Source organism: Lutimonas halocynthiae (genome assembly GCF_030409835.1).
Classification (GTDB): Bacteria; Bacteroidota; Bacteroidia; order Flavobacteriales; family Flavobacteriaceae; genus Lutimonas; species Lutimonas halocynthiae.
Genome location: NZ_JAUFQO010000003.1, coordinates 57672 through 115342 on the forward strand (window position 1 = coordinate 57672; position 57671 = coordinate 115342).

General features: G+C 36.7%; 51 protein-coding genes (2 of these 51 cut by a window edge). 31 read left to right on the forward strand and 20 right to left on the reverse strand.

Going from position 1 to position 57671, the window contains the following annotated elements; translation table 11 throughout:
• The 3 genes from QWY87_RS04800 to QWY87_RS04810 all read left to right on the forward strand — a co-directional run.
• Positions 1–1222, forward strand: the 3' portion of a protein-coding gene (locus tag QWY87_RS04800; RefSeq protein ID WP_290288894.1) for a TPR end-of-group domain-containing protein. 353 nt of this gene lie to the left of the window's left edge; the window shows 1222 of its 1575 coding nt (coding positions 354–1575); the start codon falls outside the window, past its left edge; the stop codon is at positions 1220–1222.
• A gap of 55 nt (positions 1223–1277) precedes the next feature.
• Positions 1278–2324 (forward strand): zinc-dependent alcohol dehydrogenase family protein, encoded by a 1047-nt coding sequence (locus QWY87_RS04805; RefSeq protein WP_290288896.1) that lies wholly within the window; start codon positions 1278–1280, stop codon positions 2322–2324.
• 123 nt (positions 2325–2447) lie between these two features.
• Positions 2448–4328 (forward strand): hypothetical protein, encoded by a 1881-nt coding sequence (locus QWY87_RS04810; RefSeq protein ID WP_290288897.1) that lies wholly within the window; start codon positions 2448–2450, stop codon positions 4326–4328.
• A gap of 103 nt (positions 4329–4431) precedes the next feature.
• On the opposite strand, the gene QWY87_RS04815 is transcribed toward QWY87_RS04810, so the two are convergent.
• The 3 genes from QWY87_RS04815 to QWY87_RS04825 all read right to left on the reverse strand — a co-directional run bounded on the left by QWY87_RS04815 (position 4432) and on the right by QWY87_RS04825 (position 7650).
• The gene (locus tag QWY87_RS04815) at positions 4432–6378 is read right to left on the reverse strand and encodes a thiamine pyrophosphate-dependent enzyme (RefSeq protein ID WP_290288899.1); all 1947 of its coding nucleotides are present in this window, start codon (positions 6376–6378) and stop codon (positions 4432–4434) included.
• Positions 6379–6451: 73 nt separating this feature from the next.
• Positions 6452–7345, reverse strand: a complete 894-nt coding sequence (locus QWY87_RS04820; RefSeq protein WP_290288901.1) for a Dyp-type peroxidase — start codon at positions 7343–7345, stop codon at positions 6452–6454.
• Positions 7346–7374: 29 nt separating this feature from the next.
• Positions 7375–7650, reverse strand: coding sequence for a hypothetical protein (locus QWY87_RS04825; RefSeq protein ID WP_290288903.1), 276 nt, complete (start codon positions 7648–7650; stop codon positions 7375–7377).
• Between the two features lie 276 nt (positions 7651–7926).
• Here QWY87_RS04825 and QWY87_RS04830 point away from each other — a divergent pair, with 276 nt between their 5' ends.
• Positions 7927–9024 (forward strand): alpha/beta hydrolase, encoded by a 1098-nt coding sequence (locus QWY87_RS04830; protein WP_290288906.1) that lies wholly within the window; start codon positions 7927–7929, stop codon positions 9022–9024.
• A gap of 82 nt (positions 9025–9106) precedes the next feature.
• On the opposite strand, the gene QWY87_RS04835 is transcribed toward QWY87_RS04830, so the two are convergent.
• Both QWY87_RS04835 and katG read right to left on the reverse strand, forming a co-directional pair.
• Positions 9107–9559, reverse strand: a complete 453-nt coding sequence (locus QWY87_RS04835) for a hypothetical protein (protein WP_290288909.1) — start codon at positions 9557–9559, stop codon at positions 9107–9109.
• A gap of 160 nt (positions 9560–9719) precedes the next feature.
• Positions 9720–11903, reverse strand: a complete 2184-nt coding sequence (katG, locus tag QWY87_RS04840) for a catalase/peroxidase HPI (protein ID WP_290288911.1) — start codon at positions 11901–11903, stop codon at positions 9720–9722.
• A 346-nt stretch (positions 11904–12249) separates the two neighbouring features.
• Between katG and QWY87_RS04845 the strand changes: the two genes are divergently transcribed.
• From QWY87_RS04845 to QWY87_RS04855, 3 genes are read left to right on the forward strand one after another with little or no spacing between them, the layout of a single operon-like run.
• Positions 12250–12669 carry a DoxX family protein gene (locus QWY87_RS04845; protein WP_290288914.1) on the forward strand — a complete coding sequence of 140 codons (420 nt, stop codon included), beginning with the start codon at positions 12250–12252 and terminating at the stop codon, positions 12667–12669.
• On the forward strand, positions 12669–13136 hold the full coding sequence (locus tag QWY87_RS04850) for a MarR family winged helix-turn-helix transcriptional regulator (protein ID WP_290288916.1): 468 nt from the start codon (positions 12669–12671) through the stop codon (positions 13134–13136). The genes QWY87_RS04845 and QWY87_RS04850 overlap by 1 nt, the downstream gene beginning before the upstream one ends.
• Positions 13137–13185: 49 nt before the next feature.
• Positions 13186–13818, forward strand: coding sequence for a nitroreductase family protein (locus QWY87_RS04855; RefSeq protein WP_290288918.1), 633 nt, complete (start codon positions 13186–13188; stop codon positions 13816–13818).
• Positions 13819–13933: 115 nt separating this feature from the next.
• Here QWY87_RS04855 and QWY87_RS04860 read toward each other — a convergent pair whose 3' ends face one another.
• Genes QWY87_RS04860 through QWY87_RS04870 form a run of 3 tightly spaced genes read right to left on the reverse strand, consistent with a single transcriptional unit; the run spans position 13934 to position 19629 of the window.
• On the reverse strand, positions 13934–14272 hold the full coding sequence (locus QWY87_RS04860) for an anti-sigma factor antagonist (protein ID WP_290288919.1): 339 nt from the start codon (positions 14270–14272) through the stop codon (positions 13934–13936).
• A 2-nt stretch (positions 14273–14274) separates the two neighbouring features.
• The gene (locus tag QWY87_RS04865) at positions 14275–18357 is read right to left on the reverse strand and encodes a SpoIIE family protein phosphatase (protein WP_290288921.1); all 4083 of its coding nucleotides are present in this window, start codon (positions 18355–18357) and stop codon (positions 14275–14277) included.
• Positions 18358–18384: 27 nt separating this feature from the next.
• Positions 18385–19629: a putative porin gene (locus QWY87_RS04870; protein WP_290288922.1), complete on the reverse strand. Its 1245-nt coding sequence runs from the start codon at positions 19627–19629 to the stop codon at positions 18385–18387.
• Between the two features lie 479 nt (positions 19630–20108).
• Here QWY87_RS04870 and QWY87_RS04875 point away from each other — a divergent pair, with 479 nt between their 5' ends.
• The 5 genes from QWY87_RS04875 to QWY87_RS04895 all read left to right on the forward strand — a co-directional run bounded on the left by QWY87_RS04875 (position 20109) and on the right by QWY87_RS04895 (position 27649).
• On the forward strand, positions 20109–23033 hold the full coding sequence (locus QWY87_RS04875) for an OmpA family protein (RefSeq protein ID WP_290288924.1): 2925 nt from the start codon (positions 20109–20111) through the stop codon (positions 23031–23033).
• A 127-nt stretch (positions 23034–23160) separates the two neighbouring features.
• Positions 23161–24306 carry an MFS transporter gene (locus tag QWY87_RS04880; RefSeq protein ID WP_290288927.1) on the forward strand — a complete coding sequence of 382 codons (1146 nt, stop codon included), beginning with the start codon at positions 23161–23163 and terminating at the stop codon, positions 24304–24306.
• 83 nt (positions 24307–24389) lie between these two features.
• Positions 24390–25301, forward strand: a complete 912-nt coding sequence (locus tag QWY87_RS04885) for a carboxylesterase family protein (protein WP_290288930.1) — start codon at positions 24390–24392, stop codon at positions 25299–25301.
• A 101-nt stretch (positions 25302–25402) separates the two neighbouring features.
• On the forward strand, positions 25403–25954 hold the full coding sequence (locus tag QWY87_RS04890; protein ID WP_290288933.1) for a gluconate 2-dehydrogenase subunit 3 family protein: 552 nt from the start codon (positions 25403–25405) through the stop codon (positions 25952–25954).
• 12 nt (positions 25955–25966) lie between these two features.
• The gene (locus QWY87_RS04895; protein WP_290288935.1) at positions 25967–27649 is read left to right on the forward strand and encodes a GMC oxidoreductase; all 1683 of its coding nucleotides are present in this window, start codon (positions 25967–25969) and stop codon (positions 27647–27649) included.
• A gap of 15 nt (positions 27650–27664) precedes the next feature.
• Here the strand turns inward: QWY87_RS04895 and QWY87_RS04900 are convergent, their stop codons facing one another.
• On the reverse strand, positions 27665–28093 hold the full coding sequence (locus tag QWY87_RS04900) for a DUF6526 family protein (protein ID WP_290288936.1): 429 nt from the start codon (positions 28091–28093) through the stop codon (positions 27665–27667).
• 252 nt (positions 28094–28345) lie between these two features.
• Between QWY87_RS04900 and QWY87_RS04905 the strand changes: the two genes are divergently transcribed.
• On the forward strand, positions 28346–28993 hold the full coding sequence (locus tag QWY87_RS04905) for a DinB family protein (protein ID WP_290288938.1): 648 nt from the start codon (positions 28346–28348) through the stop codon (positions 28991–28993).
• On the opposite strand, the gene QWY87_RS04910 is transcribed toward QWY87_RS04905, so the two are convergent.
• Genes QWY87_RS04910 through QWY87_RS04945 form a run of 8 tightly spaced genes read right to left on the reverse strand, consistent with a single transcriptional unit; the run spans position 28990 to position 37305 of the window.
• The gene (locus QWY87_RS04910) at positions 28990–29889 is read right to left on the reverse strand and encodes a diacylglycerol/lipid kinase family protein (RefSeq protein ID WP_290288939.1); all 900 of its coding nucleotides are present in this window, start codon (positions 29887–29889) and stop codon (positions 28990–28992) included. The two genes, QWY87_RS04905 and QWY87_RS04910, sit on opposite strands and share 4 nt — an antisense overlap.
• An 11-nt stretch (positions 29890–29900) precedes the next feature.
• Entirely contained in the window at positions 29901–30800 is a 900-nt protein-coding gene (locus tag QWY87_RS04915; protein ID WP_290288940.1) for a phosphatidate phosphatase App1 family protein, read from the reverse strand.
• Positions 30801–30813: 13 nt separating this feature from the next.
• A complete protein-coding gene (locus QWY87_RS04920; RefSeq protein ID WP_290288942.1) occupies positions 30814–32163 on the reverse strand; it encodes a hypothetical protein in 1350 nt (449 codons plus the stop codon).
• Positions 32157–33884, reverse strand: coding sequence for a VWA domain-containing protein (locus tag QWY87_RS04925; RefSeq protein ID WP_290288944.1), 1728 nt, complete (start codon positions 33882–33884; stop codon positions 32157–32159). Before QWY87_RS04925 ends, QWY87_RS04920 begins: the two co-directional genes overlap by 7 nt.
• Positions 33881–34882 (reverse strand): VWA domain-containing protein, encoded by a 1002-nt coding sequence (locus tag QWY87_RS04930; RefSeq protein ID WP_290288946.1) that lies wholly within the window; start codon positions 34880–34882, stop codon positions 33881–33883. The genes QWY87_RS04925 and QWY87_RS04930 overlap by 4 nt, the downstream gene beginning before the upstream one ends.
• Positions 34875–35405, reverse strand: coding sequence for a DUF4381 domain-containing protein (locus QWY87_RS04935; RefSeq protein WP_290288948.1), 531 nt, complete (start codon positions 35403–35405; stop codon positions 34875–34877). Before QWY87_RS04935 ends, QWY87_RS04930 begins: the two co-directional genes overlap by 8 nt.
• Positions 35402–36337, reverse strand: a complete 936-nt coding sequence (locus QWY87_RS04940; RefSeq protein WP_290288950.1) for a DUF58 domain-containing protein — start codon at positions 36335–36337, stop codon at positions 35402–35404. Before QWY87_RS04940 ends, QWY87_RS04935 begins: the two co-directional genes overlap by 4 nt.
• 5 nt (positions 36338–36342) lie before the next feature.
• Positions 36343–37305 carry an AAA family ATPase gene (locus QWY87_RS04945; protein WP_290288951.1) on the reverse strand — a complete coding sequence of 321 codons (963 nt, stop codon included), beginning with the start codon at positions 37303–37305 and terminating at the stop codon, positions 36343–36345.
• A gap of 189 nt (positions 37306–37494) precedes the next feature.
• On the opposite strand from QWY87_RS04945, the gene QWY87_RS04950 reads away from it, so the two are divergent.
• The 7 genes from QWY87_RS04950 to QWY87_RS04980 all read left to right on the forward strand — a co-directional run bounded on the left by QWY87_RS04950 (position 37495) and on the right by QWY87_RS04980 (position 43423).
• A complete protein-coding gene (locus tag QWY87_RS04950) occupies positions 37495–37689 on the forward strand; it encodes a cold-shock protein (RefSeq protein WP_290288952.1) in 195 nt (64 codons plus the stop codon).
• Positions 37690–37813: 124 nt separating this feature from the next.
• Positions 37814–38980 carry a glycoside hydrolase family 53 protein gene (locus QWY87_RS04955; RefSeq protein WP_290288954.1) on the forward strand — a complete coding sequence of 389 codons (1167 nt, stop codon included), beginning with the start codon at positions 37814–37816 and terminating at the stop codon, positions 38978–38980.
• Positions 38981–38999: 19 nt separating this feature from the next.
• On the forward strand, positions 39000–40346 hold the full coding sequence (locus QWY87_RS04960) for a polysaccharide deacetylase family protein (RefSeq protein ID WP_290288956.1): 1347 nt from the start codon (positions 39000–39002) through the stop codon (positions 40344–40346).
• An 80-nt stretch (positions 40347–40426) separates the two neighbouring features.
• Positions 40427–41191 (forward strand): creatininase family protein, encoded by a 765-nt coding sequence (locus tag QWY87_RS04965; RefSeq protein ID WP_290288958.1) that lies wholly within the window; start codon positions 40427–40429, stop codon positions 41189–41191.
• A gap of 101 nt (positions 41192–41292) precedes the next feature.
• Positions 41293–41883 (forward strand): hypothetical protein, encoded by a 591-nt coding sequence (locus QWY87_RS04970; RefSeq protein WP_290288987.1) that lies wholly within the window; start codon positions 41293–41295, stop codon positions 41881–41883.
• A 46-nt stretch (positions 41884–41929) separates the two neighbouring features.
• A complete protein-coding gene (locus QWY87_RS04975) occupies positions 41930–42859 on the forward strand; it encodes a transporter (RefSeq protein WP_290288989.1) in 930 nt (309 codons plus the stop codon).
• A gap of 21 nt (positions 42860–42880) precedes the next feature.
• A complete protein-coding gene (locus QWY87_RS04980; protein ID WP_290288991.1) occupies positions 42881–43423 on the forward strand; it encodes a DUF5655 domain-containing protein in 543 nt (180 codons plus the stop codon).
• Positions 43424–43457: 34 nt separating this feature from the next.
• Here the strand turns inward: QWY87_RS04980 and QWY87_RS04985 are convergent, their stop codons facing one another.
• Positions 43458–44393, reverse strand: a complete 936-nt coding sequence (locus tag QWY87_RS04985) for a helix-turn-helix transcriptional regulator (protein ID WP_290288993.1) — start codon at positions 44391–44393, stop codon at positions 43458–43460.
• 94 nt (positions 44394–44487) lie between these two features.
• On the opposite strand from QWY87_RS04985, the gene QWY87_RS04990 reads away from it, so the two are divergent.
• The 7 genes from QWY87_RS04990 to QWY87_RS05020 all read left to right on the forward strand — a co-directional run bounded on the left by QWY87_RS04990 (position 44488) and on the right by QWY87_RS05020 (position 51688).
• Complete coding sequence (locus QWY87_RS04990) at positions 44488–45312, forward strand: hypothetical protein (RefSeq protein ID WP_290288996.1); 825 nt, start codon at positions 44488–44490, stop codon at positions 45310–45312.
• Positions 45313–45359: 47 nt separating this feature from the next.
• Positions 45360–46532, forward strand: coding sequence for a DUF3179 domain-containing (seleno)protein (locus QWY87_RS04995; protein ID WP_290288998.1), 1173 nt, complete (start codon positions 45360–45362; stop codon positions 46530–46532).
• 48 nt (positions 46533–46580) lie between these two features.
• Positions 46581–48308, forward strand: coding sequence for a sulfatase-like hydrolase/transferase (locus QWY87_RS05000; RefSeq protein WP_290289000.1), 1728 nt, complete (start codon positions 46581–46583; stop codon positions 48306–48308).
• A gap of 38 nt (positions 48309–48346) precedes the next feature.
• Entirely contained in the window at positions 48347–48994 is a 648-nt protein-coding gene (locus QWY87_RS05005; protein ID WP_290289001.1) for a DUF4890 domain-containing protein, read from the forward strand.
• 275 nt (positions 48995–49269) lie between these two features.
• The gene (locus QWY87_RS05010) at positions 49270–50061 is read left to right on the forward strand and encodes a carbonic anhydrase (RefSeq protein WP_290289003.1); all 792 of its coding nucleotides are present in this window, start codon (positions 49270–49272) and stop codon (positions 50059–50061) included.
• Between the two features lie 84 nt (positions 50062–50145).
• Entirely contained in the window at positions 50146–50538 is a 393-nt protein-coding gene (locus QWY87_RS05015) for a DUF7670 domain-containing protein (RefSeq protein ID WP_290289005.1), read from the forward strand.
• 154 nt (positions 50539–50692) lie between these two features.
• Entirely contained in the window at positions 50693–51688 is a 996-nt protein-coding gene (locus QWY87_RS05020; protein ID WP_290289007.1) for a Gfo/Idh/MocA family protein, read from the forward strand.
• 18 nt (positions 51689–51706) lie between these two features.
• Here the strand turns inward: QWY87_RS05020 and QWY87_RS05025 are convergent, their stop codons facing one another.
• Complete coding sequence (locus QWY87_RS05025; RefSeq protein WP_290289008.1) at positions 51707–52432, reverse strand: hypothetical protein; 726 nt, start codon at positions 52430–52432, stop codon at positions 51707–51709.
• 256 nt (positions 52433–52688) lie between these two features.
• On the opposite strand from QWY87_RS05025, the gene QWY87_RS05030 reads away from it, so the two are divergent.
• Together QWY87_RS05030 and hemG are read left to right on the forward strand one after the other, a co-directional pair.
• Positions 52689–54257: an L-serine ammonia-lyase, iron-sulfur-dependent, subunit alpha gene (locus QWY87_RS05030; RefSeq protein ID WP_290289011.1), complete on the forward strand. Its 1569-nt coding sequence runs from the start codon at positions 52689–52691 to the stop codon at positions 54255–54257.
• A 15-nt stretch (positions 54258–54272) separates the two neighbouring features.
• Positions 54273–54803 carry a menaquinone-dependent protoporphyrinogen IX dehydrogenase gene (gene hemG, locus QWY87_RS05035; protein ID WP_290289013.1) on the forward strand — a complete coding sequence of 177 codons (531 nt, stop codon included), beginning with the start codon at positions 54273–54275 and terminating at the stop codon, positions 54801–54803.
• Between the two features lie 56 nt (positions 54804–54859).
• On the opposite strand, the gene QWY87_RS05040 is transcribed toward hemG, so the two are convergent.
• Positions 54860–56002 (reverse strand): saccharopine dehydrogenase family protein, encoded by a 1143-nt coding sequence (locus QWY87_RS05040; RefSeq protein WP_290289016.1) that lies wholly within the window; start codon positions 56000–56002, stop codon positions 54860–54862.
• Positions 56003–56231: 229 nt separating this feature from the next.
• On the opposite strand from QWY87_RS05040, the gene QWY87_RS05045 reads away from it, so the two are divergent.
• Together QWY87_RS05045 and QWY87_RS05050 are read left to right on the forward strand one after the other, a co-directional pair.
• Positions 56232–57200: an alpha/beta hydrolase family protein gene (locus tag QWY87_RS05045; RefSeq protein ID WP_290289018.1), complete on the forward strand. Its 969-nt coding sequence runs from the start codon at positions 56232–56234 to the stop codon at positions 57198–57200.
• A 21-nt stretch (positions 57201–57221) separates the two neighbouring features.
• Positions 57222–57671: the 5' portion of a DUF937 domain-containing protein gene (locus QWY87_RS05050; RefSeq protein ID WP_290289020.1), read on the forward strand. Its footprint extends 189 nt past the window's final position; the window shows 450 of its 639 coding nt (coding positions 1–450); its start codon is at positions 57222–57224; its stop codon lies off the right edge, out of view.

Here is a 57671-nt window from a genome sequence, read left to right on the forward strand (position 1 = left end):
TTTTAGTGATGGTCTTACGGAAGAAATCATAATTCGCTTGTCAGGAATCAAGGATCTTGAGATTGCTTCACGAAGCACTTCCATGCAATATAGAGATTCGAAATTGGATATTATATCATTGGGTCGCGAGTTGAAAGCAAGATACCTTTTACAAGGTGCAGTACGGAGAAATAACGGTGATTTAAGAATATCGACAGAGTTAATTGATGTCGAAAAAGATGCTGAACTATGGGCTGAGATCTATAGTGGGAAAATGGCTGATGTATTCGAAATTCAGGAAAAGGTATCTAAGCAGATTGTAAAGTCATTGCAACTAAGGATTAGTCAAAAAGAAAAAGTGGCACTAAAGAAAAGAGCAACTATGAATAGCGATGCCTTTGATGCGAACTTAAGGGCTCGTGAGTTTCTTTTTCGATATACCAAGAGTTACCTGCTTTGGTCTATAGATCTTTTTCAGAAGGCATTGGATTTTGACCCAGAATATGCAGCTGCCTATGCTGGTATGAGCGAGGCCTATGCGATGTTATATGAAACACATGATAAAATACCTGTATGGCTCGAACGGGCCGAGCAGGCAGCTTTAAAAGCACTCATCTATGATCATGGTTCTTCTGAAGCTTATAGCGCCTTAGGTCTGGTTTATTATAATAGAAATTTATTGGATGAAGCATTATTATCGGTTCAAAAGGCAATTTCATTTGATCCGGATAACTTTTTTGCCTATTGGATAAGAGGTCGCCTTTATAGAATGAAAGATAGAGATGCTGAAGCTGTAATTGACTTTAATAAAGTGTTAGAACTTAATCGTGACTTCCATTCGGCTTATGGAGATTTACAGATGTCTTATGAGAAATTAAAAGACAAAGAAAAGCTGGAGGAAACGATTCAACGGGCAGTACTGTTTTATCCCAACTATTTGATGCATAAGCCTGAGGATGCCCGTGCCCATCAATTTTATGCTTTTACATTAGAAAGACTGGGTCGCAGAAAAGAAGCTAAAGAAGAAATGAGAAGAGGAATTGAGATAAATCCAAATGACCTGATTATTGTTTATAATGCGGCCTGTTTTTATGCATTAATAGGCGATAAAAAGACGTCGATTGAAATTCTTAAAAAAGCAATAGATAATGGATTTGAAAATTTTGAGTATATCAAACATGACCCTGATCTTTATAGCTTGAATGAGGAGCCTGATTTTATCGCTCTGTTACATGGAAAATAAAAGTTACAAATAAAATTATAAAGGAATTTTTGACCTGATCAATTTATAAAAGAATATGAAAGCAGCAGTTTATGAAAAATTTCAAGGACCTATAAGTGTTCAGAATGTAGCAGACCCAAAACCAAATAATCATGGGGTCATTATTTCTGTGAAAGCTACAGGATTGTGCCGTAGTGATTGGCATGGTTGGATGGGTCACGATGCAGATATTGAATTGCCCCATGTTCCTGGGCATGAGTTTGCCGGAACTATAGAAATTGTTGGAAAAAATGTCAAAAATTTTAAGGTAGGAGACAGAGTTACCGCCCCTTTTGTATGTGGATGTGGAAGTTGTAGACAGTGCTTATCAGGAAATCATCAAGTGTGTGACCGTCAATCACAACCCGGTTTTACACATTGGGGTTCTTTTGCACAATATGTTGCCTTGGATTATGCTGATATTAATTTGGTGAAATTACCTGAAGAGATTAACGATATAACTGCTGCAATTTTGGGTTGTAGATTTGTTACATCATACAGGGCAATAGTTCACCAAGGCAAGGTTTCTGGGGGTCAATACGTAGCTGTACATGGCTGTGGTGGTGTCGGACTATCCGCTATAATGATCGCGCAAGCTATGGGGGCTCAGGTAATAGCAGTAGACATTAATGATGAATCCTTAAAACTTGCGAAAAGACTGGGAGCATTTGCAACCATAAATGCCTCGCAAAACAATGATACAGTTGAGCAAGTCAAATCAATAAGCCAAGGTGGAGTTCACGTATCAATAGATGCTCTGGGTAGTGACATTACTTGTTATAATTCTGTTTCGAATCTAAGGAAAAGAGGCAAACACATTCAGGTTGGCTTGATGACAGGAAGCCATAAAGATTCGAAGGTCCCTATGAATAAGGTGTTGGCTGGAGAATTAGAAATCATTGGAAGTCATGGAATGCAGGCATATAAATATCCTGATATGCTAGAAATGATTAAAAATGGCAAACTGCAACCTGAAAAACTAATAGAAAAGACTATTTCACTTCAAGAAGCGACTATTGCCTTGCCAGGCATGAATAATTTCGATAATAAAGGCGTTTGGGTTATCAATTCTTTTGATGGTTGATAAGTAAGAATTCATTCTTTAATTTGAGCTAAAGATGAGGAGTAAAAAGCACTTTTGAAAGCATGTGTTTTTTTGTTTTATGATGCATATCAATTAATCGGTTGATAGGAATCATTTGTTGTTTTGCTGCTAAGGTTTAACTTAGAGCCAATTGTTTTAAAAGGCTTCATTGGTATTTATAGATCAAGAGGAGGTTTTTTCATTTGGTATAAGAGTATGCCCGGAAATACGTTTTTTGAAGAACTGAAACGCCGTAATGTTGTTAAGGCATCTATTGCTTATTTGGTGGTGTCCTGGATTTTGTTACAGGTGGCCAGTAATATATTGCCCATTGTTGAAGCGCCTGCGTGGATATTAAAAACCTTTTCATTTTTCTTAGTCATAGGCTTTCCAATCTGGATCATTTTTTCATGGGTTTATGAAGTTACACCTGAAGGGGTAAAGAAAACTGCTAAGGTTTCTTCTAACAATTTGATTACCGATAAAACCAATAAACGTTTAAATATTTTAATCATAATTGGATTGATTTCAGCAATGGCTCTTTCATTTTATAACAGACCTAAGTCAATAGCCGCTTCAATTGATCCCTTGATTTTGGAAAATACAATTGCAGTTTTGCCCTTTGACGATTTGAGTTCAGGTGGCGATACAGAATGGTTTTGTGATGGAATAACTGAAGACATAAGAACGAGTCTGGCAAAGATAAAAGGTGTAAAAAAAGTAATTTCACATACCAGTGTAAAAAAGTATAAAGGGTCGTTTAAAACAATTCCTGAAATAGCGGATGAATTAGATGTCTCTTATATTTTAGAAGGTAGTGTAAGAAAACATGACAACAAGATTATAGTTACTGCAAAACTTGTTGATGCTGGAGATAATCGAATTTGGTCAAATCAGTATAATAATAACTTTGATAAAATTTTTGACATTCAGAATGATGTTTCCAAAAGAATTGCGCAACAATTGCAAATAGCAATAAGCCCAGAAGAAGATAAATCATTTAATACGGTACCAACAGATAATTTTGAAGCTTATGAGCTTTATTTAAGAGGACGTCATTTGTTACATCAAAGATCACCCGAATCAGCAAACCGATCTATAGAATATTTAAAAGAGTCCATTAGATTAGATTCTGCTTATGCTCCTGCTTATGTGGCTCTGGCTGAAAATTATATTCTACAGAATATGTTTATTAAAAATAATGAAGAAAAACTAATACACAGAATAAAATGTCGCAAAGCCATTGATAAAGCACTTGAATTGGATAATGACCTGGCAGAAGCTTATATTTCAAAAGGTCATATGATAGGCATGTATGAATGGAACTGGGAGGAAATGAAAAAAATGGTAGATAAAGGATTGGAAATAGAGCCCAATAATTCAAAAGGTCATATGACGCTCTCAATGTATTATTTGATAAAAAGTGATTTCACCAAATCTATAGAAGAGTCGTTAATTGCTGAAAGACTTGATCCGCTTAATCCTATGATAGGATCCTATGTCGGTTACAATTATTATTTAGCTCAAGATTATTCGGGAGCAATAGATCAATATGAAAAGGTTCTTAAAGTATTTCCTAATGACCCAATGACATGGGGAGATGTGGCAGAAGCGCAATATTTCTCTGGCAAAAAAGAAGCAGCAACTGATTCTTGGGTTCAGTTTTTTAAAATTATGGGAAGTGATGATATGGCGAATATATTTGCTACTGAAACACTGAACGTTGCTATTGAAAAGTGGTATAGAGGAGCATTGGAAGGGGATGAACTCTATTGTTCGAACCCCACTACAATAGCAAAAGCGCATATGCTAATTGATAAGGAACAAGTCTCTTTTAAATACTTGGAAATTGCTTATAAATACCATGATGAAAACCTCCCTTTTTACTTGTTGTTGCCTCATTTTTACCCGTTGCATGATAATCCTCGATTTAGAGATTTGGTTGTAAAAACAGGTGTGACTTTACCTCAGGTTGATCAACCAGAGTTTGTTCTAAAAGATTAAAACAAATAGTTTTTAGCTTCCCCTTAGAATCTATCAAAGAAAAGGGCACAATGTCAATACCTCTTTGAATTAAAAAAAAATGTTCTTAACAAATTTGAATCAATTAAATCAAATTTACATCCGTAGCAATCTCAAGAAGAGCAGGGCCTTGGTGTTCAAATAATTGTTTCATTGCCTTATCTAGCTCCTCAATAGCTACTACCTTAATTCCTAAGGCTCCGCAACTATTGGCATATTCTGAAAAATCAGGATTTACCAGGTCAGTTGCCCATTTATCCCAACCTCCCGCGCGTTGTTCCTTGCTGATTTTTCCTAGTTCACTATTATTAATGATAATGGTTTTTATTGGCATATTATATTTTACAGCTGTGGTTATTTCAGCCAAATATTGGCAAAACCCTCCGTCTCCTGCAACAGCAATGATGGGTCTGTCATTCCCAACAGCAGCCCATGCACCCATAGAAGCAGGAAATGCAAATCCGATAGAACCCAGATATCCTGACATGAGAAAAGTATGTTTTTTACTTTCGAAGTAACGCCCAAAAGAATAGGCGTTATTACCGACATCTACACACATTACAGCGTTTTCAGGGGCGTATCTGTTTAGGGCATCGAATACAGCAATTGAACTGAGACCTTGATGTCCATTTTCTCTCAATCGCTTTTGTTTTTCTTCTTTCCAAATACGCCATCTATTTGAAATTTCATTTCTCTGATCTATTTTGTTGCCAGAAATAGATTCTGTTTTTTCCGAAATCAACCCAACAGTTCTAGAAATCTCTCCGTAAACGGCAACATCTACTTTATGGAATTTACTCAATGCCATAGGGTCAAAATCAATTTGAATCGTAGGTTTTTTTGGCGTAATACCTGTATGATTAGAAAAGGAAGCGCCAATTACTAATAAGACGTCAGCCTCATTCATAAAATATGAAGCGATGGGAGTTCCACTCCTTCCCAGCACCCCACATCCTAATGGGTGGCTATCTGAGATTTGACCTTTTCCCTTAAAGGTTGTCATGACCGGGGCATTTATTTTTTCTGCTAATCCTATAATTTTATCCATGTGGAATCTGGCTCCATGACCAACAATAATAACTGGGCGTTTAGATGTAGTCAATAGCGAAACGGCTTCGTTTAAACTTTCTTCCGGGGGTGCAATGTCTAATGCTGTAATTCTTTGATGTGGCGTTTGGGCCTTTGCGCCATTTGCAGGAAGTACCTGCACTTGATCAGGGAATGTTAAATGAGAAACATCCCTATTCAAAATGGCATGTTTTACTGCTAAAGTCATTAATTCACTGTGCCTGCTTTGATGTTCCACACGATGGTTAAAACCAGCTACTGATTCAAAGGCGCGTACTAAATCCACTTCTTGAAAATTGCCTGTTCCCACAACTTGCGTTGCCACCTGACCTGTTAAAGCTAAAATAGGTGCTCTGTCTACTTTAGCATCCCATAAGCCAGTAAACATATTGGTACTTCCAGGACCCGCTATACCAAAACAGGCGGCAGGTTTTCCGGTCAATTTTCCATAGGCAGCGGCTGCAAAGGCACCTGCTCCCTCATGCCGAATTCCAATAAACTTTAATTTCCCTTGAACTTCTAATCTTCTAAACGCATCTGCTAATCCGAGGTTAGAATGTCCAACCATACCAAAAACCCTGTTTACACCCCAATTCACCATGGTCTCTGCCATGACATCCGTTATTGTTTTTTCATGAGGTGGTTCTTCTTCTAAACCAACATACACTGCCTCTTCTTCTATTTTTAGATCATACTTTTGTAAGCCATCTCCAAAACCATCAGAATCACCGCCGCATGGATTAAAGTCCCAGCCGTGCCAAGGGCAACGCAATAAACCATTTTCTATTGAACCTTCTCCTAAGGGGCCGCCCTGATGTGGGCATTTATTTGTAATGGCATTGTATTTACCTTTGAAATGAGTAAGACAAACTTGGGTATGGCCCGCATTCACAGTCATTACCCTATTCTCTTGAAGCGCGTTTTTATTCTCTAATACTTTATGCCAAATTAATTGCTTACTCATTGCTCAAGTTTCTTTAAATGATTTGTTTAATCCCCAACAGAAGGATTAAGATTCTATTGCTAATCAGCAACAGTTAGTTTGGAGTTAATATTTCCGATAGTTCCTTGCTTGAAGGAGCGAAATAATAAGCCCCTGATTCCGGTTTTGAAAAATCCATAAGTCTATCGCTTATTCCATCATCTGAAAGGCCTAGCATGCTTTTTAACTGCACATCAAAACGCTGAATAGATTTTGAAAAACCTAAAAAGAACAGACCATTGTCTTCGGTATTAGCAAAAGGAAAACTCCTTCTATAGATTTTCATAGCCTCACCATCTACTTTTAAATCCACACTACTTACATGCGAATTATTGGGTTGAGCATCTCCTTCCAATTCGATACTATCTTCTTTTGTTCTTCCTATTATTTTTTCTTGCTCCTCTACTTTATGTTCGTGAAATGAAGTTAAATCATGTGTCCATTTTTGGGTTAAAACAAAAGTTCCATTTTCATGTGTCTCCCCTAAAGGTATTAATACTTCAAGCTTTCTTTTATCACCTTTTGGATTTGCCGACCCATCAACGAATCCGGTAATATCTCTTGAGTCGTGATATCTAAACCCTTCCTGTTCAATATCAATTGTCAAAAAAGGATTGATCAATTTTTTACTATGTAATACAAAATCAAAAATGACACTTTTAGAAAAACTATGCCCCCAAATAAAAATTTCCGATTGAGAACTGGGCATTTTAAGATGATTAATTCCAGTTAAGCTTTTAAAATCTTTGAAGCCATCAGGAACTTTAGACCCTATTTTTTCATATCCAGATTTACTAAATGATATGAGTACTTGAAGCTGGTCTGAATTCATTTCAAGAACCTTTATTAAACACTTTTTTAATTGATTGATATCTGCAGCTGATTTTATGCTGCATTCTAGAAAAACAGCACTTGTACTTCCTTCTGTAAAAATTGCATTTTGTGGCATAACTTTTCCTTTTATTAAATATCTATAATCTATTCATGTTCATATTTAGTACTGCATTGTTTACACTCCCATTCTGTCCCTTTTTTTTGTAAATCAATTCCATACAAATACTGACTTGCCAGGGCTTGAATCCACCCTTTGTGTTCTTCAATATTATTAAGATCAATATCTTTTTTTCTAACGGCTTTATAAAACTCACCCCCATATTCTTGCCTTCCCCAGCAATTTGGGCAGTAGCCATGAGGAACTTCTTCTCTTTTTTTACCTTGTTTTATGTAATCGATTAAATTTGATAATGCGCTCATAGTTGCATGCTTTTAATTAGTTAATTGGGTTTTCATTTTTGTATTGAAACAAATGCTTTAGGATAATCTTGAATAGTGCAGAAAATCACTGCTATTGCTAAAAATACAACTTCTTTTTTTATTTAAAACTTTATCAAAGGTTGCAATTTGAATAGATACTAGTTTGAGACAGCGTCCAGCCCAAAAATGATTAGAATCAATAGGCGTTTTGATTGAAGTCATTTGATGGGACTTATGTCTGAGGTAACTTTATAATTCAATTTTAAATTCAGTATTATGAAGAAGCCAATTTACCTTATCGCATTATTAGTTGCCATTCTAGGGTTTTGGTCCTGTGAGAATGACGATGATGACCCAGTTTTAGTTAGCAAACTAGAAGTTAAGGAGTTTACCAGTGAGGCCCTTTTGAATAACCCCATTGGTAATCCTGATGTAAGAAAAATGCAGGTCTATCTGCCTAAGGGATATGATCCAAGCAATGCTAAGAAGTACCCGGTTGTTTATCTGCTGCATAGTTTGCCTTTTACAGAGGAATCATTTATTTCTCCGGAAACCTGGGATCCTTGGATTGGAGGAGCAAGTCCTTTTCAAACCTATCCAGATTTTCCTGAAAATGGATTTAAGAATTGGATTGATGGACTTATTGATTCAGGCCTCATTGATCCCATGATTATCGTTATGCCTAACGCAGAGAGTATGTATGGATTTAGTTGGTATTCAAATTCCGAATTGAATGGTGGTTTTGAAGATTATATTGTCAATGATCTGGTCAGTTTTATTGACAGTAATTACAGAACATTTGCGAATAAGGATGGAAGGGCAGTTATTGGTGTTTCACAAGGAGGTTATGGCGCAGTAAAAATTGGGATGCAACATCCTGATAAATTTGGTGTGATAGCGGGTCATAGTGGTATGTTATATCTTGACGGAATTCTGACATGGGGTCAGCTTCTTTTAGATGAGAATCCAGATGGTTTTGTAGGACCTCATCCAGATAAATTTTTAACAAGTGCAATGTATTCTATGAGTGCTGCCTGGTCGCCCAATATGAATAATCCGCCTTTTATGGTTGACCTCCCTTTTGCCTACCCCTCTGGTGCCATAATACCCACCGTCAGGGATAGAATGTTGAAACATGATGTATTTACTATGCTGGATACATATTTGGATAATATGAAATCTTTAAATGGGATTTTTATTGATTGTGGAGAATTAGACGAACTAGGAATGACAGGTATTGTTAATGCCTTTTGCTTAAAGATGGATGCAATGGGAGTTGAGCATACTTATGAGACCTTCAATGGAGGACATTTTGATCAGTTGTATTCAAGGCTTGAGCGTTCCCTTACATTTGTTTCTGAGAAAATGAATTGATAACTGCGAATTGATTGATTGAATCGCAGTTTTAAAGAAAAAGAGTTGCACTAAACTGTAACTCTTTTTTTATCAAATTTAATCAATCCAATTTGAGCAAGTCGTCAAGAGAATCTAATGAAACTCGTTTTCTTAAGATTTTCATTTTTCTCTTAAAGTATTTTTTTTGAATTCTACTGCCGTTTTTCCGAAGTGAGGCCTTAAAATTTTGAAATACTGCTATACTGTCTGAATCGGTTTTAGGGCTATAAGGGTTTACCTGAATGAGAAAACTACTAATAAATCGTTTCCATCCAAAAGCAGAAATATCTTTAGATTGAAGTACTTGTTTCGTCTCTATTTTAAAAAAATTGAGTTGTAAACTAGTATCAAGCATTTCAATTTTTTCTAATTCTGAATCAGAAAAAAATTGACATAAGACATCCTTAATTTCCTCAAATGATTCTTTTTTTTTGGTAAATATGTATATCCCTCTGGAAGAATTGAAAACAAATGGTTTATAGGATAAATGAGAAGTAATATGATTATTAATCATTTCTTGTTTTTGTCTATTCAAAAACAATGCCTGACAATTTAATCTTGGTTTTAAAACGATACTACAAATCATTTGTTAATTCATTAGTTACATCCCTCGAGTATTAATTTGCCATGCATGCCTTATCGAATCAGCATGCATAGCAAAGTTTTTAACTAAATTATTTAAGATCAAAGCGATCAAGATTCATCACCTTGTTCCAGGCAGCAATAAAGTCTGCTACAAATTTACCCTGGGAATCAGCACATCCATATACTTCTGCTAGGGCGCGTAATTCAGAATTTGATCCAAAGATGAGATCAACTCGTGTCCCGGTCCATTTAATTGAGCCCGTTTTGCGATCACGACCTTCAAAGACTTCTTGTGAATCAGAATTTGAACTCCATGTAATACCCATGTCAAGCAGGTTCACGAAAAAGTCGTTAGTGAGTGCATCAGCACGGTTTGTAAATACACCGTGTTGGGAATTATCAAAGTTAGTATTTAAGACACGCATGCCTCCAATCAAAACCGTCATTTCAGGAGGAGTAAGGGTCAATAGTTGAGACCTGTCTATCAACATTTCTTCTGCCGATGCCACATGCTTAGGCTTAAAATAATTCCTGAAACCATCAGAAGTAGGTTCTAAAGCAGCAAATGAGTCAACATCAGTTTGACTTTGTGAGGCGTCTGCACGCCCAGGTGTAAAGGGCACAGTTATTTTATGTCCTGCATTATGAGCCGCCTTCTCAATACCAGCACATCCGCCAAGAACGATTAGATCAGCCATAGAAACTTCTTTGCCAAAACCTTTTTGAATTGACTCAAGAGTGGCTAGAACATTTGATAATTGAGCAGGATTGTTTACCTCCCAGTTGTTTTGTGGTTCAAGCTGAATACGTCCTCCATTGGCTCCACCTCGTTTATCAGATCCACGGAAAGTGGAGGCCGATGCCCAGGCTGTAGATACCAACTGAGAAACTGAGAGGCCTGACTCAAGTATTTTAGCTTTTAGATCTGCAATGTCATTTTCAGAAATAAGTGAATGTGTTACAGCAGGAATAGGATCTTGCCAGATAAGTACTTCATCAGGAACTTCAGAACCTAAATAAAGGGCAATAGGGCCCATATCACGGTGTGTTAATTTAAACCAGGCTCTTGCAAAAACATCGGCAAATTCTTTAGGATTTTCATGAAAACGCCTTGAAATAGGTTCATAGATAGGATCCATTTTAAGAGCCATATCAGCAGTAGTCATCATAAGTGCCTGGGTATTTGCAGGATTACCTGCTGCGGGTGCTCTGCGTGCATTGGAAGCCGCGGTAGGTGTCCATTGATGCGCTCCCGCAGGACTTTTTGTCAATTCCCAGTCATAGCCTAACAATACGTCAAAGTATTCATCATTCCATTCAGTTGGGCTAGGTGTCCAAGCACCTTCAACACCACTCGTTATGGTATCATCACCAACACCACTTCCAAATGAATTTTTCCAACCTAGTCCTTGTTCTTCAATACCCGCTCCTGCAGGTTCTCTACCCACATATTTATCCGGATCAGCTGCACCATGAGCCTTTCCAAAAGTATGACCCCCGGCAACAAGAGCAACAGTCTCTTCGTCATTCATGGCCATACGACCAAAAGTTTCACGAATATCTATGGCAGACTTAAGTGGGTCTGGATTGCCATTAGGACCTTCAGGGTTCACGTAAATCAGTCCCATTTGAACGGCTCCAAGTGGATTCTCTAAATCGCGGTCACCTGTATAACGTTTGTCTCCAAGCCAATCAGTTTCAGTACCCCAATAAACATCTTGTTCAGGCTCCCAAATATCTTCACGTCCGCCACCGAAACCAAAGGTTTCAAATCCCATAGATTCAAGGGCGCAATTACCTGCAAGAATTAAAAGATCAGCCCATGATAATTTTTCTCCATATTTCTGTTTAACGGGCCAAAGTAGTAAACGTGCCTTGTCCAGGTTGCCATTGTCTGGCCAACTGTTAAGTGGAGCAAAGCGTTGACTTCCTGAGCCACCGCCACCTCGACCATCTTGAATTCGATAAGTACCCGCGCTATGCCATGCCATCCTGATAAAGAATGGTCCGTAATGTCCATAATCAGCCGGCCACCAGTCTTGTGAATCGGTCATTAATTTAAATAAATCATTTTTTACAGCTTTGAGGTCAAGTTTTTTAAATTCCGCTGCGTAGTTAAAATTTTCACCCATAGGATTCGACTTTGAAGCGTGTTGTCGAAGAATGTTCAGGTTTAGCATGTTTGGCCACCAATCTCTGTTAGAGGTGCCACGGCCGGCGGTGTGAGTGACTGCACCCCCATGAAATGGGCACTTACTTTCGTTGTTATCCATCTTAGTTTTATTTGAAGTTTTTAATCCTTTAATTTAGTGAACTTTAGCTAAAATTCATGTCAATTGGATTAGTTTTTATTGATGGTTGTATAAGTAAAAATGATTTGTCAATGTAAACTACAGTAGATTGTAGTGTTTTTGATAATTAAAGGTTTGAACTAAAAGCTTTTTTGTATAAGCTTCACGGACTTTTTCTATTGAATTAAGAGGATGGTTTAAGCGGCCTCAACACTTATTTTTCTTGAGAGGAATCACTTATTCAATTGAAACTGATCACTCCATTGATAAATTGACTATATTTGCATCGTGCACGATATAAGCGTGCACGTTTTAAAAAAAATAGCAGATGAAAACATCAAAAGTTCAAAATATTTTTAGAATTCTATTAGCAGTATTTATGATTTATGCTGGCATCAGTCATTTGACTTTTAGCCGGATAGATTTTCAAGCACAGGTTCCTGACTGGTTGCCATTGAGTAAAGATCTTGTAGTGATACTCTCCGGAATAGTTGAGATAACGCTAGGGTTGGGCTTGGCCTTTTGGAAGAAAGAACGTATTCGATTTGGATGGGCATTGGCCATCTTTTTTATCTTGATTTTTCCGGGGAATATTTCACAATATTTGGAAGGTAAAGATGCATTTGGGGTTTTAGATTCTGACGGGGCACGTTTAAGAAGGTTGTTTTTTCAGCCAGTTCTGGTAGTGTGGGCTTTATGGTCATCAGGGGCGTGGCAAGATTGGAGGACTATTAAAACTAAAAAATAATGAAAGAGGAAAAACTTTTATTGAGCAGTCAAATTTGCTTTCCAATCTATTCGGTTTCACGTCTTTTAACCAAAGCCTATAAGCCACATCTTGAGGAACTAGGAATCACTTATCCTCAGTATTTGGTGCTTATGGTATTATGGGAGAATGATAAAGTATCGGTAAATCAAATTACTGAAAAACTCTTATTGAATACCAATACCATGTCTCCGTTATTAAAACGAATGGAAAAAATGGATCTAGTCAACCGTACTCGTTCCAAAGAAGATGAAAGAATTGTCATCGTAGCATTAACAGATAAAGGAAGGGAATTAAAGACGAAGGCGTTGCCAATTCCTGATAGACTATTTGATGAAATAGTGACAGATGAAATCGAAATCGATGACATGCTAAAATTAAAAGATACTCTTTGTGAATTGATAAGTGTTCTCACGGTTAAAAACGAAGCTTCTGTTCCATCAGAATGATACAAAACGATAAAGAAAATAATAATATTAATAAACAGATTAGATATATATGGAATTACTAGATAAATTAAATTGGAGATATGCGGCAAAAGCCATGAATGGTAAAAAGGTGCCTCAGGAAAAAATAGATAATATAATTGAAGCCATTTCATTGTCACCAACTTCGAGTGGATTACAACCGTTTGAGATAATTGTGATCACGAATCAAGAACTAAAAGAAAAAATTCGACCTGTTTCTTGGAATCAATCTGTGATTACAGATTGCTCACATCTGATTGTTTTTGCAGCTTGGGATACCTATACTGCAGAACGAATCAATAAAATGTTTGATTTGACCAATACCGTGAGAGGTTTTGAAAATGAAGGATGGGAGAATTACCGTAAAATGTTATTGGGCAGCTACCCTCAGAAGGATCCAGAAGTGAATTTTAACCATGCAGCCAAACAGGCTTATATTGCTTTTTCACAGGCCATTGCTGCCGCGGCATTTGAAGGAGTTGATAGCACGCCATTAGAAGGTTTTGACCCCGATGCATTGGATAAAATACTAGGTTTAAGAGAGAAAGGACTTAGAAGTTGTGTGATGCTTCCTTTAGGTTATAGAGATGATAAAAACGATTGGTTGGTCAATCTTACTAAGGTTCGCAAGAATAAAGAAGATTTGGTTACACTAATTGAATAAAAAATCATTATTTAATTACAGAAATAGCAAAGAGTCGCCTAAGAGCGGCTCTTTTTGATTTCAGAGATATGGAACAAGATTTAATCAGTCTATTAAAATTGAATTTGTTTTCAGACTACATCTCTTTTAGCGCTTGATCTACGGTTGGTTTTACGTCTATAATGGTATTAAAACCCGAAACATGAAGAATGTCTTTAACAATTTCATTTGGATGACAAAGGATCACCTTTCCAGACCGAGCCATCATTTGTTTTGCTGTGGCTAAAAATATTCTTAGTCCGGCACTACTTACATACCTGGTGTTTTCAAGGTCAATCGCCATCTTAGTAGCGCCTTTTTCTAAAGATTTATTAATCTCAACTTCCGCTTCAGGTGAAGTATTTGTGTCAAGCGTCCCATTTAAACCTATAATGACAATATCATTTATTTCTTTCAATGTGATTTTTAAACTCATCTTTATTTAATATTTATATTGTATTTAATCAAATTTATAATATTTCTTTTGGACTGTCTTATGTAATGGTACTCATCTACTAAATTTTTAACAATATGGACACCTAGACCCCCAAGATTTCTCTCTGAAATCGATAATTCTATATCCGGCGACGCAGCTCGAAATGGATTAAACGGTATACCATCATCTTCTATAGTAATTATCAGGCGTAAATATTTAAGCTGAAAATTCACAAGAATGTGATGCTCATCATCGTCTTTGAAGGCGTAAGAAATAATATTATTCAACAATTCATCTAAGACGATATTAAATTTTTGAATAGCTCCTCTTGACAAATCATTTTCCCTTGCAAATGCCTCAAAATATGCGATAATTTTTGGCATCTCACTGAGTTTATTACGAATTTTAATCGATGACTGTTCGCTGATGTGTTTGTCTTTATACTGCAAATACTGTAAGGCGAGAACTGTAATATCATCAAACTGTTCTGTGCCATTTTCAAATTCTTTGACACTTTCTACAATGATTTTAGTCAGTGATTTGGTTGAATCATATTTTCCTTCTTGAATTAATTTTAATAATCTTGGTACCGAATAAAATTCTTCCTTTGTATTTTGGGCCTCAGAAACACCGTCAGTATAGGCGAGAATAATATCATCCTTGTCAATGAAAAGCGTCGTTTCATCATAAGCCATGCCCTCCATAGCACCAATAACTGGTCCGTGCAGATCATCCAAAACCATGATGTCTCGATTTTCTCCAATGATGTACGAAGGATTATGACCCGCATTGGAATAGATAAGTTTTCCGGTATCTGTATTTAATATGGCGGCGAATACTGTTATAAACATATAGGAATCGTTGTCTTTGGCAATTTCATTGTTAACCTGTGTTAATATACTCGCTGTAGACTGGTCATTTGCGGCCCTTGATTTTAGCAGGGTTTTGGCTACCGCCATCTCCAAAGCAGCTGGCACACCTTTACCAGAAACATCTCCTACGGCAAAGTAAATATGATTTTCATCTAAAAAGTGAAAGTCATAAAAATCACCACCCACCTCACGGGCAGGGATTAGGTCAGCGTAAACATCTATTTCATTTCTTTCCGGAAAGGCAGGAAAAGTTAAAGGTAACATGCTCATTTGTATGTTTTTACCAACGTTTAACTCGCCTTCCATTCGTTTATTTGCCTTCACCAGAATTGCTTCAGTCTTTTTTCGTTTTGTAATGTCTCGAATAATTCCACTAAAATTCATTCCATTTATTCCTTCCCACATAGATAAGGCCAAGCTAATCGGGAAAATCGTTTTGTCTTTCTTTTGGCCTTCCATTTCAACGATTTTATTTATGGCGTGTTTTTCACCGCCACTTAAAACCCGTTCCATTCCGGCATGATGACGCGCATGGTATTTTTCAGGGATAATAAGATCAAGGTTTTGCCCTATGGCTTCTTCCTCGGAAAAACCAAATATTTTTGATGCAGCTGGATTCCATGACTCTATGATGCCATTTTTGTCTGCAGAAATTATGGCATCGATCGCACTTGAGGTTATTGAACGAAACCTGTTTTCAGAAGCCCTGATTTTTTCTTCAGCATCTTTGTGTTCTGTAATGTCTCTTCCTATGCCAATGAGTCCGGCCAGATGACCTTCTCTGTTGAAGTAAGGTGTTTTTAAAGTTTCCATGACAACTCGATTCCCATCAGACTTGATATTAACAGATTCAAATAATTCTGATGAAGCTGAATTCAAAATCATTTCATCAGAATCCATATGCTTACCAGCTCTTTCACGAGGTAAAATATCAAAGTCAGTTTTCCCAATTAATTCACTGATGTCCATTTCTATATGTTTTTCAAATGCACTGTTGGCCCCTACATATTTTTTATTGACATCTTTGTAAAAAATAATGTCTGGAATCGCATTGATCAGAATTTTTAAAAAGGCCTTTTCTTCATTTAATTCTTTTGTTCGCAGCACAACTCTTTCTTCAAGTTGATCTTTAGATGTTATCAGAGCGGCATTGGCCTTTTCTCCCAGCTCCAATGAAAACAGAATGGCAAAAATCATGAGGATTACCAAGCCACTGAATATGCCTAGTAAGCTCAGTTGCATGGTAGCATAAGTAGACTCTCCTTCCTCGATGTCTATTTCTGAAGCCATCCCCAGTCCCATTTGTGCATCCCATAACCAAGATCCATAAACTGGTACGCCACGATAATCTCTATACCCCAGCATATTTGTTCCAGATTTACCTTTGATTGCATCGGATGCCATTACCGTAAGTGGTTGTTGCTCTCTTGGCACCTCTGATCGATACCCGGTTATCATATTTCCTCCTGGGTCTCTGATGTCGAGTTGAAGTATATCCTCTTGATCATAAGAGATTAAACCTATGTTTCGTAAATCTGATTTGAACCTGCTTTCAGAAAGAAGCCTTCCATTATGGTCAAAGACGTAGCTCTCGCCAGTTTTTCCAATTCGACTTAATTGCATAACTCTCGAGAATCCCAGAGTGGGGTCGATTCTAATTGCCAGTGCCGCTAATATCTCTCCAGTGGCACCTTCAACTGGTGTCACGAAAAATATAGTAGGAGGTAAATTTGGGTTTCCGTTTCTTTCAATAGGATCAAGATGGACATCAGACTCTATAGGAGGAACAAAAACGGAGTTTCCTTCGAACACCTGCTGCATCAGTTCAGGTCTATGGCTGTAAATGACGTTTAGAGTCCCGACATTTTCATCTCTTGAGGAGGCGAGGTTGAGGTATTCTTTATCGATAATAAAAAAACCGGCACTTTCAAGCGGCCCTTTGTATTTATTATAAAAAGCCCTCAATTTTACCTGGGCATCTGAATTTAGCAAGGCATTACTATCTTTAGAAACGGTCAGAATTTCTCTGGTGGCTTCAACCAATATCGGATCTCTTCCAAATTCCTGCGTAATTAACTGGTGACCGTCTACCCATATTTTTAATCTCTCATGAGTGCTTTCTAAAGTCATTTCAAGATTGATTTCCAGATCGTTAAGAATTTTATTCTTATTATGTTCCATGGCCAGCCATCCAAAAAATGAAATAACAAATAAAATTAATAAGGTTCCCATTATCGTAATGACACGAAATCTTTTAGACCCAATTTCAAGCACTATTTCTTCTTTGACTACTGTTTTGAAAAAATATTTTATTGCGTAATGCCCGATAATAAATAAGATAATAATACCTGATATACTTTTAATTATCAAGGAAGTAAAGTTAATAGACTCTTCTATATTAATACTGTCTGCGATAATCCACTTATTACGTAAACCAGCCATTTCTTCTGCTGAAATGCTCTCTAAGCCTTTTTGTAAAATATTTTTTAGTATAAGATTTTCTTTAGATACAGCCATATGAAGTGCAGGGTAATCCATTTTATCTAGCTTAACTTCTGATGACATCTTAATGTTAGGAATAAAATCTGAATTCATATAGTGTGAAACGACTCCAACACTTTCAACAAAGCCATCCAATTCATGAGTGGACACCTTTACCAGCCCTTCGCGAACATTGTCAATCTCCACCGCATTGATATTGGGATAATTTTTTTTCAACTGAGCAGTGATCGCAAAGCCTTTCATTACAGCAATATTTTTGTTCGAAAGGTCATGAATTGTATTAATGGTGTCATTCGTATTGGTAACTAAAACACTTGGCTGTATATAATAACTTGAAGTAAATTCCATATATGATATCCTATCATCATCCTTAAATACGGCAGGTAAAATTTGAATTTCATCATTTTTAAACAGATCCAGAATCTCATCCCAGGTATAACCATTTACCAGATTAATATCTAAGCCAGTTTTTTCTGCAATGAGTTTAATTAAATCAATTGAGTATCCTGCCGGATTCTCGTCTGCATCAACATAATCGAAAGGAGGCCAATCTGTTTCATTGGCAACATTTAAAGTTTGATGCGAAGAAATCCACTCTAATTCTTCCTCTGTAAATTCTATAGGAGTATTTTGAGCCGTTGTTTTTAATACAAAAATAAACAGCATTAGAATTGTTAAGGAGAGAATTTTCAATGCACTTACAGCCTTCATGTTTAATTAGATTTAAAATTTATAAAGTCAAAAATAGTATCCAAAATTTATGTTCAATCTTGAGTTCCAGGTTTCATCTTCAGGGTGGGCCAATCCGATTCCAGGACCTCCCGAAAACCACATGTTTTGTCCAAAAATATAATCGAAATAGGCATAAAGCCCTCTTTTGATAAGCGTTGTTCCCAGTACAATCTGTTTTGAATTACTGCCATAACCTTGTTTCGGACTAACCATGCTCATATTCAAATAGACCTTTATTCTATCAAGGTATTTCTTGTTGATATGAATATCATTCGCTAGGTTGAAAGTATAGACATCTGCTTTGGTAGTCACTTCAAACGGGAACATAAAAGCCCCAAATTGTATCGTTTTTTCACTTAGGTCTTCAGGGTTTTTTGGACGATACTCGTAGCTTATCCATTGCAAATGCATATTCCATTTTTTGTAAAACAAATTGTTATGTAAGGCAAAAGCATGTCTGTTGCCCTTCTCTTTTGTAATCTTGTTATAGATTTGTCCGGCCTCCAGAGACAGACCAAGATTCATCAATAAATCTTCATTTAGGTTCCATTTATATGCTGACCTTATATTGAATTGGTTAATTTCTTGGTTTGCTTGTATATCATCGGTTACCAGGTCAAATGAATACCTCCCATAACGTTCAGAATCAATGTATTCAGGGTTTTTATAAAAAGCGGCTTGAAGGTTCCAGGAAGCATCATCATAGATATATTTAATACCGGCATCATAGTCATCTTCAAAGCCTAAATAGTAGGTTGCATTGAACCAAAAACTATGGGCTGCATATGGCAGAATCCCGAAAGGAACTTGGTGTATCCCAATTTGCAATGATGAATTTTTTGAGAGATGATATCCAAAATACCCATGGTGAATGGCATTAAAATTCCCATACCATCTATATTCAACAGATAGAAAAATATCCTTGTAGTCAATGTCTGCATTTAATCGAAACAACTCAAAGCCAAAATCACCCATACGATCCATGTTTTCCTGATCATAATTTTTATATGAATAATTCAGCCGAAGGGCCCCACCCAGCTTAATTTTCGGTAATGTCTTTATACTATCTACTTTGTTTTTTTCACTTGAGTTTAGAATATCATTTAAAAAATTAGTTCTCTCATTGTTTACCTGGTCTGACGGGCTTCTTTTCTGATCGAATGTTTGGTCATTTTGGCTGTAGGTCAAATCGATAACAGAGACTAATAATAGAATTAACAGACCAGTATTTCTATGTGACAATTTTCTCATCGATTCAACAGTGTTTGTTCAGAACTTATTGGATAATCGATGCACTTCAATTGCTAATGCATCAATACAAGATGCATGCAACTTGATTGCAATTAAAATTTAACGACTAATAAAACCCAACAGTTAACAATAGTGTTATCGCAACAAAATATCAATGCATGGAGAATGAGTTTGGTGGTTGATTCTTAAAGCACTGAATTAATAATTTCCATTGATTTGCGAAAGTCTCAAACCTAAAGATAGTCAATTTAAATAACTATCTGCGAATCAACCACTAATCAAAAAGTGTGGTGTCAATTTGATTCTTTTTATAATTGAGTTTGAAAAAACCTAATTTCCTATAGGGAATTAGAAAATGTCGTTAATAAATGTTTTAATAACTAATTGTCAAGCCTATAGCATATGTGCAAATAAGTTGGTAGTATGTAGTCTTATTAACCGAAGCCTATTCGGGAATTATTACTCTAACTAATAGATCGATGAAAAAATTTGTTTGTATGTTATTTCTGTGTGTGTCTTGTGGGATATTCGCACAGGATTCTCCTGGTATTTACACTGTTGAAAATGTAAAAATTAACACTCCCCATTCAGATTTTGGGACTGCATTTTTAGGAAAGGATAAAGTCGTATTTGCCGCACCAAGAGATGGGTTTACATTGAACAGAGAAGAATACAAAGGGCAGCCTTTTTTGGATTTGCACGTTGCAGAAGTTTCTGAGGATGGGAAATTAATTAGAAAACAGAAGCTGCCAGGTGATGTGAATACGAAATATCATGAGGGTATGGTTACCTTTTCTAAGGATATGAAAACAGTTTATTTCAGTGCAAACGGGAAAATAAAAAGAGTAAAAAGAAAGAAGGATAAAGACAGAGATAATGAAGTGAAAACCAAAGGAACTGCCAATATTCATTTGTTTAAAGCAAGTATAGATGAAAATGGCGATTGGGGTAATTTAGAAATGCTTCCATTTAATGATGACCGATATTCAACAGGGCATCCTGTTTTAAATTGGGATGATTCCAAACTTTATTTTGTTTCTGACAGCCCTGAATCGCTTGGAAGAACTGATATTTTTGTAGTTGATATATACGAGGATGGTACGTATGGAGAACCGATTAATCTGGGTCCAAAAATTAATACACAAGAAAGAGAAATGTTTCCCTTTATAGGAATGGATAATGTTTTGTACTTTTCTTCAGATGGTTTTGCAGGTTTTGGAGAACTTGATGTCTATGCCAGTAAAATATTTGATAACACTGTTTCTGATCCCATCAATTTGGAAGCACCGGTTAATAGTATAAGCGACGACTTTGCCTATATCATTGATGACCAGAAACACAAGGGTTATTTTTCTTCGAACCGTGAAGGCGGAAGAGGAGATGATGATATCTATTCTTTTACTGCTTCTCCACCGATATATATTGAATGTCAGCAGGAAATAACGGGTGTCGTCAAAAATATTGACACCCAAGAATTAATTCCAAACGTGACAATTATATTGTTTGATAAAGAGGGTGAAAAGTTGCAATCTTTTATGTCAAATGAAGAGGAAGCGGCTTTCAGTTTTATGCAGTCTTGCAATAGCAGTTTTAAAATTCAAGGCTTTCTAGAAGGATACTTAGTGGGGGAGATGGATATTCAAACCGTGAACGATTTAAATGCGGAGCCGATAGAAATTGTGTTGAACATGACAGTAGACCCTGATCTTGCGCCTGATACGATCGTTGAAACCACGCAATTTGATGATACTGAAGCTGAAAATAAAGATGCAGAAGCCAATTCAATTACTGCAGCCGAAACTGATAATTCTTCAGCCGCAGTTGTTGCTGTTGTAGCAACTGATCATAATAACAATGAAACTGAATTAAAGGAAGCAGATCAAACCAATCCATCTCAGATTGCTGCTAAAGAGGATGCCATTTCGTCAACTGAAACTGCATCTTCGGCGACAGTTGCTGCTGCTGATACGGCAAAGGATAAAGAGAATGAAAAGAACCTAATTACGGCAGTTGAAGATGCTAATTCCAGCTCAGTAACAGCTACTGGTACTAATAATTCTACGGCGGGTGAAATTTCAGATAGCGTAGTCTCAAATACTGAAGTAACTTCGGTTGATCGATCTAATCCTGATAGTTCTTCAGAGGTTGCGAAAACAGCTACAGCAGCATCAAGTTCAAAGGCAACTTCGAGTTCTTCATCTAATGCTGGTAAAACTTCTGCAGCAGTTATTGCAGCTGCGGCTGTTGTTTCTGGAGCAGATAATGAGAATACTGCAGAAACGCAAGTTGAGGAAAGTGATATCGCCCAGACGGTCGAAACATCACAACTTCCTGATTCTAAAGAGAAGGAAGTAAATGAAGACGGATCTATTGCAGCTAATAGTGCTATAGCTAGTACTCCGGTAGCTGCTGCCAATACTCAAAATCAAGATACTAAAGGTAGCCAGGTTGCTACTACCGAACAAGAAGTTGCGAATAGTAACAAAAGTGAAGAGCAAGCTGCTCTTTCTGAAAACACAATAGTTTCAGATGGTCAGGCCATAACTTCTTCTGAAAGTGCTCAACAAAACGAAGCGCTAACTACATCGAGTATCTCAGAAGAGGCAAAGAGTGATGAGCTTGAGACTGAGACAGCCGTTGCCGCAAACAGCAAAAACGTTTCGCAACCTGATTTGGCCCTAAATTACCAGCAGACTCATATTGATTTAGAAGGCTTGAATATCAATACAATTTATTTTGATTTTGATAAGAGTCAGATTAGATATGATGCAAAAATAGAATTGAATAAGCTGGTAAAAGTGATGAAAGAGTATCCTGAAATGAAGATAGAAGTAAATGCCCATACTGATATCCGAGGGAAGAAGAAGTATAATGATGGCTTGTCAAATAAAAGAGCGGATGCTACGACCAAGTACCTGATTGAAAATGGAGTTGAATCAAAAAGAATTGCATCTTATTGGTTTGGAGAACGACGCCCGGCAGAAAAGTGTAGCAAGGAATCTCCTTGTTCTGGCTTTCAACATCAATTGAACAGAAGATCAGAGTTTTCAATTATTAATAAATCGTCAGAAGAGGTTATCGTAAAATCTGTTAACAGGAAAAATACCATGAATCAAAAGGAGGATAGCTATACCTCAAATTCAGGTCTTTTTATGAACTATAATTTTTATGAGGACACTCAGGTTTATACCGTGCAAATTGGCGCCTTCAAGGGGCAGGTACAAACTGATAAGTACAGTAAACTAACAGACTTGTTTAACCATCGTTATGACGATGGACTCAACAGGTATTATTCAGGTATTTTTGAAACCTCTACTGAAGCTAGAAACCATATGAAGCGAATGAGAAAGAATGGTTATGTTGGGGCTTTTGTTGTTGGATTAAAGGGTGAAAATAGATTTTAAGCGATCTTATCCTCAATAATTAAGCGCGTATACAGCGTCTGTTAAAGCAGCATTTTTATATTTTTTTGATAGGTATTTTTTTTAAAACTTAGAATTCCAACTCAAGTTTGTAATGTATATTTGCGGGATGAAGCAAAGTACATCTCAAAGGCTGTCTATAAGTGCCTATTTCTTTTTATTTGGATTTGGTTTTGCTACCTGGGCTTCAAGAATACCCTCTATCAAATCGAACTTTGATTTTAATGAAGCTGAATTGGGAAATTTATTACTGGTGATGCCAATAAGTTCTCTCATTGGGCTGCCAATTTCAGGATGGCTTGTTTCAAAATTCAATAGTCGCATTCCCTTATTTATTTCATTCATAATCATTGTTATTTCCTTATACCTAATAGGAACTGCGAGTTCTTTAGCCGAATTGGTCATCGCGGTATCCCTATTTGCTTTTTGCACTAGAATAGGCAATATTTCTATTAATACCATGTCTTTGGCGCTTCAGAAAACACAAGAGAAAAAAATCATTGGATCTTTTCATGGACTTTGGAGCTTAGGAGGATTGGCAGGAGCCTTATTTTCAACAATTATGGTGAGTGCTAATGTTTTGATGAAAGATCATTTTCTATATGTTTGTATATTTAGCCTGGTTTTTGGGATACTGTCCTTTCCTTTTTTAATGGATAAAGACAAGTCTTCAAGCGGGAATAAATTAATACTTGGAAAGCCTGATAAATATATTTTATACCTGGGCCTTATGGTCTTTTTTGGAGCACTTTGTGAAGGAGGAATGTTTGACTGGAGTGGTGTCTATTTTAAAGAAGTAGTTGGTGAAGAAGTGTTTACATTGGGATATCTCATCTTTATGACTTTTATGGCATTATCTCGTTTTTATTCTGATAGATTGGTGGATGAAATAGGAATGAAAAACACCTATTTACTAGGTGCCGGAATAGTTACAATAGGTATGGCCATTGTCATTATCTTTCCAACTTACTGGCCGGTGCTTATCGGTTTTTCTTTGGTAGGAATTGGCGTAGCTTCAGTTTTTCCAATGACTTTTTCTCTAGCCGGAAGTTCGAAGAAGTATTCGCCTGGTATGGCCATATCAATAATATCCACTTATGGAATCATAGGCATGCTAATTGGTCCTCCTCTTGTTGGATACCTGGCCCATTTGGTAGGTTTAAAATATGCCTTTATTTTATTTATTATATGCGGATTGATGCTGATTCCCTTATCAAGAGCGTTTTTTAGATTGGAAAATGATTCAGCAGAATAATCGATATGATACAGGTTTGCAGTAAATCATTTGAGAATAGAATCACAATTTAATATATTTGAATTTAATGTTATCCGAATATAATGAATCGAATATACATATTGGTTTTTAGCTTGGTTTTTCTAGCTTGTGGAGGAGGAGATGGGGATGACATCAAAGTTATTCAAGAGAATGAAAACCACGGAAATTATGAAGAAGAAATAATTGAAGAAGAAGTTTTTTCTGTTACTATTGATGAAACAGACTTAGTAAACCTTCCAAAGGATAATGGAGGAAGTCATATAGCCATTAAAAAAGAAAATACTGATGCAGCTTATGGTTATTATATTTACAAACCTGAAGGCTATGCAAATGATGGTCCAGCGTATCCTTTACTTATATTTTTGCATGGCTGGAGTCCTAATTTAGGAAAAGAACCATTAGAAAGTATATTGGTTCACGGACCTCCCAGATTAATTGAAACCAATAAATGGGACCCTATATTTCCGTTTTTAGTTGTTTCACCGCAATTGACAGGAAGTAGTTATTGGCCACCATATAAAATGCATTCTTTTATTGAATATTTAATGGAAAAATACCAAGTGAATAAGGATCGCATTTATTTAACCGGCTTGAGTTTAGGAGGTGGTGGTTGTTGGTATTATGCAGGTGAATACGCCGATAATTATCTTGCAGCTATAGTTCCAATAAGCGCTTCTGGTGCACCCAGTTTGATTGATAATTTGACGAAGATTCCGATATGGGCTTTTCATGGTGGACAAGACTCAACTGTCAAAGCTTATGAAAACTATGGTTCTGTTCCGCTGGTTGAAGCGATAAATTTGAATTCCCCCAAGGTAAGAGCACGAATAACCGTGTATGAGAGTTCGGGGCATGATGCCTGGGGAATAACTTATAGTGGCGCTGGAAAAAACTATGCAAGCAAAAAATACGATAGTTTTAATATGGATATATATGAATGGATGCTGGCCTATAAGAAAAGCGATCAAGACTAATTAATTGTATCACGTGAATTCTTAATATATCCATGAAACTGATTGAAAAGTGAGTTAATCGACATTATTTTTATATTTTAAGGCATTGAACAAAAGTACTTATGAATAGAAGAGAACTATTAAAAAAATCTGCTATTGCCTCTTTAGGCCTAGCCTTTTCACCAGCTTTATTGCTATCTCTTGAAAGTTGTTCTAAAAAAAGACCAACTTCAGATATGCCAGTTTACTTAGATCAGGAACAGTTTGACAGCATTTGGCAAATTGCTGAGCTCGTTTTACCAAAGACTGATTCACCAGGGGCAGATGATGCAAGGGTTACCCCATTTATAGATCAATTATTTGGAGAATTCTTTGAGGAGGAGATAAAAATAAAATACACTAATGGTTTAAAAGCTTTCTTGGAAAACTGTAAAAGCCAGAAAGGAAAATCATTTCTAAATCTTGACGAAAAAGGTCAGATAGCATATTTAGAAATGGTAGATAGTGATGAGGCAAAAGACTCTTTTTTTAGGTCTTTTAAAAGGATTATTCTTTGGGCTTATTTTACTTCAGAACCTGGAATGAAGAGTATGAATTATTTGCCTGTTCCTGGCAGGTTTAATGGCTGTATTGAAATTGATAAAAACGAAAAAAATCTGGTTGGAAACCGATAAGAGAGGCTAGAAATGAAAGAAAATAAATTTGATGTTATCGTAATTGGTTCTGGTATGTCTGGTGGATGGGCTGCAAAAGAATTTACAGAAAAGGGAATGAAAACCTTGGTTTTAGAAAGGGGAAGAATGGTTGAACATATAAAAGACTATCCTACAACCAATATGCCACCATGGGAATTTTCTTTTAGGAAAGAACCTACTAAAGAAACCAGAGAAGAGTTTCCTATTCAAAAGGGGGTTTATGCATTTAACGAGGCCACCAAAGATTTTTGGGCCAGTGATAAAAAACATCCCTATACAACTCCTGAAGACAAGCCTTTCAAATGGTTAAAAGGATTTCAAACAGGGGGTAAGAGTCTTTTGTGGTATCGACAGTCATACCGCCTGAGCGAAATTGATTTTGAAGCTCATGAGCAAGATGGTCACGGAATAGACTGGCCTGTTCGGTATAAGGATATAGCACCCTGGTATGACTATGTTGAAGATTATGTTGGTGTAAGCGGAAGAAAAGAAGGTTTAAAACAACTACCGGATGGTAAGTTTTTGCCTCCGATGGACATGAATTGTGTTGAAGAAGATTTAAAAAAATCTATAAAGGAGAATTTTGATGGCAGGGTCATGACAATTGGCAGGACGGCACACCTTACAGAAAGACATCTTGAACGAGGCCCTTGTCAATACAGAAATATGTGCGAAACAGGCTGTCCGTTTAATGGTTATTTCAGTAGTGTGGGTGTGACACTTCCAGCTGCTAAGGCAACAGGTAATATGACCTTTAAGCCAAATTCTATTGTTCATTCCATTATTTACGATGAGAAGAAAGGGAAAGCAACAGGAGTAAAGGTGATCAATGCTGAAACAAAAGAAACAACAGAATATTTTGCAAGAGTCATATTTCTTTGTGCATCAACTTTGCCGAGCACTCAAATTATGTTGAACAGTACTTCAGAACATTTTCCAAATGGAATTGCAAATTCAAGCGGTATGTTAGGACATCACCTTATGGATCACTTTATGGTGGGCATGGGGGCGCGTGTTGAAGGGTTTGAAGATGGTTATTACGATGGGCACCGTCCAAATGGTATCTATATACCGCGGTATCAAAACATAGACCGACAAGAAGAGGACTTTGCAAGAGGTTTTGGGTTTCAGGGAGGTGCAAGCAGACAGAGTTGGAATAGAGGCTTTGATCAAAAAGGCTTTGGTCCTGAATTCAAAGATTCTCTGGCCAAACCAGGCCCTTGGTATATACATTTAGGTGGCTATGGTGAATGCTTACCTTATTATGATAATATGGTCTCACTGCATCCTGATAAAAAAGATGAATGGGGCATGCCAATATTGCATATCAGTTGTGAGTTAAAAGAAAATGAGCAAAAGATCATGGACGAAATGGTGGTGCAGGGGAAGGAAATGTTAGAAAAGGCAGGATACAAAGATATTTATAGCGCATCTAAAGATGAATGGGTATTTGGAGAAGGAATACATGAGATGGGTACAGCCCGTATGGGAAGAGACCCCAAAACATCAGTATTAAACCAATGGAATGCCTGTCATGATGTGCCAAATTTATTTGTCACCGATGGCTCTTTTATGACCTCTGCTGGTTGTCAAAATCCTTCATTAACTTATATGGCATTTACCGCACGAGCAGCTAATTATGCCGTGGAACAAATGAAAAAAGGAATTTATTAATAAAATAATAGTTGATTAAACTCTGTAAAGATCTGCTCGCCAGGTTTTAACTGATTTTTTTATGTCTTTTTCTGTCATTTTTTCTTTGATTGCCTTTTTAACCAAAATCGGGAACTCTTCATCTGAAGCAAATCTTAATCCGATAGTTTGGCGCATCGTTAATTCATTTGGTAAAGGTTCTTTTGTAAGCAGATAGTGTCTAAAATTCTCTTCAGCTCGAATCGCTCTATCTTGGGCTTTTAGTGAAAATACTCTTGCATAAAAAGTAGTAAACAGGAGGATAGTTGAACCAAATGTTATCAGTGATGCTGAATAAAGTCCTTCATGTGAGGTGTTTACTAAATTAACAATTGATCCAATAACCAAGATTAGCGAACCCAAAAGGGCTATAAAATGATAGGCCGGAACTAACCGAGCATGATTGCCGTAATTTTGATGCTTCATTATTTGTGTTTTAAATTATTTCTTAAAAGGTGTTCGTTTTAATTCACTGTGGAAGATAAGTTTATTTTGTCAAAAATTTTATAGAGCCCCATTCATTTTTTTTTGATTGCTTAAAATGAATTATTTTAGAGAAATCAACAATTAATACTCAACAGTTCATTCAGAATACGTTGATCGCATACCTATCATTTATAATGGAATAAACAGATCATTTTTAATTTAAGTAATAAAAGTTATAATCACTCCTTAATTATGAAAAACCAAACCAAACAAAACCGACGTAATTTTATCAAACAAACTTCTGTCCTGACAGCCGGCATTGGAATCATTCCAATGCTGAATTATGCGAATACCCAAACTGAGCTTCCACCTGATAATATGTATTTAATCGGGCCAAGAGAAGGGTATTCACCTCAGGTTGGGACCTTATTATCAACTATGACTATGATGCGCGCCTGGTTGATCGATTCAGTGAAAGAACTTAGTATAGAGGAGCTTGATTTCCAATTAGACGAAAAGTCAAATTCTATAGGAGCGATGCTATGGCACCTTGCTGCTACCGAAAAATATTACCAATTGAACACTTTTGATGAAATGGAATGGGGAACCTGGAGCGATGATATTAAAAAAGAATGGGATGTGCCAATGGGTTTAGGGGAAAAAGGAAGAGAGCAGATTAAAGGACATAGTGTCGATTTTTATCTTGAAAAATTGGAGCAGGTTAGGGCAGTGACTGAAAAGGAATTCGCAAAAAGAGATGATGAATGGATCATGAAATCAGAACCGTTTTTTCGTGACCAACCAACTAATAATTACTGCAAATGGTTTCACGTTTGTGAACATGAATCAAATCATCGCGGACAAATTAAGTTTCTATCGAAGCGATTTCCAAAAAGTTAATTCTTATAATAACTATTGTCTTTGGTTGTAATAAATTTTACGGCACTTTTTAATAATTCTACTTGAAGCTTTTCATATTTTTGAATGACTTCCCCATCGAGTTGTAATAACCTGGGCTCATCAAAAATAATTTCAGCTTTGTCAGTCTGAATAACGGTACTTGTCTGAGCATGATGGAATTTTTCATCCAGCGCGGCGAGGCCAGCTGCAATAAGAGAAACGGTGTCAACTTTTTCAATGAGGACTATTTCAAATTTCCCATCCATTGGGTTTCCAATAACATTTAACGGAACACCTGTGCCATATTTTCTGGCATTACAAATAGCAGTCATTAAGGCCTTTGATTCAACCTTTTTTCCGTTAGCATTAACGGTCACATTAAAAGGTTTCAATCGGGTCATTTCTTCAATGAAGTATTTTGCATAGGTTGCCATACCTCTGTTTTTGTCTTGTTCATAGGAATCCACAATGCTTGCATTGATGCCAACATCTCCAATATGAAGCGTGTAGTGCTCATTATTGATAAGAATCATGTCTAATCCTCCTACAATTTCTGAAAGAATCATGTCTTTTAAGGCCTCGATCGGATTTGAATTCACAAAGAGTTCTGTGGCCATTCCATTGGCTGAGCCTAAGGGAATAATACCCATAGGGTAGTCTGAGTTTAAAAGTAGAATCGCTACAAAAAGCGTGGTTCCATCACCTCCCACAGAAGCTATCTTGTCAGGTTTAAATGAATCAATAGCTTGTTTTGCCATTTCTTCATCATGTTGCCCTGTTGTTTTAAAAATTTTAAAGACGATGCCGTATTTTTCACACAGTTTAGATGCCTTTCTTAAAAAGGGTTCTTTATCCACACCTCCGGATATTGGGTTTACAATGAAAAGTAATTTCATAATTTAGAATGTTAGTTGGTTTCCAGGTCCTTATTTGTGAAATATGATGCATCAACACCAGATGCAATAAGGTTATTCCAGTTTTTTGTTTGTTTTGAACTTCTTTTGTTATTTGTTTGACGGATAAATACCTTGGAGATTTGTCTACCGTATTTTTTTACTATTTGAGTATAAACCTCCATGTCGGCCTGTGTATCATCACCGATTAAAACCACAGGTAGGTCTTTGCTGCGATCCAAAATAAAGCAAATAGATTTAAATTTAAAAGCCGGGTCTTTTGTGTTGCTGATCAATTCAGATACACTAAGATACGGCGTTAAGAATAATGGGCCAAGAGGCAAGCTGTGATGCATAAGAAATTCAGCAATAAGTCGAACAAGATTGAATTCACTTTTTGAGACATAGAAAAAAGAAGCGTTTTTCTTCAGCAATATTTGATAAATACCATTTGTGGATGGAATAAGTTCGCGCCTATGGCCACGATAAAAAAGAGTGGTAAACATTCTTTTTAGATAAGTCTGGGTATATGATCTCATGATGGTATCATCAATGTCAGAAATAACAAGCTGCTCTGTTTTTGAATTTTTAAAAAAGACAGGATAGTTTTGATGGATTGGAATTTCTTCCTGATCTGAAGTGTATACCAAGATGTCATTTTCAATGTCTCTTTCAATTGTAAATGAAAAACTTCCTTTTTGATCCGTTGTAGTTTCTATCACCTGTTCGTCAATCTTAACGACAATTATTTTATTTGCAAAAGGTTTTTTAAAATAGCCGGCAATTGTTTGGGATGCGTTTCTCAGAATTCCTGAAGATGCGTTTTTATAGCTTAACTTTCCTTGCAGAATAAGACCAGTCACAACTGTTTGTGCGTTGAATTGAACCGAAGATAAATGCCATAGATAGGCCATTGATTAGTTTTTATTAAGGGTTGATCCAGTCGCCTGATTTCGTAATTGAAATTTGATTGGTTGTTTTTAAATATTTTTTCCTGGCCATTTTTATATCTTCAACATGCAATAATGGATCAAATGGCTTATCAAGGGATGTTTGTCTTATGCCTGAGATAAAAAGATCGCTGCCGTACGCTGAGGCAAAGTACGTAAGTGTTGGTTCTTTAAGATGCAATCGATCTATCCATAGGTAAAGCGCATTAACAGCCTCCTTTTTATTTTTGTTTGAAACTTGCTTAAGGAAGATTTTAAAAAAATGCTGTTCTGATGCTAAAGCTTCCAATCTTTGCTGTTTCCATTTAGCAAGTAGTCCTTTACTTATTAAAAGCCATTTTAAAAATTTATAAATAAGGTAGGTACAAATCAGTAATAAAATGAGATATATTAAAAAATCCTTCAATGACAGGCCAAATATTTTCATAGCTTCATCGTCAGAAGATGCTTCGCTAATTTCCTGATTGTCTGTTTGAAGAGAATCTTTAACAGTTTCCAGCATGCCTAAATCAGGGTTGGGCAATACATCTATAGTTTTTTCTTTTAAGGTGCGCTTTAATAATTTATTTTGATTTGGATTCCACCAGGTAATCGTAATCTCAGGAAGTGTAACTGTTCCTTCTTTTTCAAACAAATACCTGACGCCTTCTGTTCTTGCTGCGCTTATTGCTGATTTAGTCTTTTCCGTATTAATGGAAGATCTTGTAGGATAGATACTTACGCCCTGAATGCTGTCCCAGATTACAGGAGGGATGAGTTCGGATACAGTTCCATAGACTTTCCTAAACACAGTTCTTTGAACAACATCTCCAACCTTTACGGTCTTTAAGTCACCTTGCCATGATTCATTGACGCTTACATTATTAGCTACAAGCCAATTATTTGCATTATACCCATTGGGTACAGCTTTTACGGCAATGTTCCGTGACTTGGTTTTGACGCTTCTTTTTATGCCCTTAAAATCACCTTCATTAGGCGTTTCAACTACCATGTCAAGAGAAGGAAATATCAAATCTTCATCATCATAAGGAAACACATTGTAAATGGCTACAACTCCGGCATAATTCTTACCATTAATTGTTTTTGACATTGAGACAGATCGAAAATAAACCGTAAAGGCTCCGTTGACCTTGATATTACCAAAATTTACACCTTGTGTAAACCAAGTAGGGGTAAAAATACCGACACTTACCTCAACAGGCTGGCCCACATATACGCTCTTGCGATTGATACTTACTTCGCTGAGAACATTATTTTGGGCAAAACCAATGGCTGCCTGAAATAACAAGAGTAAAATGATTATATGTTTTTTTGTAAAACTTACCATGTTATTTCTTTGTTACGTGCTTTCAGCTTTTGGGTCTTTGCCTGATGTTTGAATTTTCGTTTTAAAAACAAGGCAGGATCATCATCAACTTTCCGCATTAAAACCTTTTGAGAATTTTCACTATTGCCTGATTCAAAATCTGGTGGTACTTCATCCATTTCCTTTCCGGTTCTCATATCTGTGCCAACCGTTTCTTCTTTTCTCTCCTTCTTCATATCCTCATCAGTAGCTTTCTGTCCGCCACCTCCTAAGTCTTCACTATCCTTGTTCTGAATATTCTGTGCACTTTCTTTATTGGGCGCAGCTTCCTCTGCTTCCTCGGCTGAGGCCGGATCTATTTCAGTGATTAACTGATTCATTAAAGCTTTATTTTTAGCTGCCTCCTCAAATTCAGGATCTAATTCTGAAGCTTTGCCAAAAGCGAGTTCTGCCGCTTCATAATCTCCATTTTTATAATAGGATAGCCCTAAATTATAGGCTCCTGTGGCAGTTGAATCTTTTTCAAATGCTTCAATGGCTTTTTCATAATCTCCGCTTTTATACCAGGCTACTCCTTCGTGTAGCGGATCAGAATAGAGTTCAGCAGCTTCATGATACGCATCTTTGTCATAGGCTTGTTGGGCCTGATAATCTTTGGTTAGCCACAAGTCTTTGAATTTAGATTCTTTGTTACAAGAACCAAACGTAACAAGAATGAGAAAAGAATAGAGAACCCAGCCTTTTCTAAACCAAAATAACAGAAATATAGCCAAAGGAATCACAAGCCAAAGCCCTTCATCTTTCCAATTATTTTCTTTTTCTTCAACTGCTTCTGTGAATTGAAGGTTTTTGCTAATATTTTTTGCCAGCAATTGCATGTCACTTTTATCAAGAGTCAAGGCGCTAATGCTTATGTTTTCAATTGATGCCAGCTTATTAATCACATTGGTTTCGAGAGATGAGTATACGATTTCTCCTGCAGCATCCCGTAACTGAGTATTCCTTTTTCCTGAAGGAATACTTGAGCCTTTGGCGGTATTCACAGGCATTATGACAACCTTATTCTTAGGATCCATTGCGAACTCCTGAATAAGATTAAAACTACTATCATTAAAATCATCTGAAACGATTAATGTGGTTCCGGGGGCAGTTGTTTTAGAAATGATCTTTTTGCATAATTCCAAAGCAGCTTGTAAATCACTGCCAGGAATAGGCATTATGTCTGGAGAGAGACTCTTTACGTGACTTTTAATGATATTATAATCCTTGGTCAGAGGAACTACGGTATGAGCCGATCCGGCATAAGCGATCAATGCAACATTGGCTCCTGGCTTGGCTTCTAACAAGTCAGAAATCTTGAATTTGGCACGCTCAAGTCTTGAGGGTTGAATATCAGTTGCCATCATGCTTTGTGATAAATCTAACAAGATCACAAAAGGGGTTTCCAATACTTTTTCAGGTAATTCAATTTGTCTCCATGTAGGGCCGGCGCTTCCTAAAACGGCCATGGAAAGCACTAAGAATAATCCAATATGCATCCATTTCTTGATTTTGTCACTGCCCTTTTGAATCATAAAAGGCCTTAAATGCGGCGCGATCACGTGCTTCCATTTAATCGATTCTCTCAGCCCTAACAAGCCAATAATCAATAAAATCAGAACAGGTGTTAACAACCAAAGAAGTTGTGGTCTTAGAAAATGAAAATCGTCCCAATTGATATATAAAAGTGAATCCTCCATCATAAATCAGATTTGGTTTTTACACTTCTACTTAATGAAATGCTGCCGAGGATAAGGGATAAAACCAGAGCGAGTCCTATGGCCCCGAGCAGTGGATATATATAAAGCAATGTAACAGGGGTAAAGGATTCTTCCTCGAACTCGATAGGCTCAAGTTTGTCTAATTCTGTATATACCTGTTCTAGATTGTCTGTGTCAATAGCTCTGAAATAAGTAGCTTCAGTTAATTCGGCAATTTCTCTCAGGGTTTTTTCGTCGAGATCCGATCCTGAGTTTTCAGGATTTCCAATGCCTAAGGTGTATACATGAATACTATCCTTCCTGGCCATATCAGCCGCATCTAAAGGCAGAATTTCTGTACCTGAATCAACCCCATCTGTTAAAACCAGCATCACTTTGGTTTTGATCGTATCCTGGTCAAACATTTCTATTCCTTTTACAATGGCCTTCCCTATATTGGTCATTTGACCAGCCATTCCCACATCGGCTTCGTCGAGAAGCTGGTCAACGGTGCTGAGATCAGAAGTAAATGGTGCCTGAATATATGCGCTTGAACCAAAAAAGATAAGACCCATTCTGTCTCCAGTTCTTTTAGAGATGAATTCATGCATAACGCTTTTTACAGCTTGCCATCGAGTTGCTCTTTTCCCTTCAAGATACCAGTCATTATTCGCCATGCTAAATGAAATATCAGCAACAATCAGAAAGTTTCTGGAAGTTTTGATTTTAAGCTCTGGTTCACCAACAAGACGCGGAGAAGAAAGCGTTGCTAATAATAAGGCCCAGATGATAAAAAGAGCGACTGAAACAATACGATTTCTTGGTTTTACCAGCGCTGATTTTTTTGATTTAACTCCTGATATGACTTCAGTCTTACTCAAATTAGGAACAAGCAATGCCGCGCTTTTAATTCTAAGCGGGGGAAGCAGCCAAATCACAAGAAATGGCAGCGGGAGTAAAAACAATACCCATTTATAGGCTAGTTCAAAATTCTCAGGCATGTGTCTGTATCCATTTTTTTGATTGAGATATGAGTTCAATAACTACTGTTTCAGGAACTTTTTCTTCTTTATATACCGCGCGGTAAATGTCTTCTTCATATTTGTTAAACGATACATTTGCAGCTTTGCTTTCTAAAAATGTTAGCCATTCGCTACCATGCATTGCCGCGACTTCATGACGGCCATAAGTCTCAAAAGCTACAATTTTTAAAAGGGCAAATACATGGTTAAGAGTGAGGTAATTAACTCCTTTTGGGTTTGTATTTTCTATTTGATTCAACTTTTCAATAGCATCTCTTCTGTAGGCGTTTTTTTGATAATTCTTAATGACGCTGATAAGTAACAGGCAGCCTAAAATAAAAATAACCCCTCCAAGAAAATACCATCCAGGCGTATCAAATGAAAAGCTGATTGGGTCGGGCTCAATAAGAGGCCCAGGATCACTTTGTCGGGGATCCTGATTTGTCTCAGCCATTTGAATCAAATAGCTAGTCAAAGTTATCAAAAGAGCATTTACATTCATCTTTTATTACTTTTGAATAATTCCTTCAATTGTACATCAGTATCCTTTACAGTATCTATAGAGGTTACCGGAATCCGATGCTTTTTCATCTGTTCTTTAAATTTTTCAAAATCATCATTGAAGGTGTTCTCAAATCGATCTCGTAATTTTCTTTCCGCCCCGTCTAGCAATAGTTGCCGTTTCGTGTCACCAGCAATAATTTTGGTTTCAGGAATCATCTTTTCCATAGGATCATATACTTTCGTAAGGATTACATCATTGTGCAAAGACAAGCGGCTGATAAACTTTATTAAATCAGGGTTGTATCTATGGAAATCACTTATGATTACCACCAGAAAATCGTGCGTCACAATATTCTTGACTTTAGAAAGTACGGTATTGAGCGCTTTGTCAAATTCCATGGGTTCTGAATCAATCAACTCTCGATTTCTAGTAACGATTTTTTCTAAAAAACGAAGGATATTCTTCCGATCTCTTTTAGGATAAATGATGTCAATACCATTATCAGCAAATACTACACCACCAACGCGATCTCCTTCTTTCAGTACTTTAAATGCTGTTAAAGCTGCAATTTCTGCAGCAACAACTGATTTTGTCTTTTTTTGAGATCCGAAAAACATCGATTTTGATTGGTCTACAATAATCAGAGCCGGTTTTTCCTTCTCTTCGCTGTAGACCCTTGTGTGCGTTTTTTGAGTTCTGGCCGTTACTTTCCAATCAATATTCCGGATGTCATCACCTGGCACATAATTTCTAACTTCCTCAAAGTCAAGACCCCGACCTCGAAGTTTAGAAGCGTGTTTTCCTCCTAAAATACTTCTCACCTTTTGTTTACTCGCTAAAAAGCTAAAGCCACGAGAAAGGTGTTCCATCTTTAAGAGGTCATTTAATGAAACAAAGATATTGCTGGGATATTTTTTTGAATCAGCCATTACGATCAGGCTATAACAGCTACTTGTTGAAGTATTTCATCAATAACTTTATCCGCAGTAATTCCGTCAGCATTGGCTTCATAACTTAATATGAGCCTGTGTCGTAAACAATCATGGACTACAGCTCTGATATTATCCGGGCTTACATGGTCATTTCCATGCATCCATGCATGTGTTCTACTGGCACGATCAATGGCGATACTACCTCTGGGGCTCGCGCCAAAATCAATCCAGTTTCTCAGCTCCTCGGTATACTTTTCTGGATAACGGGTTGCTGAAATAATGTCGACGATATACTTTTCCATTGTTTCAGAAATGGGGATCTTTTCAATTTCTTTTCTAGCATCAAATATGATTGTTGGAGACAATCTTTTTTCCTCTTTCTTTTCTTTGGATTGCTCCTCTCGATTTAACCTCATAATTTTTAATTCAGATGCATCATCAGGGTAATCGATCATGACGTGCATTAAAAATCGATCCATTTGAGCTTCAGGAAGGGGATAGGTGCCTTCTTGTTCAACCGGATTTTGTGTAGCCATTACCATAAAAAGAGGTTCCATTTTATAGGTTTTCCCGGCTACAGAAACTTGCCTTTCTTCCATTGCTTCCAAAAGAGCAGATTGGACTTTTGCCGGAGACCGGTTAATTTCATCAGCCAGGATCAGGTTACTAAAAATTGGTCCTTCTTGAAATATAAATTTTTCTTTTGCCTCAGGTTGGTAAATTTCAGTACCCGTAATGTCAGATGGTAAAAGATCTGGCGTAAACTGTATTCGGCTCAAACCACAATCCAGTTCTTTGGCTAAAGATTTAATAGCTCTGGTCTTGGCCAATCCGGGAAGACCTTCTAAAAGCATATTGCCATTGGCAAGAAGCACTAGAATTAGTCTTTCTATTAAATTAGACTGGCCAATAATTGAGACAGACATTTTATTCTGTAAGTGTAAAATTGATTCATGTGGGGTCATGGAAAATCGTGTTAAGAAGTAAATTAAAGATTCAATATTTTAAGGCTCATAAAGATAATGGAAAAAAGAATACTTTTTTTTAAGCGTCGTAAAATGATTGTTTGTCAATGCCCTAAAAAAATAATCTCTAAAAAAAAGTTATTTCATTAAAAAATAGTATCTTTGCATCAAAATTATAAATTATTTACAATGAATACAGGTAGAGTAAAATTCTTCAATGACGCTAAAGGATTCGGTTTCATAAGCGAGGAAGGAACAGGTAAAGAACATTTTGTACACGTTTCAGGACTTGTAGACGAAATTCGTGAGAATGACGAAGTAGAGTTTGAACTAGAACAAGGAAAAAAAGGATTAAATGCAGTTAACGTAAGAGTTATCTCATAATAAAGAATTTTTTTACACTAAAAAAGCCCATCAGAAGATGGGCTTTTTTTTTGATATTAACTACCTTTGAAAACAGATCAGCTGAGATCTGATTTGGTCAGATTTATTTAATATAAATCAATCCATGATAAGAATAAGGATGATAAGTTTACTATTTATAGTCTTCACGACTTTGCTTTCGTGTGAAAGTAATGACCTGCCGCAGTCAGGGCCAGACCCAATAATACCTCCGGGGGCTGAAAATCCTGAAAATTCCAATACACAAACTGATTTCTATTATGGTGCTGATCTTTCATATGTTAATGAAATGATCGATTGTGGTGCGGTTTATCGAAATTCCCAAAATCTTGTTGAAGATCCCTATACTATTTTTAGTGATGCCGGTGCTAATTTGGTGCGTGTACGTTTATGGCATAACCCGAGCTGGACTGACTATTCGGATTACCAGGATGTACTGAAAACAATTAGAAGGGCAAAAGAAGAAGGCATGCAGGTATTATTGGATTTTCACTACTCAGATACCTGGACTGACCCTGCAAAACAGCAAATTCCTTCAGCCTGGGAAGATGCTTTTGATGATAAAGAGAAACTGGGGTCTTTGCTTTATGATTATACATTTAAAACACTTACTGATCTTTCTGAAGAAGGATTATTACCGGAAATAGTACAAGTGGGTAATGAAATCAACCCAATGATACTGCAGGGAGAAGAGTTGGTTTGGCCAATTGACTGGAGCAGAAATGCCTATTTAATCAATAAAGGCATAGAAGCAGTAAGGCAAGTTTCACAAGAACAGCAAAAAGAGATAGGAATCATGTTGCACATTGCCCAACCTGAGAATGCTTTATGGTGGTTCAAAGAAGCCACAGAAAACGGGATAAATGATTATGACTGGATAGGTTTATCATATTATCCGATATGGTCTGAATATGATCTGAATGAGGTTGGAAGTGCTTTTAAAACCTTAATTGACAATTATAAAAAGAGGTTGATGGTGGTTGAAACTGCTTATCCTTTTACGATGAATAATGCAGACTCCGCTAATAATATACTTGACAATAAGTCGCTGATTTCGGGTTATCCTGCCACGCAACAGGGGCAATTGGATTATCTTAATGAATTGAAAAAAAATATCCAGGATGCAGGTGGGGAAGGCCTTGTATACTGGGAGCCAGCTTGGGTGTCAACCCAATGTCATACGTTATGGGGTCAAGGTTCACATTGGGACAATGCCACTTTGTTTGACCAAGATTATAGGGCAAATAAGGCAATGGAGTTTTATAAGCATTGATTTTTTTAATCTAATAATTATGAGAAAGCATAAATTAATAAAGTTTATCCTAGTATCAATCATAAGCGGATTGCTTTTTACTGGCTGCACAAAAAAACTTGACCAACATATAGGGCAAACTGAAGTAACTAAATGGCAGGGGAACAAGAAAGCTGCTGTATCGATAACTTATGATGATGGTATTATTACACAATTTACCGTGGCCAGACCCATCATGAATAAATTGAACCTCCCGGGAACCTTTTTTATTCTAACTGGCAAGCTGGCTGGAGCTGCCGAGGGTAGATTTATTGGAAGATCAAAGGATGAAATTATTCGAGAAACCGCCTCGACGAAAACAGATGAAACTAATTTTTTTGAAAGAGCTTCTCTCATTGGGTTTACGGGTTTTAGTGAAGGCGTATTAGCCCATTCAAATGCAGGATCACTTTTTGAGGCAGGAAAGATTACTGAAGCGTATCAAAATATTGATACGGCCTATGAAAAATTGCGAAGAAGCCGCTTAAAAAACACCGAAGAAGTTGTGTATCACGATAACCCACAAGATACTACTAGGTGGGAAGATTTAAGAAAATATGCCACAGAAGGTCATGAAATAGCAAGTCATAGTATCACACATCCTAGGATGGCAGTATTAGACGAGGCCAACCTATTATATGAACTCGAACAGAGTAAAGCAGAGATATACAAGAATCTGGGTGAGCAGTACACATTTTCTGTCGAGTGCCCCTATGGAACAGAAAATGAGAGGGTAATGGAATACGCAAGATCAGTCTATCCCGCGCTGCGCAATCGAATGCCAGAGACTTATCTTGATGAAATAAATAGATCCAGTGATGATGACCCTGAGGTGTCTAAAAATGAATATGTGCAATGGCAACGGGGCCCCTTGACCAATTCGAGTATGGATCTAATGAAATCATGGATAGACAAATGTGTTGCTAACAATAATATTTGGCTGGTTCTTGTTTTTCATGGAGTGGATAATTTCGGTTGGGAACCCAAAACTGCTGGTGAATTGGAAACCTATTTCACTTATATAAAAGAGAACGAGAACAATCTCTGGGTGGCTACTTTTGCGGATGTGACTAAATATATCAGGGAAAGAAAAAGTATTGAGATAAGTAGCAAGGCTGAAGGGGATACAATCATATTGAATTTCACATCTGATCTTGATCCAGAAACTTATGACGTGCCTCTCACTTTGAAAACATATATTCCGAATAGTTGGGAGAAAGTTGAGATTAGAAATGCTGAAAATGTACTGATGGATGGAGTAGCTATTCACACGGATAAAACAGGAACTTATGTTTTATACTATATGATTCCTCAAAATGACAAGCTCTTTATATCGTCATTGAATTAATCAAAAGCCCAATATTTATTTCAAATTCATTTTCCAATTTTCTATTTAAGCACTATCTTAACCACATCCAAACCTAAACCATGAGACCCTATATTTTAGCCGAAACAAACTGGAAGCATTTAAAGAATGAAAAGATAGAATTGGCTGTATTACCCTGGGGAGCCACAGAAGCTCATAATTATCATTTACCCTATGCGACTGATAATATTGAATCAGATCATTTAGCGGCTGAATCGGCAAAATTAGCCTGGGATAAAGGAGCCAAGGTTATCGTGTTACCGACGATCCCTTTTGGTGTCAATACTGGGCAAAGCGATATCTACCTGGATATTAATCTAAATCCTTCAACTCAATTAGCAATTTTAAGAGATATAATTACAGTTCTCAATAGACAGGGTATTCACAAACTGTTGATTTTCAACAGTCATGGCGGCAATGATTTTAAAACCATGTTGAGGGAACTTGGTCTTGAATTCCCGGATATGTTCCTGGCATCTTCAAATTGGTTTCAAGCTATGGATCGGGCAGCTTATTTTGATTTGGACGGTGATCATGCAGAAGAAATGGAAACTAGTTTATTGTTGTATTTAAGACCTGATTTAGTATTGCCAAAAAAAGATTGGGGAGCGGGAAGAGAAAAAAAGCCTAAAATTGATTCTTTTAGAGAGAGTTGGTTGTGGACAGAAAGGAAATGGTCAAAAGTAACAGAAGATACTGGTATAGGCGATCCGAAATTAGCTACCCTGGAAAAGGGAAAGAAATTCTTTGAAGATGTGACGACAAAAATTGCAAAAGTGATGGTTCAAATTTGTCAGATGGATTCTAATAATAACTATGAAGACTAATTTATCTCAAATTATGAATAGTGATACTACAATCGTCTAAAAAACAATCAAATATTATATCTTAGCGCAAGATTTTATAACCAAACTTTAAAAAAATTCAAATGAAAAAATTCAAAATTTATTTTATTGCAATCGCAGCAATTATGTTGTTTAGCACTAACTCTTTTGCTCAGGAAAAAGCAGAAAGAAGAGAGGCACGTGAAAAATCGGAGCAAGTTACAATGCAAGGAACTGTTTCAGCCATCAACAAGGAAACAAGAGAAATCACTTTAATGTCTAAAGAAGGTGGCTTGGTTACTTTGACCGCTGGAGAAGAAATTGAACGATTTGACGAGATCGCGGTTGATGATGTAATGCAGTTTGATTATTATACATACATCAAAGCCGAATTTAGAGATCCTACGGCTGAAGAATTAGCTGAGCCTGTTCAAATAATGGCAGAAGGTGGAAAAGCCCCTGAAGGCATGGATCCAGCCGCTGTTATAGGTGCAATCGTAAAAGCTGTTGTGACGATAGAGGTTTTGAACAGACCTAATATGGTAGCAACTGTTAAAGGACCAAATGGAAACTATGTTTCTATCCCTATGGAAGATGAAAAGTTAATCACTGAATTAAAAATAGGTGAAGTATTTATTCTTACCTATGCTGAAGCAATGGCAGTCTCTTTAGAGAAAATATCAGTTACTGAATAGAAACTAATTAGTGAAAATTGATAAAAAAACACATAGTAAAAGGAAGATGAATAATCAATGTAATCATAGATTAGGCTTCTTTTTACTATGTGTTTTTAGTTTGTTGGTTCAGAACCAATTGTTATCACAGGATCTTGAACCAGGCTTTTTATCTGCCATGCCCACTGGTAGTAATATTGCCATAGCCTCTTATGGCTATTCACAGGGTGAAATACTGCTCGATAATACCCTTCCTATTGAAGACCTGAATTCGAAAATGAGTATCATCGGGTTGGGTTATTTCAGAAGTTTTAAATTATTTAATCGATTAGCAAAATTCGATGTGGTTGTCCCCTATGCAATAGGAGATTATGAAGCCTTGCTTGAAGGTGAAGAAGCCGCTACAACGAAGAATGGTTTTGGTGACCCTTTGGTTCGAATCTCTATGATTCTGATTGGAGTAGATCCATTAAAGCCCCAGGAATTTTTTAAAAAAGAACAGCAAAAATTCAAACTTGGAGTGGCCCTAAGAGCCAAAGTTCCTTTAGGACAGTATGAGCCCGAAAAACTAATAAATCTTGGTGGTAATAGATGGGCATTGAAGGCATCACTTGCAGGTTCGTATACTATAAAAAATAAATTGGTTTTAGAAACCCACGTTTCGGGTTGGTTTTTTCAAGAAAATGATGATTTTTATGGCGGGAATGTTTCCAAGCAAGCTCCTTTATGGGGGCTTCAGTTTCATGCAACTTATATCTTCAAACCCGGTATTTGGCTGGCAGCTTCAATCGGTGGGGTTCGCGGAGGTACGACAGAACTTAATGGTGTGGAACAATCGCGTATGAAGAACAATAGATATGGTTTGGCATTCGCCTATAGGCTTAATAATAAAAACTCATTAAAAGCCGCTTATACCAATGGGTTATTTACAGTGTCTGGCGCAGATTTCAATACATATCTTATTGCTTACCAATTCTTATGGTTCGATAAAAAGTAGCATTAAAATTAAATTTTTATTATGGATAAAGCACTTCAAACAATGATTAACAATATGCCTGAAAAAACGGGTAAATCTTTAGAAGCATGGCATTCAATATTAAAAACAAAAGGATTTACCAAGCATTCAGAGGGCGTCAATTTTCTTAAGAAGGAATACCAGGTTACACATGGTTTTGCCAATACAATTGTTAGCTTATCAAAAGAAGAAAAACAGGATGCAGGAGAATTGGTTAGAAGCCAGTACCAGGGTAAAGAAGCTTTGATTCCTATGTATGACTTATTATTGAAAACGATAAAGGGTTTTGGAGATGATATAACAATCACTCCGAAAAAAACAAGTGTAAGTATTGTTAGAAAAAGACAATTTGCCTTGATTAAACCAGCAACTAAATCAAGAATTGATTTGGGATTAAAACTTAAGGACATACCGATAAAAGGATGTTTAGAGAATTCAGGCCCTTTTGGGACGATGTGCACACATCGCATTCAGTTGACTGAGCTCGATCAGATAGATGAAGAAGTGAAGGGATGGTTGCTTGAAGCTTATAAAAGGTCAGTATAGGTTTTTGGGGAAAACTACTGAAAGTGTCATTGACTTAGCCATAAAATTTACCAGATCTAGTAGTCTCTGAAGGATATTCTCCAAATAACAATCTGTAATCAGAGGCAAATTTGCCAGAATGCCAAAATCCTATTTGATGGGCAGATTCCACTATTTTTTCAAATTTTCCGGTAACGATTAACTTACGCGCCTCATTTAACTTGTAGTAGTTAATATATTTTTTAGGAGAAATACCCGCGTGTTGGTTGAATGCATATCTTAAATTACGTTCACTAGTTCCCAATTCATTAAGGAGTGATTGCACATTTATAGGATTTTCTAAATTGTCATGAATGAACTTTTTTGCCTTTTCAAACACGATCCCTCTACCAAGCCCTATTTTATGTTTCGTATTTGAATCGCCGGATAATATTGTTTCAATGATAAGTTTAGGTAAATCAGTTGTAATTATTTCAGTGTCCTTTATTTCATATTTACAGAGGTTATTGATCAATTGACGAATCATTGAGGCATCTTTTTTGTCAATTTTCAAAGTCTCGTTATTTTTTATGGTCTTGAAAAAATTGAGGTACCCCATTGATGAGACAAACCTCTCCAAAAAGTTATTCTCAAAAGTCACAGAAACACCAGAAAAATTAACAGTAGTAATACAGCTATGTTCCATGTTATCTCTTAAAATTCCAAGTGTATTGCCGTTTAATTTCTTTTTTCTCCAGTATAGACCTTCTTCTAAATTATCTGTCAACAAAAAAGTTGTGAACCCTGAGGCCCCAATACCATTTTGTAAGAGCTTACGATTCATGCTATGCTTGTGAATAATTACAGGGCCACATATGATTTGGGTCAACTCTCCTGTAAAAATACCACAATCCATTTGTGAATGCTCAACCAAGTTTGATATACTCATCATTTCTTCAAAATGATCAAAACCAGTGAATTTAATCTGGTTTTTTAAAGCATTATTCATCATTTCTTGCCGATTTAGGACCTTCTCAAAGATAAGTAATTTTTACATTTGTATGTTTTATAATAAATGATTCATACTAACTATTAAATGAAATTTCATGAGAAAAGTGGCATTAAATAACAAAGAAGAAACAAAGGGTAAGTCTATGTTCTATAATCATATTATGATGCTGGCTCTCTTTATAGGTTTTTTATTCATCAATACGATATCAATTAGAGCGCAGAGTCAAGATGATGAGAATACTAAAAAATGGAATTTTGTTGCGGCTCCATATTTGTTACTCCCTACAATGCAAGGGGATGTAGCCATAAATGATATACCTATTGAGGTGGATGCAAGTACAGGAGATATATTCAATGTATTGGAAGGTGGTTTTATGTTGTTTTTTGAAGCTTCAAATTCGAAATGGGCAGTTAACATGGATATCTTATACATGAAGTTAGGCGAGACCGGAGAGACACCTATTTTAGGTAGGATTGCTGAACTGGAAATAAAACAATTAGGCCTTACTTTTAACGGTTTATACAGGGTTGCACCATGGGCCGAAGTAGGTATTGGTGGAAGATTTAATTCAATTGAACAGTCGGCAGAAATTGCGCCTGGTGAAGTAGCCCTTCCTGGTAGGTTCGTTTCAATGAAAGAAACTTGGTTTGATCCATTGCTTGTAGCTCGAGTCATGACTAGATTTGATGGGAGTCAATGGAGGTTAGGAATGTTAGCAGATATTGGTGGTTTTGGTGTTGGATCAGATCTGGCTTGGCAAATAAACCCTTTTGTTGGATACCAGTTTTCTAAACTATTTGAAATTGATTTGGCTTACAGATGGTTGTCAATGGATTATGAATCTGGTGCTGATTCTAATTACTTTAAGTATGACATGTTAATTAGCGGACCTGAAATTGGATTTTTGTTTCATTTCTAGATATTTTAATAGAAAGATTATACATTTGAATATTAAACAATAATTTTATGGAATCATCAACCAAATCGAGTAAAAGCATTAAAATTGTTAGCTATACGCTGCTTTTTTTAGCACTGATATCCGCCTTGTCTGGAGTTGTTATCATGACCGATATAGGTCAGATATTTGGCATAGATAAGTCTTGGATCATCTGGTATTTTAGCAATAGAACAATGATCCAGGTTATTTCTTTATTGCTTTTTGTTGCAGCTGTATTTTTATTGAACAGAGAGAAGTTTTTAAGTACGAAAGTAATTGTTATTATAGGAGTTTGCTGGTTGGGTGCCATGGTTGCATCCAAATACCTTACACCTTATTTGATGTTTCGTTCTCAGCAACATGACTCAACTTATATATCAATAGCTGAAGCAACTGATTATTTAAATGATGACGACAGGGTATTGGTTGTTGACCATAATGGTGTGCAAAAGGCATATCCGCCAGAGGTTATCTGGCAGGCCCATATCTTTGGAGGTGATTTTGGTGGAGAACAGGTTGTTTTTACTTATTGCGTAATGACCAATCTGGCGAGCCCTTATTTGAATGAAATTGATGGGGAAACGGTAGATTTTAAAGTATTGGCCCAAGTGAACAACAATCTTTTAATTTGGGACACTAAGAGTGATGAGATTATTCAACAGATAACCCAAAAATGCGAATTTTCTGATTACAAACTTGACCCCTTGCCTGTATTAGAAATGACATGGGGAGGATATAAAAAACTATACCCTCAGGGTACCGTCTTATACAAAGCTTGGGATGATGTGGTTGAGAAAATGATCGCAGCAGTATTTTCAACTGAAGATACATGGCATGGAGAAGATTGGATGTTCGATACGGCTAATTTAGATGACAAAAGGCTCCCTTCAAAAGAGCATGTTATTGGCTATAGAGATGATGATAAAAACGAACAACTTGCTGTAACCAAAACCTATATCAAAAAACATGGCGTTTCTAATTTAAGTGTGGGTGATAAAAGAATCGCTCTGGTATACTTTCCTGAATACGAAACAATTGTAGCTTTTGACAGAATGAAAGATGGCGTCGAGCTAGAAGTCGACGAAATTGATGTTTTTGGAAATACGCCAAACCATGGAAAATTAAAAAGAGTTTATATTTACAATAGCGTTCTTTGGGGTGTTTGGGCGGAATATTACCCTGAAACTAAAGTGCTACAATAGCCTGTAATTGCAAAACTGAATCACAATAATAATTTAAAATAGTACCTAATGAGAAAGAGTAAATACCAATTGTTGATAATGATTTTAATGTTAATATGTGGAAACATGCTAGCACAAAATCAAATTATTCATGATGCTGAATATTACATTATCGAAGCGCAAAATGGAAAAAAATGGGCAGTTGAGGATGGAGATCTTGATAAGAAACTTGATGAACTCAAAAAACAATATAAGACACCTCCAAACATTGTACATTATATGTGGGATGACCAGCCGCCCATGTCATTTGGAGATCGTATTTATCAGAAAATGAGAGGCTATGACACACCTGAATTAAACAAATTGGCTGAGGAAGGGATGATTTTTGCCAGAATGTATACTGAACCAGGTTGCACTCCTAGTAGGGCAGCTGTCTTAACAGGTCAGAATGCGGTGCGAACAGGTACATATCAAATTGGATTCCCAGTTGAGTACAGTGGTTTTTCAAAAGACAATGTTACCATTGCTGAAGTATTATCAAAAGCAGGTTACAGAACAGGTTTTTTTGGGAAAACGCACTTAGGAGATGTTGAAGAGTCATATATGCAGAACCAAGGATTTGACGAAGCTTTTTGGGCAGTATATAATCAGATAACAAGTTTGTACAACATAAATGGAGAAGCTGCAAATGCCGTTATTAATTATATACCGGAATTGCTCGCTCCGAATCCTTATAAATTGGATAAAAGTTTTGTAAATAGTAAGTCCTTTGTTTTTTATTTGGAAGGAAAAAAAGGGGAATTGGCCAAAGAATGGCGGAATGGCTCGCAAGGGATTGAAGATTACAGAGACTTTGATGGAGAATCCAGAAAAAGAGCCTTAAATTTTATTTCGCAAAGTGTAGAGGAAAAGAAACCTTTCTATGTTGCTTGGTGGCCCTTGATGTATAGTTTTATTCCACAGCCTCAAAAAACCACTTTACAAAGAGGAATGGTTGGAGAAGATTATAATCGTGTGGTTGAAGTTGATATTGCTGAGTTAAGGGCGAAACTAGAAGAATTAGGTGTGGCTGAAAACACCTTAATTGTGGCTATGGCAGATAACGGCCCTATGACGCATAACCCGCCTCCGGGAGCAGGATTGGGTGAAGGAATGTTTACCGGTGGTAAAGGCGATTTTACAGAAGGTGGTATTCGCGTTTGCGCTGCAGCTTTATGGCCAGGGGTTATAGAGCCTGATGGTGTCTCTGGAGATATGATCTCTATAGCAGACCTATTTACCACATTTGCCAGAATTGCTGGTGCTACTAAATACATTCCGACTGACAGAATTATTGATGGAATTGATCAAACATCCTTATTGTTTAATGGAGATACCTTTGGTCGACGAGATTATTTATTTGTATACCAAGGTTCAAAATTGGCGGCAACTATAAAGGATCAATTTAAAATTCATTGGATTCATAAAGATCCTTCTCAAGCTAACTCAGGCCTTACTTCTGTGATAGATCTTTATAATGACCATAGAGAGGTTAGCCCAATGGTCGTTCAGGCTTTTCATATGAAAGAACCTTTTAAAAGAATGAAGGCAAGACATGAGGCCTGGACAGAAAAGTATCCGAACAGAGAACAGAAGCACGGGATGTCTTATACTGGAATTTCAAATGCCAGACCAGAGACTAAGGCTTTGGCCAATCCGCCTGTAGAAATGAAGGATTTACCTTTTGATGTAAATGGATTTGTCAAGTATTATGAGAAATACCCTTACGATCCGAGTGGTGGTGTAGATAAACGTTAGGTTTCCGTGAATTAAAATAATAATAAAGTTAAAAATAAATGATGATAAGATTGATTTTAAAAAGAACAGCAGTTGCCTTTTTGTTCCTGTTTATGACTACTAGCCAGACTTTTGCCCAGGAAATGGAAACTGCAGTAGTGAATTTGACGGAAACCCTAAATTTAACTGAAAAACAAGTTGCGCAGGTTCAAACCTTAATGGTTCAGTATCGGGCAAAACTCGATGGTGTGCTACTCAAGCATGAAGGAGAGGAAGAACCGGATGTTGCTGAAATGATTGGAGAAGTGCGAGACGTCAGGGATGCCTATAGAAAAGACCTGCAAGAGATTCTCTCTAAAGAGCAGTATGAAGGGTATTTGGCGGCTATTGATTCGGTTTTAACAGATATGTTCAATGACCTTGCTGAAATAAGATTAATGGATGTGCAATCAGAGGTAGGCCTTTCAGATGATCAACTGGTCAGTTTAATTCCTATCGTGAGTAAAGGTTTAAAAAGCACCGTTCAGTTATTATTCGAAAATGCAGGGGGAAGGCTTTCAGTTCCTAAGAAAATAAAACTAAGTAAGAATGTAAAGAAAATTGAGAAAGAGAGACGGGCTGGTATGGAGACGATTCTGACTCCAGATCAAATGGTCTTATATGATGCCTTCAAGGAAGAGCAAAAAGCAAATAGGAAAAAGAAATAAAAAGATCGTTTTTTTCTTAAAATAAGTGCCATAGAAGTATGGCGTAAAAAAGTGAACCTATTATGTAGGTTCACTTTTTTTTTGATTGTATCACTAGATAATTTGCAGTACTATTTAGATCTTGAATATTGCTTTTTCTTGAGAGAAGCAACGAAAAGATTTTGAATTGTTGATTTATGTCATAAAACAAACTAGTCAAGAAAACTAATTTTGTAGCGATATACAGTTAGGTAAACTATGAATCAAGTATGCCTATTGATTAAAGCCAAAATACTATGAAGGCAATTGTAAAGGGCCTTTGCTCCTTAATTACGTTGTGCTTATTTTCATGTAATACTGCAGAAAAAAGAGAAGAGGTACATCAAAAAGAAGTACATGATAACTGGAGTTACAATGGGGAAACATCACCAGAACATTGGGCTGAGTTGGAAAAAAATTCCGATTGTTCAGGAAAAAGACAATCCCCTATCAATATCATTGATATAAATACTGTTGAAAAAGAAGAACCCATTAGGGCTCTTGATTTTTATTATTCTCCTTCAACTACTTTGTGCAAGGTTCGTAACAATGGACATTCAATTCAATTTGATTTTGATCCGGGTGACTCTATTGTGTATCATGACACTAATTTTAATCTGGTACAGATTCATTTTCATGAACCTTCAGAGCATACATTGAATGGTGTGCGATACCCTATAGAATTTCATTTAGTGCACCAGAGTAATGAAAAAAATTATGCCGTTCTTGGGATATTTGGAATTGAAGGAGTAAAGAGTGAGACTATGGAACGAATGGGAAGTTTTTTACCTTTGAAAAAAGGAGAAGAAAAGGAATTTCACAAGGCTTTTGATCTGTCTCACATATTTCCAGAGAATAAATCTTATTATTCATATGGAGGTTCTTTGACCACACCTCCTTGTTCTGAGAATGTTCAATGGATTGTGTTTAAAGAGCCTCATGTTGTATCACATGAAAATGTGCTAAAATTAAAGGCAAATATGCCCTTAGAGAATTACCGTGACGAGCAACCTTTAAATGACAGGATTGTTTATCTGCATAGCAAATGAATTTTGACCAGCATCAATAATTCGATTGATCTCCATCATTCTTAGCACACGGTTAAATGTTTAGTTTTAGGTAAATTCTTAAAGATGAAAAAACTGAAACCATTTCTTTACTGGTTTCCAAGAATTTTATGCATCTTGGCCATTCTTTTTGTAAGCGTCTTTGCTTTAGATGCGTTTCAGCCTGAACTCACTTTTTGGCAACAAATTCAAGGATTTATGATGCACTTGATTCCGTCGTTTGTTTTGCTCTTTTTCTTATTAATCGCCTGGAATTGGGAGTTAATTGGTGGTGTTATTTTTGTACTTATTGGCCTTGTCTTGAGCCCTTTCATCTATATGCATAATTACAATATGAATGGCTCTGTTTGGATGAGTTTTGGCATTATTGCAATGATTACATTCCCTTTTATTCTTGTAGGCATCTTGTTTATCGTTGGCCATAAAATGAATAAAAATCAAGTTGATATCAAGGCCTAGTTTCAGAATTGTAAGAGATAATAATTGGAATATTTTCTTTATGCTATGGTAAATTCCGGATAGCAATTTGATAAATAATCAATAGCCTTGAGCCTTCTTGTTTACAAGTAGATTTCATTATATTTACTTTTAAAGACTTTGTAAAATCTCAATTATGTCATTGACTAAACTAACAACAGAAATTGTGCGCTGGGGCATCATCGGTTGCGGCGATGTTACCGAAGTAAAAAGCGGTCCGGCTTATCGGCTTACAAAAGGATTTGAGCTGCATGCTGTTATGCGCAGAAACGCAGTGAAAGCAGAAGACTATGCAAGAAGGCATCAGGTTCCTAAATTCTATGCTGATGCTGATGAACTGATTAATGACCCAGAAGTTGATGCTGTGTATATTGCCACACCACCTGACTCGCACATGTATTATGCTTTAAAAGTAGCCGAAGCCGGAAAACCATGCTGTATAGAAAAACCAATGGCACCGAATTATAAAGAGAGTTTAGCTATTAAAACTGCATTTGATGTAAAGAAACTGCCTCTATTCATAGCTTATTACAGGCGAACTTTACCGCGATTTACCAAGATTAAGAAATGGTTGGATGATGGTGAGATAGGAGAAATCAGAACGGTGCACTGGACACTGCATAAAGCGCCTAGTCAAATAGATCTTTCTCAAGAATTTAATTGGAGAACAGATGTTAAGGTTGCACCGGGTGGCTATTTCGATGATTTGGCAAGCCACGGTCTTGATTTGTTTAACTACTTATTGGGTGATATCACAGAAGCCAAAGGGTTTAGCTCGAATCAACAAAAATTATATTCAGCTATTGATTGTGTTACCGCAGCCTGGAAACACAAAACAGGGATAACAGGATCAGGAAATTGGAATTTTGGCACATATCATCGTAAAGACGAGGTCATCATTACAGGTAGCAAAGGAGCGATTCAATTTTCAATTTTTGATAATGCTCCTCTGGTCTTAAAAAACAAAGAAGGTCAATTGGAGTTTGATATTGAGCATCCAGAACACATACAACTTCATCATGTAGAGGCGATTAGAGACCATTTGTTTTATGAAGATTTCGACCATCCGTCAAAAGGTGATTCAGCCTTGCATACAAGTTTGGTGATGGATAAGATCCTTGGGAATATCTAAGTATCTGCTGAGTTGAACTCAATCCACAAATTCAGTATCAATAAAGTAATCGCCAACCTCAAGCATTGAAGAAAAAACAGCTGCGGTTACCAATTGTAATTGTTCATCCATTGATTTTGAGATCCATATAAATTTTTTATAGCTAAACGAGCCTCCTGAATAATACTGCATTGCTCCCAGCGGATTTCCATTGATATAGGCGATGATCCCTTTAGGAGCTGTTACTTCAGATTTGCCTGTGGGCTCTCCAATTGAATTTTTGAAAGTGATCTCATCGGTACCATTCGTAAGAAAAATATTCTTTAATGAAAATTCTTTTGTTTCTGGAGTTTTAGCCATCAGTAAGACCCAGAGATCATCTTGGTCTATGCTGGTGGTTATATAAACACTAACATCCCCTTTTATTTCGACTTCAGTTGAACCTTCTTTTTTTTCAATGTTTGTTGCTGCCTCTATTGAAGCTTTCTCTCCCGAAGCGTTGAGCAAATCAAATGAAAATAATAAGGGCTTATTGTTCTCGTCCTTAGCAGTTGATACCCCTTTTCTATTGTCTGAACTAAAGGCTCCAAATTTTAATTTAGCCGGTTTACTGGCTGTAATCATTCCAATCTTAATCAGCAGTCTTTCGCTCTGTTGATCTAAGGATGATTCAATTGGAATTTGGTCCTTTTGCGCGCTTATATCAGTATTGAATAATACGGTTAGGGAAAGGGATAAAAAAATGGTCAGAAGCTTTACTTTCATTATAAAAACATTAGAATCACGAAAATAAGTCATTGTTAATGAAGTTAAAAATAAACACTTCATTTTTTAGAAGTTTGTAAAGAAGAAGTCTTCTTACTTTTTATAAAATCCGATTTACTAATTTTAGCATCGGTCTTTCTAATGTTTGAACAATAGATTCTTGAATGAGAAATCTTGATTGAAAATTAATACGTAATTTTATTGGAAACAAAGACGGCATTATTTGAAATACAATGTCAATGTAAATATGCAGCCAATGAAAAGTTTACCCAGTATTTTTAATGATGTAATAGGTCCGGTAATGAGAGGCCCTTCGAGTTCTCATACAGCGGCCTCATGGAGGGTTGCTATGATGGCTGTGCAGATGATAGAAGGAAATTTGAAAAAGGCTTTGATCGCATTTGACAAGGAAGGCGCATGGGTAACTAATTATGAAGAGCAAGGCACAGTGCTTGGTATGAATGGAGGCCTTCTTGAAATAGATATGGCTGATGATGCCATGAAAAAGACTGAAGAAATCGCCTCAGAGAGAAAGATTGAGATTAATTATGTAATCAGCAGTTTTGAAAATATACATGCCAACAGTATGCTGCTCGACCTTATATCAGAAAATGGAGATAAAGTATTGGTGCTGGCGGCCTCATTGGGAGGAGGCTCCTTTGAAATTCAAAAAATTAATGATTTTAAGGTAAATATGCATGGAGACAGTCACACGCTATTAATTTGGGCGGATGATACTGTTGAAGAAGATTTAAGTAGATTAAAACCAGAAGCAGGGAAATTTAAAATAGTCGAATCAGAGGATAATAATCTCTATATTATTGAAAGCCCTGTTGCCTTTGACAAGTCACTTGTTGATCATATTGATCAATTCGCTGAAGTAAAGAAAATAAGGAATGTCAAACCTATTATGCCTGTCATTTCAGGACGTGAAACGGAATTGCCATTTTCATCGATTGAATCACTTGAGGCTTATAGTCAAAATGAAGGCATGTCACTTGGTGAATTGGGCTTGGTATATGAGCAACATCGAAGTGGACTTTCAGTAGAAGTATTGAAAGGAAAAATGAAAAATATTATCGAGATTATCGAAGGAAGTATAGCAAAGGGTTTATCAGGAACTCAATACGATGACAGAATTCTTCCTCAGCAATCAAATCTTGTCGCTAAAGCTGAAAAAAGAGGGCAGATCCTCCAAGGCTCGATAATCAATACTATTATTGAAAATGTAGCAGCGATTATGGAATCTAAAAGTGCGCTGGAAGTAATTGTAGCAAATCCTACTGCCGGGTCTTGCGGTACAGTCGGAGCAGCCTTAAAAGCAGTTTCAGATGAGGTTGAAGCTACTATTGATGAAAAAATTATGGCTTATTATGCAGCTGGTCTTGTAGGAGCTTATTTTGCAATGGGTCCGGGATTTTCTGCAGAAGAACATGGTTGCCAAGTTGAATGTGGAGCTTCGGCAGGAATGGCAGCTGCAGGAATTGTAGAATTGTTTAATGGAAATGCTTCTCAAGGTCTTGGTGCAGCGTCAATGGCGATTCAAAATATGATAGGGCTTGTTTGTGACCCCATTGCTGATCGGGTGGAGGCGCCATGTTTAGGAAAGAATACAAGCGCAGCGGTAAACGCACTATCATCAGCTACTATGGCCATTTCTGGTTTTGCTCACTTGATCCCACTAGATCAAGTTTTAGAAACAGTGCAAAGGGTAAGCGCAGATATGCCTACTTGTGTTAAATGTACTGGATTAGGAGGCTTGGCGATAACCCCTGCAGCCTTGAAGCTCAAAGCACAGCTGGAAAAAATAAAAAGCGAAAATTGATTTAAAAGACTTCAAATGAATAGTAAAAAACTGCTGTTTTTGTACTCATCAGTGGATGGGCAAACGCTTAAAATTGCAAATTTTCTGGTGGATGAATTCAATAAAAAAGGGCAAGAGGTTTCCTTATTTGAAGTTGATGCATTTCAGGATAAATTAGAAAATTATGATAAAATCATTATTGGTTGCAGTATCCGATACGGAGTTCACCACAAATCAGTGATTGATTTCATCAACCTGCATAAGGAGTCTCTCGAGAAGCATAAAAGCATATTCTTTTCAGTGAATTTAGTGGCTCGAAAGCCGGAAAAAAATCAAGCTGACACCAATCCTTATGTCATCAAGTTTTTCAAGACAATTACTTGGAAACCTACACTTGTTGAAGTGTTTGCTGGGAAACTAGACTATAAAAAATATCCATTTTTTGATAGAATCATGATACAGTTTATCATGTGGATGACCAAAGGACCAACTGACAGCAATGCCAAGATTGAATATACAGATTGGGATCGGGTTAAGGCCTTTAGTCAAAAGGTGATGGAATTGTAAAGTGCTATTTTTTTGTCCTTAGCATATCGATATCTTACTGAACCAATTCTTCTCAGTTAAGAAAGAATCTTTGAACTTTTTATATAGTGAATGTTTCTCTCTTTCAAATAGTTAAGGAAGTAATCAAAACAAGGTTTGTGTTTACCAACCAACTCAGGAGGAAAGACGCCTTTTTCTGAGAATAGTCCGTCTAAAAACAGATTTGCAGCAGCCGTAGCCGTATAACCAGTTGTTCTTGACATAGAAGAGGTATGTGTCTCATGGCAGTATTCATCGAGAAGATCATATACAATTTCCTCTATTTGACCAGCTGTATTTTCTCCTTTTAAAGTGATTCGCATTACGGTTAATTCCTCTTCGTTCTCTCCGAGTTTCCATTCGTTAAACAGAATTTTACTGGTAAAATCCAATGGGCTTACGGAAGCACCATTTATTTCAATTGCGGTCTCATTAAAGAACCCACTTTCTTTTAAAACTCTTATATATTCTACATGCCCAGGATACCTTAAAGTTTTTTCCTTCATGTTTGGTATATGCGGCATGGTGTGAATGATAGATCTTAATCCATCAGAATTGAAAGATTCAAGGGTGCCAATTTTTTCAAAATGAACATAATCACAATCGGTTAAGGCCTCTTTGACCACTTCATGTCCATTCTCTACATAACGGGCAGGCCTTGTATATTCTTCAATCACATCAATAGGAGAAAAGGGTGCTTTGTATGCAAAGGGCCACTTCTTCTCTTTGGGAAGGCCACCAACCAGGCACTCAAAATCAGTAAGTTTCATGGTTTCATTATAATGGCCAAGAATAACATTATCCATACCAGGAGCCACTCCACAATCTACAATGGCTGTGACATTGTTTTCTTTCGCAAGCTGATCCAGGTCCAAAGAATTTTCAGGGAAAAAGGAAATATCAATCACGTTTTTTTCTCCTTCAATTATGGCTTTTAAGGTATTAAAACCTAAAAATCCAGGAACCGCACAAATCACCAAATCGAATGATGCAATGGTTTTTTTTAGCTGGCTATGGTTTCTTACGTCAAGACTCTGAACATTTAATTCAGGGTGTTTAGATTGTATCCTTTCAAGCACTTTATTACTGATGTCAGTTAAAGTGACTTTGTGATTTTTTGCCATATCAATGGCCATTGCGCTGCCTACCATTCCGGCACCTATTACAATTATATTTCTCATAAGAATTAGATAAAAAATTTAGATGATAGTTGAATAATTCGAAATTAATTCAAGTTACAAACCCGGGATAAGTACCCATGGCATTTCAGAAGTGCTTTTGTATCTATGTATCAGCATAAAACAAATATGCAATAAAATTATGAAATCACATCGAAAAATACAGGCTTAATAATTCTTGTCTGAAATAGAGTTGGGAGTTTATACTTAGTTTAAGTATCTTTATAAACTTATGAAACCCCTGAGTAGAAAATTAATACATATCAACATTATTTTGTTGAGTTTCGCTTTAGTTCTTGTTTGGTCTTGTGGAGGAGATTCTGAAGAAATTATAAGCCCGCCTGAAACCAAAATAGGAGAATTTATTGACGAAAACACATACAAAGTCTTTCCAACGAATACTGATAATTTTGGAGTAGCTGAATTTAGGCTATGGGTGCCAGAAACTTCCCAAGCTCTTAAAGCTGTTGTAGTGTTGGTTCATAGCTATAATTCAAACGGTCTCGGTTTTGCGAATTCCACTTATTGGCAAGAGTTTGCCAAAAAGGAAAATGTGGCGCTGTTGGCTGCGAATCTTACGATTAGTAATAGTTCGTCTGTTTCGTATACGGATGCTCGAAGAGGAAGCGGGAAAGCCCTTCTTTTTAGTTTGGAACAACTGGCTGAAAAAATCGGACAACCTTACGTTAATGACCTGCCAATTTTGATGAGAGGCTATTCAGCCGGAGGTGTATTTAGTAACAGTTTTTCAGATTTTCAACCTGAGCGTTTATTAGGCTTCGCCAATATAAGAGGGGGTGGCTTACATCTTACTTCAGAAAAAAATATTCGAATTCCGGCCATGATGTTTTTTGGGGAATTTGATGCGGTTGAAAGAAATAATCGCATCGTTGAAACTATAGCTATTAAAAGAAAGCTAGGGGCTAACTGGTCATTGATCATAGAACCGGGTTTAGATCATTTTGGGAGTTTGGACAAGGCTGAAGATATGATACAGTTTTTCTTCTCTAAGGTTTTGGAGCATAGACTGGAAGGTTCAGGTGGTCAGTTAAGAGAAATTAAAGAGGCTGATGGATGGTTAGGAGATAATGTTAGGCTAGAAGCTTATAGTTTTGACAATTATCCTTATGATATAACCAAAGCATCCTGGCTAATTGATGAAGAATTTTCATCAAAATGGCTTGATTTTCAGGCTCAATAAACAACATTAAAATATAAAATTATGAGTGGAATACTGGATTTATTAAATAGTGAGATGGGGCAGCAACTGATAAGCGGTGCTGGCACGCAGATGGGGTTAGATAGTAAAAGTACAAGTAGCGCTTTAAGTGCTGCAATGCCTTTAATTTTAGGGGCTATGAAGAATAATAGTGGTTCAGCACAGGGCTCAGCAGACTTATTGGGAGCATTGAATTCGCCTGCTCACAGCGGAGGTGCTCGCTTAGATAATCTCGGCAGTATCCTTGGTGGAGATAGTATAGATCAAGACGTGATGGATGATGGCGGAAAAATTTTGGGTCATATTTTTGGTGGACAGGAGGCGAATGCTGCCAACGCAGTTAGTAAATCTACAGGCTTAAACATGGATTCAGCGATGAGTATGTTAAAAGTAGCGGCTCCTTTAATCATGAGTTATTTAGGAAAACAAACCCAGCAGAATAATGTTACTGAT

Coding starts and splice junctions, on each gene's coding strand:
- QWY87_RS05010 (WP_290289003.1), top strand. CDS start 49,270: ATGAAGGCAATTGTAAAGGGCCTTTGCTCCTTAATTACGTTGTGCTTA.
- QWY87_RS04875 (WP_290288924.1), top strand. CDS start 20,109: ATGAAAAAATTTGTTTGTATGTTATTTCTGTGTGTGTCTTGTGGGATA.
- QWY87_RS04955 (WP_290288954.1), top strand. CDS start 37,814: ATGATAAGAATAAGGATGATAAGTTTACTATTTATAGTCTTCACGACT.
- QWY87_RS04925 (WP_290288944.1), bottom strand. CDS start 33,884: ATGATGGAGGATTCACTTTTATATATCAATTGGGACGATTTTCATTTT.
- QWY87_RS04920 (WP_290288942.1), bottom strand. CDS start 32,163: ATGGTAAGTTTTACAAAAAAACATATAATCATTTTACTCTTGTTATTT.
- QWY87_RS04815 (WP_290288899.1), bottom strand. CDS start 6,378: ATGAGTAAGCAATTAATTTGGCATAAAGTATTAGAGAATAAAAACGCG.
- QWY87_RS04995 (WP_290288998.1), top strand. CDS start 45,360: ATGGAATCATCAACCAAATCGAGTAAAAGCATTAAAATTGTTAGCTAT.
- QWY87_RS04845 (WP_290288914.1), top strand. CDS start 12,250: ATGAAAACATCAAAAGTTCAAAATATTTTTAGAATTCTATTAGCAGTA.
- QWY87_RS04895 (WP_290288935.1), top strand. CDS start 25,967: ATGAAAGAAAATAAATTTGATGTTATCGTAATTGGTTCTGGTATGTCT.
- QWY87_RS04865 (WP_290288921.1), bottom strand. CDS start 18,357: ATGAAGGCTGTAAGTGCATTGAAAATTCTCTCCTTAACAATTCTAATG.
- katG (WP_290288911.1), bottom strand. CDS start 11,903: ATGGATAACAACGAAAGTAAGTGCCCATTTCATGGGGGTGCAGTCACT.
- QWY87_RS04905 (WP_290288938.1), top strand. CDS start 28,346: ATGAAAAACCAAACCAAACAAAACCGACGTAATTTTATCAAACAAACT.
- QWY87_RS05025 (WP_290289008.1), bottom strand. CDS start 52,432: ATGAAAGTAAAGCTTCTGACCATTTTTTTATCCCTTTCCCTAACCGTA.
- QWY87_RS04825 (WP_290288903.1), bottom strand. CDS start 7,650: ATGAGCGCATTATCAAATTTAATCGATTACATAAAACAAGGTAAAAAA.
- QWY87_RS05020 (WP_290289007.1), top strand. CDS start 50,693: ATGTCATTGACTAAACTAACAACAGAAATTGTGCGCTGGGGCATCATC.
- QWY87_RS04870 (WP_290288922.1), bottom strand. CDS start 19,629: ATGAGAAAATTGTCACATAGAAATACTGGTCTGTTAATTCTATTATTA.
- QWY87_RS04835 (WP_290288909.1), bottom strand. CDS start 9,559: ATGATTAATAATCATATTACTTCTCATTTATCCTATAAACCATTTGTT.
- QWY87_RS05040 (WP_290289016.1), bottom strand. CDS start 56,002: ATGAGAAATATAATTGTAATAGGTGCCGGAATGGTAGGCAGCGCAATG.
- QWY87_RS04990 (WP_290288996.1), top strand. CDS start 44,488: ATGAGAAAAGTGGCATTAAATAACAAAGAAGAAACAAAGGGTAAGTCT.
- QWY87_RS05005 (WP_290289001.1), top strand. CDS start 48,347: ATGATGATAAGATTGATTTTAAAAAGAACAGCAGTTGCCTTTTTGTTC.
- QWY87_RS04805 (WP_290288896.1), top strand. CDS start 1,278: ATGAAAGCAGCAGTTTATGAAAAATTTCAAGGACCTATAAGTGTTCAG.
- QWY87_RS05015 (WP_290289005.1), top strand. CDS start 50,146: ATGAAAAAACTGAAACCATTTCTTTACTGGTTTCCAAGAATTTTATGC.
- QWY87_RS04830 (WP_290288906.1), top strand. CDS start 7,927: ATGAAGAAGCCAATTTACCTTATCGCATTATTAGTTGCCATTCTAGGG.
- QWY87_RS04940 (WP_290288950.1), bottom strand. CDS start 36,337: ATGGCTGATTCAAAAAAATATCCCAGCAATATCTTTGTTTCATTAAAT.
- QWY87_RS04885 (WP_290288930.1), top strand. CDS start 24,390: ATGAATCGAATATACATATTGGTTTTTAGCTTGGTTTTTCTAGCTTGT.
- QWY87_RS04965 (WP_290288958.1), top strand. CDS start 40,427: ATGAGACCCTATATTTTAGCCGAAACAAACTGGAAGCATTTAAAGAAT.
- QWY87_RS05000 (WP_290289000.1), top strand. CDS start 46,581: ATGAGAAAGAGTAAATACCAATTGTTGATAATGATTTTAATGTTAATA.
- QWY87_RS04890 (WP_290288933.1), top strand. CDS start 25,403: ATGAATAGAAGAGAACTATTAAAAAAATCTGCTATTGCCTCTTTAGGC.
- QWY87_RS05045 (WP_290289018.1), top strand. CDS start 56,232: ATGAAACCCCTGAGTAGAAAATTAATACATATCAACATTATTTTGTTG.
- QWY87_RS04945 (WP_290288951.1), bottom strand. CDS start 37,305: ATGACCCCACATGAATCAATTTTACACTTACAGAATAAAATGTCTGTC.
- QWY87_RS04950 (WP_290288952.1), top strand. CDS start 37,495: ATGAATACAGGTAGAGTAAAATTCTTCAATGACGCTAAAGGATTCGGT.
- QWY87_RS05030 (WP_290289011.1), top strand. CDS start 52,689: ATGAAAAGTTTACCCAGTATTTTTAATGATGTAATAGGTCCGGTAATG.
- QWY87_RS04935 (WP_290288948.1), bottom strand. CDS start 35,405: ATGAATGTAAATGCTCTTTTGATAACTTTGACTAGCTATTTGATTCAA.
- QWY87_RS04880 (WP_290288927.1), top strand. CDS start 23,161: ATGAAGCAAAGTACATCTCAAAGGCTGTCTATAAGTGCCTATTTCTTT.
- QWY87_RS04855 (WP_290288918.1), top strand. CDS start 13,186: ATGGAATTACTAGATAAATTAAATTGGAGATATGCGGCAAAAGCCATG.
- QWY87_RS04980 (WP_290288991.1), top strand. CDS start 42,881: ATGGATAAAGCACTTCAAACAATGATTAACAATATGCCTGAAAAAACG.
- QWY87_RS04930 (WP_290288946.1), bottom strand. CDS start 34,882: ATGCCTGAGAATTTTGAACTAGCCTATAAATGGGTATTGTTTTTACTC.
- QWY87_RS04900 (WP_290288936.1), bottom strand. CDS start 28,093: ATGAAGCATCAAAATTACGGCAATCATGCTCGGTTAGTTCCGGCCTAT.
- QWY87_RS04975 (WP_290288989.1), top strand. CDS start 41,930: ATGAATAATCAATGTAATCATAGATTAGGCTTCTTTTTACTATGTGTT.
- QWY87_RS04960 (WP_290288956.1), top strand. CDS start 39,000: ATGAGAAAGCATAAATTAATAAAGTTTATCCTAGTATCAATCATAAGC.
- QWY87_RS04820 (WP_290288901.1), bottom strand. CDS start 7,345: ATGCCACAAAATGCAATTTTTACAGAAGGAAGTACAAGTGCTGTTTTT.
- QWY87_RS04860 (WP_290288919.1), bottom strand. CDS start 14,272: ATGAGTTTAAAAATCACATTGAAAGAAATAAATGATATTGTCATTATA.
- hemG (WP_290289013.1), top strand. CDS start 54,273: ATGAATAGTAAAAAACTGCTGTTTTTGTACTCATCAGTGGATGGGCAA.
- QWY87_RS04915 (WP_290288940.1), bottom strand. CDS start 30,800: ATGGCCTATCTATGGCATTTATCTTCGGTTCAATTCAACGCACAAACA.
- QWY87_RS04970 (WP_290288987.1), top strand. CDS start 41,293: ATGAAAAAATTCAAAATTTATTTTATTGCAATCGCAGCAATTATGTTG.
- QWY87_RS04985 (WP_290288993.1), bottom strand. CDS start 44,393: ATGATGAATAATGCTTTAAAAAACCAGATTAAATTCACTGGTTTTGAT.
- QWY87_RS04910 (WP_290288939.1), bottom strand. CDS start 29,889: ATGAAATTACTTTTCATTGTAAACCCAATATCCGGAGGTGTGGATAAA.
- QWY87_RS04850 (WP_290288916.1), top strand. CDS start 12,669: ATGAAAGAGGAAAAACTTTTATTGAGCAGTCAAATTTGCTTTCCAATC.